Source organism: Streptomyces lateritius (assembly GCF_014649715.1).
In the GTDB taxonomy this organism is placed as follows: Bacteria; Actinomycetota; Actinomycetes; order Streptomycetales; family Streptomycetaceae; genus Streptomyces; species Streptomyces lateritius.
In genome coordinates this window covers 354,446-412,116 of record NZ_BMTO01000001.1, presented here as the reverse complement: position 1 = coordinate 412,116, position 57,671 = coordinate 354,446, and the positions used below count along the sequence as shown (strand labels likewise).

At 71.4% G+C, this 57,671-nt stretch carries 48 protein-coding genes (1 of these 48 cut by a window edge); 18 read left to right on the top strand and 30 right to left on the bottom strand.

Translation table 11 applies throughout. From position 1 onward, the window contains the following. The 3 genes in view from IE136_RS01935 to ybaK are tightly spaced (at most 13 nt apart) and all read left to right on the top strand, a layout consistent with a single transcriptional unit that may run on beyond the window. On the top strand, window positions 1-857 hold the 3' portion of the coding sequence (locus IE136_RS01935; protein WP_158986443.1) for a hypothetical protein. The gene continues 205 nt to the left of window position 1, outside the view; only the last 857 of its 1,062 coding nucleotides appear in the window; its start codon lies beyond the left edge, outside the window; its stop codon occupies window positions 855-857. A 5-nt stretch (window positions 858-862) separates the two neighbouring features. Beyond that, window positions 863-1,600 (top strand): LON peptidase substrate-binding domain-containing protein, encoded by a 738-nt coding sequence (locus IE136_RS01930; RefSeq protein WP_158986445.1) that lies wholly within the window; start codon window positions 863-865, stop codon window positions 1,598-1,600. Window positions 1,601-1,613: 13 nt separating this feature from the next. Next, a complete protein-coding gene (gene ybaK / locus IE136_RS01925) occupies window positions 1,614-2,117 on the top strand; it encodes a Cys-tRNA(Pro) deacylase (RefSeq protein WP_189599228.1) in 504 nt (167 codons plus the stop codon). Between the two features lie 197 nt (window positions 2,118-2,314). Here ybaK and IE136_RS01920 read toward each other — a convergent pair whose 3' ends face one another. The 4 genes from IE136_RS01920 to IE136_RS01905 all read right to left on the bottom strand — a co-directional run bounded on the left by IE136_RS01920 (window position 2,315) and on the right by IE136_RS01905 (window position 6,274). Then, complete coding sequence (locus tag IE136_RS01920; protein ID WP_189599227.1) at window positions 2,315-2,962, bottom strand: DUF2567 domain-containing protein; 648 nt, start codon at window positions 2,960-2,962, stop codon at window positions 2,315-2,317. Between the two features lie 34 nt (window positions 2,963-2,996). Then, window positions 2,997-3,824: an ABC transporter permease gene (locus IE136_RS01915; RefSeq protein WP_158986451.1), complete on the bottom strand. Its 828-nt coding sequence runs from the start codon at window positions 3,822-3,824 to the stop codon at window positions 2,997-2,999. A 109-nt stretch (window positions 3,825-3,933) separates the two neighbouring features. Further along, window positions 3,934-4,905, bottom strand: a complete 972-nt coding sequence (locus IE136_RS01910) for an ABC transporter ATP-binding protein (protein WP_189599341.1) — start codon at window positions 4,903-4,905, stop codon at window positions 3,934-3,936. Between the two features lie 37 nt (window positions 4,906-4,942). Next, the gene (locus IE136_RS01905; RefSeq protein ID WP_158986453.1) at window positions 4,943-6,274 is read right to left on the bottom strand and encodes an NYN domain-containing protein; all 1,332 of its coding nucleotides are present in this window, start codon (window positions 6,272-6,274) and stop codon (window positions 4,943-4,945) included. 213 nt (window positions 6,275-6,487) lie between these two features. Between IE136_RS01905 and IE136_RS01900 the strand changes: the two genes are divergently transcribed. Continuing rightward, window positions 6,488-6,661, top strand: coding sequence for a hypothetical protein (locus tag IE136_RS01900; RefSeq protein WP_189599226.1), 174 nt, complete (start codon window positions 6,488-6,490; stop codon window positions 6,659-6,661). Window positions 6,662-6,748: 87 nt separating this feature from the next. Here IE136_RS01900 and dnaE read toward each other — a convergent pair whose 3' ends face one another. Then, window positions 6,749-10,288 (bottom strand): DNA polymerase III subunit alpha, encoded by a 3,540-nt coding sequence (dnaE, locus tag IE136_RS01895; protein WP_158986455.1) that lies wholly within the window; start codon window positions 10,286-10,288, stop codon window positions 6,749-6,751. 178 nt (window positions 10,289-10,466) lie between these two features. Here dnaE and IE136_RS01890 point away from each other — a divergent pair, with 178 nt between their 5' ends. The 5 genes from IE136_RS01890 to IE136_RS01870 all read left to right on the top strand — a co-directional run bounded on the left by IE136_RS01890 (window position 10,467) and on the right by IE136_RS01870 (window position 16,630). After that, on the top strand, window positions 10,467-11,792 hold the full coding sequence (locus tag IE136_RS01890; protein ID WP_158986457.1) for a DUF2252 domain-containing protein: 1,326 nt from the start codon (window positions 10,467-10,469) through the stop codon (window positions 11,790-11,792). 88 nt (window positions 11,793-11,880) lie between these two features. Then, window positions 11,881-12,567 (top strand): hypothetical protein, encoded by a 687-nt coding sequence (locus IE136_RS01885; RefSeq protein ID WP_189599225.1) that lies wholly within the window; start codon window positions 11,881-11,883, stop codon window positions 12,565-12,567. Between the two features lie 81 nt (window positions 12,568-12,648). After that, window positions 12,649-13,464 carry a thioredoxin domain-containing protein gene (locus tag IE136_RS01880; protein WP_189599224.1) on the top strand — a complete coding sequence of 272 codons (816 nt, stop codon included), beginning with the start codon at window positions 12,649-12,651 and terminating at the stop codon, window positions 13,462-13,464. Between the two features lie 212 nt (window positions 13,465-13,676). Next, the gene (locus tag IE136_RS01875; protein WP_189599223.1) at window positions 13,677-15,326 is read left to right on the top strand and encodes an alkaline phosphatase D family protein; all 1,650 of its coding nucleotides are present in this window, start codon (window positions 13,677-13,679) and stop codon (window positions 15,324-15,326) included. Between the two features lie 326 nt (window positions 15,327-15,652). Continuing rightward, on the top strand, window positions 15,653-16,630 hold the full coding sequence (locus tag IE136_RS01870; RefSeq protein WP_229818591.1) for a zinc metalloprotease: 978 nt from the start codon (window positions 15,653-15,655) through the stop codon (window positions 16,628-16,630). 90 nt (window positions 16,631-16,720) lie between these two features. Here IE136_RS01870 and IE136_RS01865 read toward each other — a convergent pair whose 3' ends face one another. Further along, complete coding sequence (locus tag IE136_RS01865) at window positions 16,721-17,326, bottom strand: dienelactone hydrolase family protein (RefSeq protein WP_158986463.1); 606 nt, start codon at window positions 17,324-17,326, stop codon at window positions 16,721-16,723. A gap of 47 nt (window positions 17,327-17,373) precedes the next feature. Here IE136_RS01865 and IE136_RS01860 point away from each other — a divergent pair, with 47 nt between their 5' ends. Beyond that, on the top strand, window positions 17,374-18,540 hold the full coding sequence (locus tag IE136_RS01860; RefSeq protein WP_189599222.1) for a mechanosensitive ion channel family protein: 1,167 nt from the start codon (window positions 17,374-17,376) through the stop codon (window positions 18,538-18,540). A 50-nt stretch (window positions 18,541-18,590) separates the two neighbouring features. Here the strand turns inward: IE136_RS01860 and IE136_RS01855 are convergent, their stop codons facing one another. The 5 genes from IE136_RS01855 to IE136_RS01835 form a co-directional block, all read right to left on the bottom strand. Further along, the gene (locus IE136_RS01855; protein ID WP_189599221.1) at window positions 18,591-20,177 is read right to left on the bottom strand and encodes a Na+/H+ antiporter; all 1,587 of its coding nucleotides are present in this window, start codon (window positions 20,175-20,177) and stop codon (window positions 18,591-18,593) included. Between the two features lie 314 nt (window positions 20,178-20,491). Next, complete coding sequence (locus IE136_RS01850; protein ID WP_158986469.1) at window positions 20,492-20,959, bottom strand: GNAT family N-acetyltransferase; 468 nt, start codon at window positions 20,957-20,959, stop codon at window positions 20,492-20,494. After that, entirely contained in the window at window positions 20,956-21,897 is a 942-nt protein-coding gene (locus tag IE136_RS01845; protein ID WP_158986471.1) for an RluA family pseudouridine synthase, read from the bottom strand. Before IE136_RS01845 ends, IE136_RS01850 begins: the two co-directional genes overlap by 4 nt. Window positions 21,898-21,938: 41 nt before the next feature. Continuing rightward, complete coding sequence (gene lspA / locus IE136_RS01840; protein WP_158986473.1) at window positions 21,939-22,505, bottom strand: signal peptidase II; 567 nt, start codon at window positions 22,503-22,505, stop codon at window positions 21,939-21,941. 84 nt (window positions 22,506-22,589) lie between these two features. Beyond that, window positions 22,590-23,699, bottom strand: coding sequence for a TraR/DksA family transcriptional regulator (locus IE136_RS01835; RefSeq protein ID WP_189599220.1), 1,110 nt, complete (start codon window positions 23,697-23,699; stop codon window positions 22,590-22,592). Window positions 23,700-24,277: 578 nt separating this feature from the next. Here IE136_RS01835 and ileS point away from each other — a divergent pair. Then, window positions 24,278-27,421: an isoleucine--tRNA ligase gene (ileS, locus tag IE136_RS01830; RefSeq protein WP_189599219.1), complete on the top strand. Its 3,144-nt coding sequence runs from the start codon at window positions 24,278-24,280 to the stop codon at window positions 27,419-27,421. Between the two features lie 612 nt (window positions 27,422-28,033). On the opposite strand, the gene IE136_RS01825 is transcribed toward ileS, so the two are convergent. From IE136_RS01825 to rsmH, 16 genes are all read right to left on the bottom strand, one after another. Next, a complete protein-coding gene (locus IE136_RS01825; RefSeq protein WP_189599218.1) occupies window positions 28,034-29,149 on the bottom strand; it encodes a DivIVA domain-containing protein in 1,116 nt (371 codons plus the stop codon). 55 nt (window positions 29,150-29,204) lie between these two features. Next, window positions 29,205-29,495, bottom strand: coding sequence for a YggT family protein (locus IE136_RS01820; RefSeq protein WP_158986479.1), 291 nt, complete (start codon window positions 29,493-29,495; stop codon window positions 29,205-29,207). Between the two features lie 78 nt (window positions 29,496-29,573). Continuing rightward, window positions 29,574-30,206: a cell division protein SepF gene (locus IE136_RS01815; RefSeq protein ID WP_158986481.1), complete on the bottom strand. Its 633-nt coding sequence runs from the start codon at window positions 30,204-30,206 to the stop codon at window positions 29,574-29,576. A 124-nt stretch (window positions 30,207-30,330) separates the two neighbouring features. Further along, window positions 30,331-31,050, bottom strand: a complete 720-nt coding sequence (locus IE136_RS01810) for a YggS family pyridoxal phosphate-dependent enzyme (protein WP_158994172.1) — start codon at window positions 31,048-31,050, stop codon at window positions 30,331-30,333. A 14-nt stretch (window positions 31,051-31,064) separates the two neighbouring features. Beyond that, a complete protein-coding gene (gene pgeF, locus IE136_RS01805) occupies window positions 31,065-31,772 on the bottom strand; it encodes a peptidoglycan editing factor PgeF (RefSeq protein ID WP_162467826.1) in 708 nt (235 codons plus the stop codon). 17 nt (window positions 31,773-31,789) lie between these two features. Next, window positions 31,790-33,004 (bottom strand): cell division protein FtsZ, encoded by a 1,215-nt coding sequence (gene ftsZ / locus IE136_RS01800; protein WP_158986485.1) that lies wholly within the window; start codon window positions 33,002-33,004, stop codon window positions 31,790-31,792. 279 nt (window positions 33,005-33,283) lie between these two features. Next, complete coding sequence (locus tag IE136_RS01795) at window positions 33,284-34,087, bottom strand: cell division protein FtsQ/DivIB (RefSeq protein WP_189599217.1); 804 nt, start codon at window positions 34,085-34,087, stop codon at window positions 33,284-33,286. 47 nt (window positions 34,088-34,134) lie between these two features. Continuing rightward, window positions 34,135-35,229: an undecaprenyldiphospho-muramoylpentapeptide beta-N-acetylglucosaminyltransferase gene (gene murG / locus IE136_RS01790; protein ID WP_158986487.1), complete on the bottom strand. Its 1,095-nt coding sequence runs from the start codon at window positions 35,227-35,229 to the stop codon at window positions 34,135-34,137. A 6-nt stretch (window positions 35,230-35,235) separates the two neighbouring features. Continuing rightward, a complete protein-coding gene (gene ftsW, locus IE136_RS01785) occupies window positions 35,236-36,576 on the bottom strand; it encodes a putative lipid II flippase FtsW (protein WP_158986489.1) in 1,341 nt (446 codons plus the stop codon). 54 nt (window positions 36,577-36,630) lie between these two features. Further along, window positions 36,631-38,058 carry a UDP-N-acetylmuramoyl-L-alanine--D-glutamate ligase gene (gene murD / locus IE136_RS01780; RefSeq protein ID WP_189599216.1) on the bottom strand — a complete coding sequence of 476 codons (1,428 nt, stop codon included), beginning with the start codon at window positions 38,056-38,058 and terminating at the stop codon, window positions 36,631-36,633. Then, a complete protein-coding gene (gene mraY / locus IE136_RS01775) occupies window positions 38,040-39,110 on the bottom strand; it encodes a phospho-N-acetylmuramoyl-pentapeptide-transferase (RefSeq protein ID WP_158986493.1) in 1,071 nt (356 codons plus the stop codon). Before mraY ends, murD begins: the two co-directional genes overlap by 19 nt. Continuing rightward, on the bottom strand, window positions 39,107-40,531 hold the full coding sequence (locus IE136_RS01770; RefSeq protein WP_158986495.1) for a UDP-N-acetylmuramoyl-tripeptide--D-alanyl-D-alanine ligase: 1,425 nt from the start codon (window positions 40,529-40,531) through the stop codon (window positions 39,107-39,109). Before IE136_RS01770 ends, mraY begins: the two co-directional genes overlap by 4 nt. A gap of 3 nt (window positions 40,532-40,534) precedes the next feature. Continuing rightward, window positions 40,535-42,190 (bottom strand): UDP-N-acetylmuramoyl-L-alanyl-D-glutamate--2,6-diaminopimelate ligase, encoded by a 1,656-nt coding sequence (locus IE136_RS01765; protein ID WP_158986497.1) that lies wholly within the window; start codon window positions 42,188-42,190, stop codon window positions 40,535-40,537. 15 nt (window positions 42,191-42,205) lie between these two features. Next, entirely contained in the window at window positions 42,206-44,167 is a 1,962-nt protein-coding gene (locus IE136_RS01760) for a peptidoglycan D,D-transpeptidase FtsI family protein (RefSeq protein WP_308432363.1), read from the bottom strand. A gap of 5 nt (window positions 44,168-44,172) precedes the next feature. Next, on the bottom strand, window positions 44,173-44,733 hold the full coding sequence (gene ftsL / locus IE136_RS01755) for a cell division protein FtsL (protein WP_373308968.1): 561 nt from the start codon (window positions 44,731-44,733) through the stop codon (window positions 44,173-44,175). A 100-nt stretch (window positions 44,734-44,833) separates the two neighbouring features. Next, window positions 44,834-45,793, bottom strand: a complete 960-nt coding sequence (gene rsmH / locus IE136_RS01750; RefSeq protein ID WP_158986501.1) for a 16S rRNA (cytosine(1402)-N(4))-methyltransferase RsmH — start codon at window positions 45,791-45,793, stop codon at window positions 44,834-44,836. 401 nt (window positions 45,794-46,194) lie between these two features. Here rsmH and IE136_RS01745 point away from each other — a divergent pair, with 401 nt between their 5' ends. From IE136_RS01745 to IE136_RS01730, 4 genes are all read left to right on the top strand, one after another. Next, window positions 46,195-46,743 carry a beta-class carbonic anhydrase gene (locus tag IE136_RS01745; RefSeq protein ID WP_158986503.1) on the top strand — a complete coding sequence of 183 codons (549 nt, stop codon included), beginning with the start codon at window positions 46,195-46,197 and terminating at the stop codon, window positions 46,741-46,743. Window positions 46,744-46,888: 145 nt separating this feature from the next. Continuing rightward, window positions 46,889-47,908, top strand: coding sequence for an AAA family ATPase (locus IE136_RS01740; protein WP_158986505.1), 1,020 nt, complete (start codon window positions 46,889-46,891; stop codon window positions 47,906-47,908). After that, entirely contained in the window at window positions 47,908-49,284 is a 1,377-nt protein-coding gene (locus IE136_RS01735; protein WP_189599214.1) for a DUF58 domain-containing protein, read from the top strand. The genes IE136_RS01740 and IE136_RS01735 overlap by 1 nt, the downstream gene beginning before the upstream one ends. Then, the gene (locus IE136_RS01730; protein WP_189599213.1) at window positions 49,281-51,704 is read left to right on the top strand and encodes a transglutaminase TgpA family protein; all 2,424 of its coding nucleotides are present in this window, start codon (window positions 49,281-49,283) and stop codon (window positions 51,702-51,704) included. The genes IE136_RS01735 and IE136_RS01730 overlap by 4 nt, the downstream gene beginning before the upstream one ends. Before the next feature lie 172 nt (window positions 51,705-51,876). On the opposite strand, the gene IE136_RS01725 is transcribed toward IE136_RS01730, so the two are convergent. The 3 genes from IE136_RS01725 to IE136_RS01715 all read right to left on the bottom strand — a co-directional run bounded on the left by IE136_RS01725 (window position 51,877) and on the right by IE136_RS01715 (window position 53,981). Further along, window positions 51,877-52,281 (bottom strand): SCO2097 family morphological protein, encoded by a 405-nt coding sequence (locus tag IE136_RS01725; RefSeq protein ID WP_189599212.1) that lies wholly within the window; start codon window positions 52,279-52,281, stop codon window positions 51,877-51,879. A gap of 304 nt (window positions 52,282-52,585) precedes the next feature. Continuing rightward, a complete protein-coding gene (locus tag IE136_RS01720; RefSeq protein ID WP_158986514.1) occupies window positions 52,586-53,374 on the bottom strand; it encodes a methyltransferase in 789 nt (262 codons plus the stop codon). 76 nt (window positions 53,375-53,450) lie between these two features. Beyond that, window positions 53,451-53,981, bottom strand: a complete 531-nt coding sequence (locus tag IE136_RS01715; RefSeq protein ID WP_158986516.1) for an SAV_6107 family HEPN domain-containing protein — start codon at window positions 53,979-53,981, stop codon at window positions 53,451-53,453. Window positions 53,982-54,155: 174 nt separating this feature from the next. Between IE136_RS01715 and IE136_RS01710 the strand changes: the two genes are divergently transcribed. From IE136_RS01710 to IE136_RS01700, 3 genes are all read left to right on the top strand, one after another. After that, window positions 54,156-55,043 (top strand): ATP-binding cassette domain-containing protein, encoded by an 888-nt coding sequence (locus IE136_RS01710; RefSeq protein ID WP_189599211.1) that lies wholly within the window; start codon window positions 54,156-54,158, stop codon window positions 55,041-55,043. Beyond that, window positions 55,015-57,102 carry a YhgE/Pip family protein gene (locus IE136_RS01705; protein ID WP_158986520.1) on the top strand — a complete coding sequence of 696 codons (2,088 nt, stop codon included), beginning with the start codon at window positions 55,015-55,017 and terminating at the stop codon, window positions 57,100-57,102. The genes IE136_RS01710 and IE136_RS01705 overlap by 29 nt, the downstream gene beginning before the upstream one ends. A gap of 20 nt (window positions 57,103-57,122) precedes the next feature. After that, the coding region (locus IE136_RS01700; RefSeq protein ID WP_189599210.1) for a TetR/AcrR family transcriptional regulator at window positions 57,123-57,671 on the top strand (549 nt) is incomplete at its 3' end.

The window sequence follows — 57,671 nt, the reverse complement described above, 5'->3', positions numbered from 1 at the left end:
CCGAGTGGGAGAACCGGGACCGGTACGTGGCGCGCCTCGCCACGTTCGCGTACAGCCGTGAGGACTGGCTTGCCCGGTGGCTGGCCGCCGCGCCCCGCGACCCGGACGCGCTGCTCGTCAAGGCGGAGCTGGCGGTGCGCAGGGCCTGGCAGTCGCCGGCGCGCGCGGAACGGCTGCGCGAGCTCGGGCCGCTGATCGACGCCGCCGCCGAGGTGTCGCCGCGCGACCCGGTGCCCTGGCGGCTGGCGCTGGACCACGCGCGCGGCACGCACGCCGCGCACACCGCCTTCGAGTCGCTGTGGGAGCAGGCCGTGCGCCGCTCGCCGCACCACTACGGCTGCCATGTGGCCGCGCTGAAGTACCTCTCGGCCCAGTGGTACGGCTCGCACCGCGAGTGCCTGGACTTCGCCGAGCAGGCCGCCGAGGACGCGCTGCCCGGCTCGCTGATCCAGGCCCTGCCCGTACGCGCCGCCTTCGCGCAGCTCCTCACCGGCTCGGGGCCCCTGCAGGAGCAGCGGTTCGACGAGGCGGCGGACCGGGGCATCCAGCTGTCCCGGGAGTATCCGGCGGGCGATCCCTGGCCGGCGGAGGTCCGGAATCTGCTGGTGTGCGTGCTGGTCCGGCGCGGGCGCTGGCCGGACGCGCTGGAGGAGTTCCGCAGGATCGGGCCGTACGCCACGTCCTTTCCCTGGGCGTTCGTCGGGGCCGATCCGCTGGGGCGTTTCCTGGACGCGCGGGACGGTGTACGGACCGAAGTGGCCCGGACTATGCCGCTGCGCGGAGCCGTGCCCGGGGGCGGGCGGGGAGCCGCGTACGGGCGGGCCGGACGACGCGGTCCCGGCGGCCATTACGCTTGACCGCTGTGACCACCGCTCGCCTGCCCCTCTTTCCGCTCAACGCGGTGCTGTTCCCTGGCCTCGTGCTGCCCCTGAACGTCTTCGAGGAGCGTTATCGCGCCATGATGCGCGAGCTGCTCAAGACCGACGAGTCGGAGCCGCGCCGCTTCGCCGTCGTCGCGATCCGCGACGGCCGCGAGGTCGCGCCGACCGCTCCGGGCATGCCGGACCCGACGGCGCTGCCGGAGAAGGGGCCCGCCGCGGGGTTCGGCTCCGATCCCGTCCAGGCATTCCACCGGGTCGGCTGCGTCGCCGACGCGGCGTCGATCCGGGAGCGCGCGGACGGCAGCTTCGAGGTGATGGTGACCGGCACGACCCGGGTGAAGCTGCTGTCGGTGGACGCGAGCGGGCCGTTCCTGGTGGCCGAGGTGGAGGAGATCCCGGAGGAGCAGGGCGACGAGGCGGGCACGCTCGCCGAGGGCGTGCTGCGGGCCTTCCGGAACTACCAGAAGCGGCTGGCGGGCGCGCGGGAGCGGTCGCTGACGACGAGTGAGCTGCCGGACGACCCGTCGGTGGTGTCGTACCTGGTCGCGGCGGCCGCGGTGCTCGACACCCCGGCGAAGCAGCGGCTGCTGCAGGCGCCGGACACCGCGACGCGGCTGCGGGAGGAACTGACACTGCTGCGGGCGGAGACGGCGGTGCTGCGGCATCTGCCGTCGCTTCCGGCGGTGGATCTGACGCGGGCGCCGACGAGCCCGAACTGACGGAGGAGTTCTGTTGGCGAAGAAGCAGAAGAAGCAGGCGAACGGGGGCGGCACCCCGGCGACGGTGGCGCTGACGGACTCCGGGACGCCGTTCACGCTCCACGTGTACGAGCACGACCCGGCGTCGGCCTCGTACGGCGAAGAGGCGGCGGAGGCGCTCGGCGTGTCGCCCGACCGGGTCTTCAAGACCCTGGTCGCGGACGTCGACGGCGAACTGACGGTCGCGGTCGTCCCGGTCGCCGGCCAGCTCGACCTCAAGGCGCTCGCCTCGGCGGTCGGCGGCAAGCGCGCCGCGATGGCCGACCCGGCGGCGGCCGAGCGCACCACGGGCTACGTCCGCGGCGGCATCTCCCCGCTGGGCCAGCGCAAGCGCCTCCGCACGGTCCTGGACGCCTCGGCCTCCACCCACGAGACGATCTGCATCTCTGCGGGCCGCCGCGGCCTCGAGGTCGAACTGTCGCCCTCGGACCTGGCCGCCCTGACGGCGGCGGTCCTGGCCCCGATCGGCCGCGGCTAGGTCGTGGCCGGAAAGTAGCGCCGTCTGCCCGCAGGGCAGGGCCCGCGGCGTCCGGTGCGTGCGATCGCAAGGCGGAGGATGGAACCCGCGCGGAGCGTCGACGACTGACGACAACGCGGCGAGCGCGTGTGCCGGACGCCGTGATCCCGCCAAGATCCACAAGCCACCCCCCTAGGGGGGCGTCGACCCCGGCCCCGTCAGTCCTGGGGCAGGGAGCCCGTCGGGCTCATCGGCGGCGTCGGGGGCCAGTCCGGCTCCGGGTCGCGGGGGCCGAAGAGGGCCGTCAGGGCCAGATGGACGATCATGGCCGCGATCGGCCACGCCATCATCGCCCCGGCCCACATCTCCAGCTTCAGCGGCGCGTCGAACACCACGCTCGGCCCCACCGCCTTGGCGTGCGCCACCACGTCGTGCGTCGGGCCGAGGAACGTCCCCACACCCCACCCCAGCAGCGATCCCAGGACACCCCCGCCCGCGAGCGCGAGCACCAGTGCCGGGCCGCCGTGCCGGTGGAGGAGAAAGACGAGACCCGCCGCGACCGCCCCGAACCCGAGGGCCAGGAGCACGAACGTGCCGTCGGCCCCGATCGCCGACTCACCCTCGCTGTGCCGCAGGAACACCGCCTTGCCGTCCGAGATCAGCGGCACCCGCGGCGCCAGCCACAGCCACAGCAGACCCAGGCCCACACCGGCGACCGTCGAGACGGCGGCCACCACGGCCGCCTGCAGCAGCTCCGTCGCCGCGCTCGGGACGCCGTCGGACTCGGTCAGCGGAGGATAGGGCGCCGGCCACCCGTCGGAGTCGTGCGGAGGTGGCTGGTGAGGCGGTGTCAGAGGTGCGGTCACAACGCCATCGTGCCAGGTGCGCCCACCCGCCGCCTCAGCGGACCGCCGCCCGCCGGTACGCCCACGTCGCCACCGCGAGCGACACGACCCCGACCGCCCCGCACACCGCGAGGTCGAGGCCGACCGCCGCCCAGTCCGGATGCGGATCGAAGGTCCTCGCCAGGGCCTCCACGCCGTACGTCGACGGCAGCAGGTCCCTCGCCCATCCGATCGGTCCCGGCAGCCGCTCCGCCGGCAGCACGCCGAGCAGCAGCGCCGCGGACATGCCGAGCTGGCCCAGCAGCGTGGCCAGCTCCTGGCGGGGCGCCAGCAGCCCGAGCGCCGCGCCGAGTCCCGCGAGCGCGGCGCCCGAGAGCGGGACGACGGCCGCGAGGACCCACAGGTTTCCGAGCGGAAGCCCGAAGAGCACGGAGCCGATGACGGCCGTCACGACCGTCCCGGGCACCGTGAAGGAGGCGTACGCCCCGGCCGCGCCGAGCACCACGGCCGCGGGCGGCACCGGCAGAGTGGCGTAGTGGTCGAGGCCGCCGCCCGCCCGCAGCTGCCCGAAGTACTGGGCGAGCAGGTTGAGCGCGACGAAGGCGACGACGAGGACGGCCGAGCCGGCGACGACGGCCCGCGCCTCCGCCCCGCCGTCGACGACCCCGCGCATCAGGACCATGATCCCGACGGACTGGAACGTCGCCACGAACAGCAGCGGGATACGGGAGACCCGGGCGCGCGAGAGCTGCGCGCGGTACACGGCGGCGAGGGCGGGCAGCAGGCGGGCGCGGGGAGCGAGGGGCGCGGCGCCGTCCTCGTCACCGCGCGCCTGGGCCGGGAGCGCCCCCGTCGACAGAGCCTCGGCGGGCACGATGCTCACTGCGTACTGCTCCTGTCACTCGGGCTCAAGTCATTCGGGCTCGGGCCCCTCGCGCTCACGCGCTCCCTCACGCCGCCGGCCGGCCGTCCGTCGATCGGTCGGTGGTCCCTCACGCCTTCACCAGTCCCTCGGTCGCGCCGCCCAGCGCCAGATACACGTCCTCCAGGCTCGGCGTCGCCAGCGTGAAGTCGTCCAGGGCCGCGAACGCCGCCCCTCCCGTCACCGCCGCGACCGCCGCGCGGGCCTCGTCCGGGGCCAGCCGGAGGGTCCAGCGCCGGCCGGACTCCTGGGCCAGCTCCCGCAGCGCGGCGACCTCGGGGACCTCCAGCGGCGCGTGTTCGCGCCAGACCAGGTCGACGCGGACCTCGCCGGCGACGCGTTCCTTGAGCCCGGCCGGGGTGTCGCAGGCGATGACCCGGCCGCGTTCGAGGACGGCGACCCGGTCCAGTACGGTCTCGGCCTCGATCACGTTGTGGGTGACCAGCAGCACGGTGGTGCCGTGTTCGGCGCGCCGCCGGTCGACGGCGGACCAGACGGCCCGCCGGGCGAGCGGGTCCATGCCGGTGGTGGGCTCGTCGAGGACCAGGACCGGCCGTTCGCCGACGAGTGCGGCGGCGACGCAGGCCAGTCGCCGCTGGCCGCCGGAGAGCTTCTTCAGGGGGCGGCCGGCGAGGCCGGTGAGACCCAGCTCCTCCAGGACCGCGTCCCGCTCGGCCCGCGCGTCGCGGGCGGAGAGTCCGCGCAGCCGCCCGGTGGTCTCGGCGGCGAGCGAGACCGTCAGTTCGTCGAGCGCGGTGGATTCCTGGCCGAGATGGGCGAGGAGCCGCGCGGCCCGTTCCGGATGGCGTACGAGATCGTGGCCGAGCATCTCGACCGTGCCGGAGTCGGGGCGCATCAGTCCGGTCAGCTGGCGCACGAGGGTTGACTTGCCGGCGCCGTTGGGCCCGAGCAGGCCGAAGATCTCGCCGCCGCGCACCTCGAGGCTGATGCCGTCCGTGGCGCGGATCTCGGGGGTCGCGGGCACCCCGCGCCTGCCGCGCGCGGCGGGGTACGTCTTGACCAGATCCCGCACCACGCACACCGTACTCACGAGGGATGAGCCTACGGGGTCCCGCGGCCTACTCCCCCGCGGGGGCGTGTTCCGCGGCGGCCCGGACGTCGATCTCGCGCCAGAAGCCGGCCCTGATCGCGTACCGGTCGTGCTCGTCGATCTGGTCGTCCTTGTGGGCGAGCAGGCCGAACCTGGCCGCGTACCGGAGTAGTTCGCCGTCGATGCGGTGCGGGATGCGCGGGTACATCGTCGAGAGCTTCTGGACGTGGCTCTGCTCGGGCAGCCGCTCCATCCACCGGCGGGCGAACACCTGCCCGACCTCGAAGGGGTCGCCGCCGACGGTCGTGATGTCCTCCTCACGGTCGGCCCAGCGCTGCTCGGCGCTGGTGAGCTGGGCGAGGGTGGGCAGGGACGCCGTCTCGGCGGGCTCGCCTAGCGTGCCGGCGCCGGGGCGTTCGATCCAGCCCTTGTCCGAGGACCAGCGGAGGGTGGCGGCCGGCTGGGGGGCGGGGGCGGCGGGCCCGCGCAGTCCCGCGAGGTCCTTGGGCGTGGGGACGACCTTGCCGCCGGCCGGTGCGGGGACGCCGGCGCCCGATCCGTTCGCGGAGGGCTCGGTGGACTCCGGGGAGCCCGAGGACGGGGCGGATCCGGAGGAGGCGACGGACCCCGCCGTGGTGCCGCTGGGGCGCGCCGCGCTGCCGTTCCGTACGCCGGCGGTCTCCGCTGCCGCCTCGGCGGCCCGCTCGGCGGAGGCGGCGAGCGCCGACTCGGGCAGCGGGGCGGAGAGGATGGCGGCGATCTCGGGGCGCGGAACCGGAGGCGGCGCGCAGACGCCGGTGAGGTCCTTGGCGCGGACGGCGCGGGTGATCCAGGCGCGGTCGAGGACCCGGCGCTCGTCGGCCTCGGCGACCAGGTCCTCGGACTGGTTGTAGTCGCCGTCGGCGGCCTGGACGGCCCAGAGGTGGACGGCGACGCCGTGTTCCTTGGCGGACATCAGGCCGGGCAAGAGGTCGCCGTCGCCGGTCACGAGGACGACGTCGGAGCAGGCGCGGTTCCTGGCCAGTTCGGTGAGCTCGGCGTGCATGGCCGCGTCGACGCCCTTCTGGGCCCAGCGGCCGTCGCTGCGGGTCAGGGCGCCCAGCCGGACGGTGACCCGGGGCATCACGCGGAGCCTGCGGTGTTCTGGCTGGGGCACCCGGTCGGGAGCGCCGTCGAACCAGTAGATGCGCAGCAGCGGCTGCTCGGTGTCGGCCTCGGCCCGTTCGCGCAGTCCCTGGATGAGGGCGGCGTGGTCGACGGTGATCCGGGAGCGGGCCGGTTCCCCGGCGAGAAGGCTCGCGGCGGCGCCCAGCAGATAGCCGGCGTCCACCAGAACGACGCAGCGGTCCACGTGTTCCACCCTCTTTCGGGAACCTCGGGATCGGGAGTTGCTTCGAATCCTCCGAGTCTGCCCGACTGCCAGGAGGTTGACGGCCGGAACTGGATCATCGGCGTGGCGAAAGTCACCCGCCGTGACACTTACCGTCCGTATTGATCCAACATGCGGCGTTTCATACCGTATGTGAATCTGACAGCGGCCCTGGCCCCGAGTTCCCCCTGAGGAGGCATCACCATGGCCAAGAACAAGAACCAGAACCGCAGCCAGAAGCAGCAGTCGCCGGCCGAGCGCGGCACCCAGCAGGCGCAACAGTCCGCGATGGAGTCGCAGACCGAGCAGCGCGCCGCGCAGGTGACCCCGGGCGACATGGCCCGCAAGGGCCGGCAGAAGCGTTTCGGCCACAACTGACCGCCGCAGTCCGCATACGGCAAGGGGCGCGCCCGTGACGACGGGCGCGCCCCTTCCGTGTGCCGTGTCCGGCCGTACGCCGCGTGCCTATCCCGCCAGGCAGGAGGGGCCGAGGAGGACCTTCAGGTCGCCGAAGAGCGCCGGGTCGGGCTGGACCCGGTGCCGGTCGAGCCGCAGGACGGTCGTCTTGCGCGGACCCTGGAGCTTGATCCGTACCTCGGTGTTGCCCTTGTGGTGGCCCAGGATCTCGCCGAGCCGGCTGATCATCGGCGGGGTGACCTTCACCGTCGGGATGGTGAGCACGACGGGCGCGTTGGTCCCGGCGTTCGACAGGTCGGGGACCATCAGCTCCATGGCGACGAGCCGGGGCACGTCCTCGCGCTTGTCGAGCCGGCCCTTGACGAAGACGACCGTGTCCTCGACGAGCTGGGTGGAGACCAGCTGGTACGTGGCCGGGAAGAACATGCACTCGATGGAGCCGGCCAGGTCCTCGACGGTGGCGATGGCCCAGGCGTTGCCCTGCTTGGTCATCTTGCGCTGGAGGCCGGAGATGATGCCGCCGATGGTGACGACCGCGCCGTCGCTGTGCTCGCCGCCGGTGAGCTGCGAGATCGCCGCGTCCGTCTTGTCGGACAGGACGTGCTCGATGCCGAAGAGCGGGTGGTCGGAGACGTAGAGGCCGAGCATCTCGCGCTCCTGGGCGAGCAGGTAGGACTTCTCCCACTCGACATCGGAGAACTCGACGTCGAGGCCGAAGCCCGGCTCGTCGCTCGCCTCGTCGCTCATGCCGCCGAAGAGGTCGAACTGTCCCTCGGCCTCCTTGCGCTTGACCGCCACCACGTTGTCGATCATCGGCTCGTGGTGCGCGACGAGCCCCTTGCGGGTGTGGCCCATCTCGTCGAAGGCACCGGCCTTGATCAGCGACTCCACGGTCCGCTTGTTGCAGACGACCGCCTCGACCTTGTCGAGGAAGTCGGGGAAGGAGGAGTACTTCCCCTTCGCCTTGCGCGTCTTGATGATCGACTCGACGACGTTGGTGCCGACGTTCCGGACGGCGGAGAGGCCGAAGAGGATCACGTCGTCGCCCTGGGCGGCGAAGTTCGACTCGGACTCGTTCACATTGGGCGGCAGGACCTTGATGCCCATGCGGCGGCACTCGTTGAGGTAGACCGCGGACTTGTCCTTGTCGTCCTTGACCGAGGTGAGCAGCCCCGCCATGTACTCGGCGGGGTGGTTGGCCTTGAGGTAGGCGGTCCAGTAGGAGACCAGTCCGTACGCGGCGGAGTGCGCCTTGTTGAAGGCGTAGCCGGCGAAGGGGACCAGGACGTCCCAGAGCGCTTGGATCGCCTCGTCGCTGTAGCCGTTCTTCTTGGCACCGGCCTGGAAGATGGTGAAGTTCTTCGCCAGCTCCTCGGGCTTCTTCTTGCCCATCACGCGGCGCAGGATGTCGGCCTCGCCGAGGGAGTACCCGGCGATGATCTGGGCCGCCTTCTGCACCTGCTCCTGGTACACGATGAGGCCGTAGGTGACGCCGAGGACCTCCCGGAGCGGCTCCTCCAGCTCCGGGTGGATCGGGGTGATCTCCTGCTGCTTGTTCTTGCGCAGGGCGTAGTTCGTGTGCGAGTTCATGCCCATCGGGCCCGGCCGGTACAGGGCGGACACGGCGGAGATGTCTTCGAAGTTGTCGGGCTTCATCAGCCGCAGCAGCGAGCGCATGGGTCCGCCGTCGAACTGGAAGACGCCGAGGGTCTCACCGCGCTGGAGCAGTTCGAAGGTCTTGGGGTCGTCCAGCGGCAGCGCCAGCAGGTCGAGGTCGATGCCCTTGTTGGCCTTCACCATCTTGACGGCGTCGTCCATGATGGTCAGGTTCCGCAGGCCCAGGAAGTCCATCTTGAGCAGGCCGAGCGACTCGCACTGCGGGTAGTCCCACTGCGTGATGGTGACGCCGTCGGTGTGCCGCACCCAGATCGGGGCGTGGTCGACGATGGGCTCGCTGGACATGATCACGCCGGCCGCGTGCACACCCATCTGCCGGACCAGGCCCTCGACGCCCCGGGCGGTGTCGATGACCTTCTTCACGTCCGGCTCGTTCTCGTACATCGCCCGGATCTCGCCCGCCTCGCCGTAGCGCGGGTGCGAGGGGTCGGTGATGCCGTTGAGGTCGATGCCCTTGCCGAGGACGTCGGCGGGCATGGCCTTGGTCAGCCGGTCGCCCATGGCGTACGGGTAGCCGAGGACACGGGCGGAGTCCTTGATCGCGTTCTTCGCCTTGATCTTTCCGTACGTGCCGATCATGGCGACCTTGTCGGAGCCGTACTTCTCCGTCACGTACCGGATCACCTCGACGCGCCGACGCTCGTCGAAGTCGATGTCGACATCGGGCATGGAGACGCGCTCGGGGTTGAGGAAGCGCTCGAAGATCAGTCCGTGCGGGATCGGGTCGAGGTCGGTGATGCCCATGGCGTACGCGACGATCGAGCCGGCCGCGGAGCCTCGGCCTGGGCCGACGGCGATGCCCTGCTTCTTGGCCCACATGATGAAGTCGGCGACGACGAGGAAGTAGCCGGGGAAGCCCATCGAGATGATGACGTCCATCTCGTACTCGGCCTGCTTCTGGCGGTCCTCGGGGACGCCGCCCGGGAAGCGCCGCTCCATGCCGCGGCGGACCTCCTCGCGGAACCAGGTGACCTCGGTGTAGCCCTCGGGGATGTCGAACTTCGGCATGAGGTTCTTGGCCTCGAACATGCCGGTGGTGTCGATCTGCTCGGCGACCAGGAGCGTGTTGGCGCAGCCCTCCTGCCAGGCGTCGGAGGAGTCGATGGCGTACATCTCGTCCGTCGACTTCAGGTAGTAGCCGGTGCCGTCGAACTTGAAGCGGTCCGGGTCGGAGAGGTTCTTGCCGGTCTGGATGCACAGCAGCGCGTCATGGGCGCCGGCCTCGTGCGCGTACGTGTAGTGGGAGTCGTTGGTGACCAGCGGCGGGATGCCGAGCTTCCGGCCGATCTCCAGGAGCCCGTCGCGGACCCGGCGCTCGATCTCGATGCCGTGGTCCATGAGCTCCAGGAAGTACCGGTCCTTGCCGAAGATGTCCTGGTATTCGGAAGCGGACTTCAGGGCCTCGTCGAACTGGCCGAGGCGCAGCCGGGTCTGCAGCTCGCCGGAGGGGCAGCCGGTGGAGGCGATCAGGCCCTCGGACCACTGGGAGATGGTCTCCTTGTCCATCCGGGGCCACTTCTGGAGCCAGCCCTCGGCGTAGGCGTCGGAGGAGAGCCGGAAGAGGTTGTGCAGTCCGGTCGAGTTCGCCGCCCAGATCGTCTTGTGGGTGTAGCCACCGGAACCGGAGACGTCGTCCTTCTTCTGGTGCGGCTGTCCCCACTGGATCTTCCGCTTGTTGCGCCGGGACTCCGGGGCGACGTACGCCTCGATGCCGATGATCGGCGTCACACCGGCCTTCTTCGCGGAGTGGAAGAAGTCGTACGCCCCGTGGAGGTTGCCGTGGTCGGACATGGCGATGTGGGTCATGCCCATTTCGTTGCACGCCTCGAACATGTCCTTGAGCCGCGCGGCACCGTCCAGCAGCGAGTACTGGGTGTGGACGTGGAGGTGCGTGAAGGGCGGCTTGGTCACGGTGGGGAGCCTCCGAAGGCTGCGTCTTCTTCTGGGGGGACAGCGTGGAAGTCTACGACTCTCCACTGACAGTCGCGGGGCACTCGGGGGTACCGTCGCGCGTTGGGAGAGACGGAACACGCGTCCCTTTTGTCATGCACCATTTTGCGCCACAGCCCGCACCAGGAGGCACCCACCGATGTCGGTCCCGCAGCCCACCGCCGAGCAGCGCGGTGAGCACATCCTCGCCGTCTTCGACACCGCTTTCGGTGAACTCCTTGCCGCCGACCCGGCCGCCTTCCGTGTGAAGTTCCGGAAGATGGCCGGTTCCGCCTTCGCCTTCTACCGCGGCACGGCGTCCCTGTTCTACGCCGACCTGGAGCAGGAGCGGCACGGCGGTCCGTACCTGGACGAGCGGACCGGCCGGGTGTGGATCCACGGCGACCTGCACGCCGAGAACTTCGGCACGTACATGGATGCCACCGGACGGCTGATCTTCAACGTCAACGACTTCGACGAGGCCTACGTCGGCCCCTTCACATGGGACCTCAAGCGTCTCTCGGCGTCGCTTGCGCTCATCGGCTACACCAAGGCGCTCAGCGACGAGCAGATCACGGAGCTGGTGCGGATCTACGCCGCCGCCTACCGCGAGCGGATCCACGCCCTGGCGACCGGTGCCAAGAACGAAGAAGTGCCGCCCTTCACGCTCGACACCGCCGAGGGCCCGCTCCTGGACACCCTGCGCGACGCCCGCTCCCTGACCCGCTTCGGGCTGCTGGACTCGATGACCGAGATCCGTGACTTCGAGCGCCGGTTCTCCTCGGGCGGCGGCTCCATCGAGCTGGACGCGGCCAGCCGCTACAAGGTCCTGGCGGCCTTCGACGGCTATCTGGAGACGCTGCCGGAGTCCAGCCTGACCCGCCCGGACTCGTACCGGGTCAAGGACGTCGTCGGACGGCGCGGCATCGGTATCGGCTCGGCCGGCCTCCCCTCGTACAACATCCTCCTGGAGGGCAACAGCGACGCCCTGGAGAACGACGTCGTGATCTACATGAAGCAGGCGCAGACCCCGGCGGTCTCGCGTCATGTGACGGACGCGGCGGTACGGGAGTACTTCCAGCACGAGGGGCACCGCACGGTCATCTCCCAGCGGGCGCTCCAGGCGCACGCGGACCCGTGGCTGGGCTGGACGGAGCTGGACGGTTCGGGGCAGCTGGTCGCGGAGGTCTCGCCCTACGCCGTGGACCTGGACTGGTCCGACATCGACGACCCGGAGGAGATCGCGGCGACCGTGGCCGACCTCGGCCGGGCGACGGCGACGATGCACGCGGCGGCGGACGACTCCAGCGGCCACTCCCTGGTGCCGTTCTCGACCGAGCGGGCCATCGACGCGGCCATCGCCGCCGACGAGGAGGGTTTCGCGGAGCTGCTCGTGGACTTCGCCCACACGTACGGCGCACGCGCGCGTGCCGACCACCAGATCTTCGTCGACCTCTTCCGCAACGGGCGGATCCCGGGTCTGTAGTCCCGGACCTGCGGGAGGCCCGTCCAGGACGGCCGCAGGCTCCCCTTAGGGGGGTCTTACAGGAAGGCATGGCACACTCTCCAGCGCGATGGACATATCAGGGACGCGGCTCAGGGGGCTGCGGGCGGCGCTCTTCACGGCACTGGTCGTGACGCTGTCCGCCGGCTCCCATGTGCTGCTCTCCCAGGTGCCGCTGCCCCTGCTGACCGTGGGGCTGCTCTCGGCCGGCGTGTTCGCCGTGGCGTACGCGCTGGCCGGCCGCGAGCGCGGCTTCGGCCCGATCGCCGGGCTGCTCGTGCCGTTGGAGCTGGCGGCCGACACGGTCTTCACCACCGGTCAGACGGTCTGTTACGGAGCGTCCGGCGGCCCGGTCGCCGGCTCGCTGCGCTCGGTGGGCGTGGACGTGCTGTGCGGCGGTTCGGTCGGCGCCCCGCTGCCGGGGGTGGTCGTCCCCGAGAACGGGAGCGCGGCTGCTCTCCTGAACTCCCCCGACCCGGCCCTGCCGTGGCTGCTGCTCGCGGCCCATGTGTCGGTGGGGCTGTTCGCGGCGGCCTGGCTGCGCCACGGCGAGCGGGCCCTCGCCCGGCTGATCGGCGCGGTGGCCGCGCTCACCTTCCGGCCACTGCTGCTGGTGGCCGCGCTCCTCGGCGTCCCACGACCGGCGCGCGGGCGCGGTGGGTGCCCCTCGGGCCGGCCGCGCCCGGCCCTTACCCGCCTCCTCGTGCACTCCGTCGGACGGCGGGGACCGCCGCGCTCGGGCTTCGCCCTCGCCTGAGCAGCGCAGCTGCTCCCTTTCCTGCCCTTTCAGAGTCTTCCGACGCCCGACGCGTCGGTACGTCCCACGGAGATCACGACCATGAGTGCACGCAACAGCCAGGCCAACAAGGCGGCCGCCCGCGAGCGGCTGCGCATCGAGCGCGAGCGCCAGGCCAAGAAGGAGAAGACGCGCCGCCAGGTGATCGTCGGTGTCTCGGCCGTCGCCGTCCTGGCGGTCGCCGGCGGCATCGGCTACGCCGTCGTCCAGGCGAACAAGCCGTCCCACTGGGAGGCGATGGCCAAGGAGTCGAAGGTCACCGCGCCCAAGAACACCACGGGCACGAACGGCACGACGGTCGTCATCGGCAAGCCGATCGCGAAGAAGACGCTGGAGCTGTACGAGGACTCGCGCTGCCCGGTCTGCGCGACGTTCGAGCAGCAGGTCGGCGCGACGGTCGAGAAGGACGTCGAGGCCGGCAAGTACAAGGTCAAGTACGTCGGTGCGACGTTCATCGACAACGCCACGCAGGGCGAGGGGTCGAAGAACGCCCTGTCCGCCCTGGGCGCGGCGCTCGACGTGAGCCCCGAGGCGTTCATGAAGTACAAGGCGGCGCTCTACTCCCCGCAGTTCCACCCGGAGGAGAGCCAGGACAAGTTCGCCAAGGACGCCTACCTGCTGGAGGTCGCGGACTCGGTCCCGGCGCTGAAGGGCAACGCGGCGTTCAAGAAGAACGTGGAGAACGGCACCTTCGACGCCTGGGCGATGAAGATGTCGGCGGCGTTCGACGCGAGCGGGGTGAAGGGCACGCCCACGCTGAAGATGGACGGCAAGACGCTGACCGCCCAGGGCAGCGACAGCCCCCCGATGTCGGTGGAGCAGTTCAACGCCGCCATCACCCCGGCTCTCAAGGGCTAGGTGTTCTGTCTCGGGAGGTCGTGTCCGGAAAGTAGCGCCGTCTGCCCGCAGGGCAGGGCGCGGGACTTCACGGACACGACCCAGCCCGCCCCTCCCGTGAGCCCGCCGGCGCCCGACCGCGCCGGCGGGCTCACGACGGCCGGTCGACGGCTGGGCGAACTTTCCGGATTTCGCCTGCCCGTTGGGCATACTGATCAGTAATCTGACTGCCCGTGACCAGTCGACTCATACCCTCAGCACCCACTCGCCGTACGGTCGTGAAGGCAGCCGCCGCCACGGCCGTCGCCGCCCCGGTGCTGGTGGGCACCGCCTCCCCCGCCCTCGCGGACACCGAGGCCCCCTCGTTCCTCCACGGTGTCGCCTCCGGCGACCCGCTGCCCGACGGCGTCCTGCTCTGGACGCGCGTCACCCCCACTCCCGACGCCGTACCCGGCTCCCGGAGAGGCGCCGACGTCGCGGTCGCCTGGGAGATCGCCGAGGACCGCGCCTTCACCCGGACCGTCGCCCGCGGCACCACCACCGCGACGGCGGCGTCGGACCACACCGTCAAGGTGGACGTGCGGGGCCTGCGCCCCGCGACCACCCACTGGTTCCGCTTCACGGCCGGTGCCACCGCCTCACCCGTGGGCCGCACCCGCACCACCCCGGCCACCGACGCCGCCACACCCGGCGTCCGTTTCGGTGTCGTCTCCTGCGCCAACTGGGAGTCGGGCTACTTCTCCGCCTACCGTCACCTCGCCGCCCGCGCGGACCTCGACGCCGTCCTCCACCTCGGCGACTACGTCTACGAGTACGCCAGCGGCGGTTACCCGGCGGCGGAGTACACGGTCCGGCCCCACGAGCCGCGCCACGAGATCGTCTCGCTGGCCGACTACCGCCTCCGGCACGGCACGTACAAGACGGACCCCGATCTGCAGGCGCTGCACGCCGCGCACCCGGTGATCGCGATCTGGGACGACCACGAGATCGCCAACGACGCCTGGTCCGGCGGGGCGGAGAACCACACCCCGGGCGCCGAGGGCGAGTGGGCGGCCCGCGTGGCCGCCGCCAAGCAGGCGTACTTCGAGTGGATGCCCGTCCGCGCCTCGACCGAGGGCACGGTCTACCGCAGGCTCCGCTTCGGCAAGCTGGCCGATCTGCACCTGCTGGACCTGCGTTCCTTCCGCTCCCAGCAGGCGGGCATCGGCAAGGGCGCGGTCGATGACCCGGAGCGTACGCTCACCGGCCGCGCACAGCTGGACTGGCTGAAGTCGGGCCTCGCGGGCTCCGACGCGACCTGGAAGCTGGTCGGCACCTCGGTGATGATCTCGCCGGTCGCCTTCGGTGCCCTGCCGGCCCATCTGCTCGCCCCGCTGGCCGAGTTGCTCGGCCTGCCGAAGGAGGGCCTGGCGGTCAACGTCGACCAGTGGGACGGCTACACGGACGACCGCAGGGAGCTGCTCGAGCACCTGACCGCGCGGTCCGTCCGGAACACCGTCTTCCTCACCGGCGACATCCACATGGCCTGGGCCAACGACGTACCGGTGAAGGCGGCGACGTACCCGCTGTCCCGGTCGGCGGCGACCGAGTTCGTGGTGACGTCGGTGAGCTCGGACAACCTCGACGACATCCTCCGCGTGGCGCCGGGCACGGTCTCGGTGGTGGCGGCGGGGGCGGTCAAGGCCGCCAACCGCCATGTGAAGTGGGTCGACATGGACCACCACGGCTACGGCGTGCTCGACGTGACCGCCGAGCGCTCGCAGATGGACTACTACACGGTCTCCGACAAGGCGAGGGCGGACGCGACGACCGCCTGGGCACGCTCGTACCGGACGCTCGAGGGAACGCAACGTGTCGAGCGGGTGTACCAGCCGGTTCACTGACATGACCTCATGGTCGATTTTCGGCCATGATCCATCATGTTAACGGAAGATCACATCCCCACGGCGGGTGGTGAATTCGGACGACCTAATCCGGACACACCACCCGCCTTCGGCCGTTCGTTCGTTACGTCCATGTCTCAAACTCCGGAACGGGCGAAAGTTTTTCTTCCCGATGCCCTGATTTGCCGCATGAATGATTGGGCTTGTTCGATGCTCATCAACGTCTGACATGGCCCCGTAATCTCCCCGCGGTGGCGAGGAAGTGCCTCTCCACAACCCCCCGCGAGGAGTCACCTGTGCGTGCTCTTGTTCGTATATCGCCGCGTATGTCACGTCGTATGCTCGGCACCGCGGTCATGGCCGGAACCCTGGCCCTGGCTCCGCTCTCCGCCCCGTCGGCGGCCCCGGTCCCCACCGTCTCCGCCGCCGGCCTCTCCGCCGAGGAGTGCGTGGACGGCGTGGACGCCCACGCCGACGACCACTCCAGTGCGCGTAAGTCCCGTGGCGCCGACACCCACGCCGCCGAGCCCAACGAGGTCTCCGCCGCCCAGGCCAAGGCGATGGACGCCGACCTGAAGAAGAGACTGGAGTCGGCTCGCCTCAGCGGCATGAACTCCACCGCCGCCGTGGTCGACATCCCGGTCTACTTCCACGTCATCCACAGCGGCACGACGGGCAAGCTCAGCGCCACCGACATCAACAACCAGATGGCGGTCCTGAACGCGGCCTACGGCGGCCAGGGCACCGGCAATGTGAACACCAACTTCCAGTTCACCCTTGCCTCGACCGACTACACGGACAACGCGTCCTGGTACAACCTCGCCTCCGGCTCCACCGCCGAGAAGCAGATGAAGCAGACCCTCCGCAAGGGCGGCGCGGGCGCGCTGAACTTCTACACCGCAAACCTCAGCGGCGGCCTGCTCGGCTGGGCGACCTTCCCGTCGTCGTACAACTCCAACCCGACCATGGACGGTGTCGTCGTCCTCGACTCCTCGCTGCCGGGCGGCACCGCGACCAACTACGACGAGGGTGACACCGCCACCCACGAGGTCGGCCACTGGCTGGGGCTTTACCACACGTTCCAGGGCGGCTGCAACGGAAACGGTGACTACGTCAGCGACACGCCGGCCGAGAAGAGCCCGGCGTACGAGTGCCCGGTCGGGCGTGACAGCTGCGCCTCGAAGCCCGGCGTGGACCCGATCAAGAACTTCATGGACTACACCTACGACGCGTGCATGACCCAGTTCACCGTGGGCCAGGTCACGCGGATGAACGACGCCTGGACCGCGTACCGCGCCGGCTGAATCCGGACCGCCTGAACCGGTTCGTACGAATCCGTCCGAATCCGGATCATTCGAGGGAGGGCGCGGCGGGAGAGCCCCCGCCGCGCCCTCTCACGCGTCCGCGTCCCTGTCCGCGTCTTCCAGGCTTTCGAGGAACGCCAGGGCGATCGCCCACGTACGCTCCGCGGCCGCCTCGTCCCAGTCCGGCAGGTCCGGGTCGGTGAAGAGGTGGCCGGCGCCAGGGTAGCGGTAGACCTCCACGTCGGCCCCCGCCTTCCCCATCCGCAGGTACCAGGACGTCAGCCAGTCGTGCGACTCGAAGGGGTCCGGGTCGGCGATGTGCAGCTGGACGGGAAGATCGTCGACCGACGCGCTCTCGGCGATGTCCGAGGTGCCGTGGAGCAGCAGCAGCCCGCGCGCCTTCTCGTCGCCGAGGGCGAGGGTCTGCGCGACCGAGGCACCGAAAGAGAAGCCGGCGTAGACGAGGCCGCGCTCCGAGTAGGGCGCCGAGGCGAGGACCGCCCGCTTCAGCAGCTCCTCCTTGCCGATCGACTTCTGGAGCTCCATTCCCGCCTCGACCGTCTGCGCGGTTTGACCTTCGAAGAGGTCGGGCACGCGAACCTGGTGCCCGGCGGCCCGCAGCCGCAAGGCCGCGGCTTCCACCGCCGGACGCAGACCGTAGGTCGAGTGGAAAAGCATGATGTCCATGCGGTCCATCCTGCCAGCCGGGCGCACCCACCCGGAGACACGGAGGCCTGGAGTACATGGACAGCGCGCTGCGACCCCTGCTCGTGGTCGGCGGATCGGTACTGCTCACCCTCGCGGCCGGCTGGGCCGCCGACGTACTGCTGCGCCGGGCCGACGCGGCCCACCACGAGACCCCCCTGTGGGGACTGCTCCGCCGCTGCCGGGTGCCGCTCCAGGCGGTGCTGCTCGCCTCCGTCCTGCGCGGCACCTACCGCGAGACGGAGTGGCGGACCGTCGAGGACCACGCGGCGGGAATCGGCCAGTTCCTCTCGCTCGTCCTGATCGGCTCCAGCGCCTGGCTGGTGATCCGCATCGCGGCGGCCGTCACGGAGTCGACCTTCGCCCGGTACGCCTCCTCCACCCGCGATCCGGCCCGCGTCCGCCGCGTGCGCACCCAGGTCACCCTCATCATGCGGATCGTGACGGCGGTCGTCGCCGTGGTCGCGGTGGCGGCCATGCTGCTGACCTTCCCGGCGCTGCGGACCGTGGGCACCTCGATGCTGGCCTCGGCGGGCATCATCGGGATCGTGGCGGGCATCGCGGCCCAGTCCACCCTCGGCAACCTCTTCGCCGGCTTCCAGATCGCCTTCGGCGACATGGTGCGGCTCGGCGACACCGTGGTGGTCGACGGCGAGTGGGGTGTCGTGGAGGAGGTCACGCTGACCTTCCTCGCGGTACGGACCTGGGACGAGCGCCGCATCACGATGCCGGTCTCGTACTTCACCAGCAAGCCCTTCGAGAACTGGTCCCGCGGCGGCGCCCAGATGACCGGTACGGTCTTCTTCCACCTGGACCACTCGGCCCCGGTCGCCGAGATGCGCGACAGGATGAAGCAGATCCTGGCCGACTGTCCTGCCTGGGACGGCCGCGACTGGAGCCTGGCCGTCACGGACACCACGCCCAGCACCCTCCAGATACGGGCTGTCGTCACAGCCAAGGACGCGGACGACGTGTGGACCGTGCGGTGCACGGTCCGGGAGCAGCTCGTCGCCTGGCTGGCCGAGGAGCATCCGTACGCGCTCCCCAAGATCGCGGTGTCGGACGCCGTCCCCACGCCGCGCGACGGCCGGAGCCTGCTCGACGCCCCGCCGCCGCGGCCCGCCGAGGTGCACAGCAACAACGCCACCTCCGCCGAGACGTACGGTAAGGACACCGACGAGCCGCCCCGCACCGGCCGCGGCTGAGGCGGCGGCCGAGGCGGCCGGGCCCGAGCCCGCCCCGGCCTGAGAGCGCGTCACCGCATGCTGCGTACGTCCAGCTGCCGCAGCACGCGGTCGACCACCTCCGGATCGGCTCCCGGCTCGCTCCGCGCCGCCAGCACCTCGTGCCGGGCGGCGGACATCATCTCCCGCTGGATGCGCTGCACGGCCTTGACGCGCCCCGCCCGCTCTACGAAGGCCGCCCTGCGCTCCTCGTCCAGCATGTCCGGGCTGATCCGTGCCCCGATGTCGAACGCCCCGCGCAGCAGCCGCTCCTGGACCTCTTCGGGCAGCTCCTCGGCGTCCTCGATCTCCTTGAGCCGGCGCTTGGCCGCCTTCGCGGCGCGGACGGCGAGGTCGCGTTCGAAGGCGCGCTCGGCGTCCGCGTCGGCCCGTACGCCGAGCCGCTTCACCAGCCAGGGCAGGGTGAGACCCTGGAGGACCAGTGTGGCCAGGATCACACAGAAGGCGATGAAGACGATCTCGTCCCGGCCGGGGAAGGGCGAACCGTCCTCCGTGCGCAGCGGGATGGCGAGCGCGAGCGCCACGGAGGCCACCCCGCGCATCCCGGACCACCACATGACGACGGTCTCCCGCCAGCTCACGGGGATCTCCTCGGCGTAGTCGCGGCGGGTGTGCAGCCGCTTCGCCAGCCAGGTGGCGGGCAGCAGCCACAGCAGCCGGACGCCGACGACCACGCCCACCACCACCGCGCCCCAGCCCAGCATCTGCCCCATCCGGCCGTCGGCGGTGCCGAAGACGTTGTGGAGTTCGAGTCCGATGAGGCCGAAGGCGATGCCGGTGACGAGGGTGTCGACGATCTGCCAGAAGGTCTGCCCGGCGAGCCGGCCCATCACGTCGTCGGCGCCGAGGGCGTGTTCGGCGAGGTAGAGGGCGACCACGAGCACCGCGAGGACGCCGGAGCCGCGCAGTTCCTCGGCGAGCACGTAGGCGACGAAGGGCACGAGCAGGGTGAGCCCGGTCTGCAGGGTGACCTCGCCGAGAAGCCCCATGAGCTTGTTGCAGGTCCAGCCGAGGGCGAGCCCCACGGCGACGGCGACGACGGCGGAGAGCACCAGCTCGGCGCCCGCGCCTCCCCAGGAGAAGGTGCCGCCGACGGCCGCGCCGATCGCCACGTGATAGAGCACGATCGCGGTGACGTCGTTGAACAGCCCCTCGCCCTCCAGGATCGAGACGAGCCGGCGCGGCAGCCCGAGGGAGCCGGCGACGGCGGTCGCGGCGACCGGGTCGGGCGGCGCGACGAGCGCGCCGAGCGCGACGGCGGCGGCGATCGGGAGCCCTGGCACGAGCGCGTTCGCCATGGCGGCGACGGCCGCGGTCGTGACGAGGACGAGAGCGACGGCGAGCAGGAAGATGGGCCGCTTGTTGGCCGCGAACTGCCGCCAGGACGTGCGCTGCACGGAGGCGTAGAGGAGCGGCGGCAGCACGAGCGGAAGGATGTACTCGGGCGGGATCTCGACGTTGGGTACGAAGGGCAGGAAGGCCAGCACGATCCCGATGAGGGTCATGAGCACCGGGGCCGGCAGCCCGAGCCGGTCCCCGAGCGGCACGGTGAGCAGCGCGCCGAGCAGCAGCAGGAACAGCAGGGCCAGTTGATCCACGGTGAGCCCTTCCGGCCTGGCGGCGCGGTCGACGATCGGGCTTCAACCCTGCCATGAGCCGAGGCGGATCAGGCGAAACCGGCCCCGAGTTCCCGGACGCGTGGACGTCCGCTCCGAGGCCCTCGAACCGTATGCGGCCAGGTCGTGTCCGGAAGGTAGCGCCGTCCGCCCGCAGGGCAGGGCCCGCGGCGTCCGGTGCGTGCGATCGCAAGGCGGAGGGTCACCCTCGTACCGGGCGCACCTGGGTGATCCCGACAACGCGGCGAACGTGCGTACCAGGCGTCGCGGGCCAGGCGCGACTTCACGGAGACGGCCTAGAGCGGCCGGCGCATGGCGCGGTGCGGGATCCCCGCGTCCGGGAACTCGGGGCCGTACGCCTCGTAGCCCAGGCGTTCGTAGAACCCGAGCGCGTGGGTCTGGGCATGCAGGTCCACGGCCTTCAGACCTCGCCCCCGGGCCGCGTCCTCGATGGCGCGGACCAGAGCCACGCCGACCCCGAGCCCGCGCGCCGCCTTGGCGACGGCGAGCCGCCCCAGCGAGCCCACGGACGCGTCACCGCCGGTCTTGCCGACCGCGTCGGCTCCGTGCAGGAGCCGGCCGGTGCCCAGCGGCAGCCCGTCCTCACGGACGGCGAGAACGTGCACGGCGGTCTCGTCGTACCGGTCGTACTCGATCTCCTGCGGGACCCGCTGCTCGACCACGAAGACGTCCCTGCGCACCGTGAAGCACGCCTCGCGGTCCTCGGGTCCCACGGCCTCCCGTACCGAGAATCCGGTGCTCACGCGCTCTCCGCCGCGATCCTGTCCAGGGCGCTCTGGAGGTCCGCCGGGTACGTGCTCTCGAACTCGACCCACTGACCGTCCGAGGGGTGCTCGAAGCCGAGCCGGACCGCGTGCAGCCACTGCCGGGTCAGCCCCAGCCGCTTCGCCATCGTCGGGTCGGCCCCGTAGGTGAGGTCGCCGACGCAGGGGTGGCGGTGGGCCGACATGTGCACCCGGATCTGGTGCGTACGGCCGGTCTCCAGCTTGATGTCGAGCAGCGAGGCCGCGCGGTACGCCTCGATGAGGTCGTAGTGCGTCACCGAGGGCTTCCCCTCGGCCGTCACGGCCCACTTGTAGTCGTGCTGGGGGTGGCGCCCGATCGGCGCGTCGATCGTGCCGCTCATCGGGTCCGGGTGCCCCTGCACCAGCGCGTGGTAGCGCTTGTCGACGACCCGCTCCTTGAACTGCGCCTTGAGCAGGGTGTACGCCCGCTCCGACTTGGCGACCACCATCAGTCCGGAGGTGCCGACGTCGAGGCGGTGGACGATGCCCTGGCGCTCAGCCGCCCCGGAGGTGGAGATGCGGTACCCGGCGGCGGCGAGGCCGCCGATGACGGTGGTGCCGGTCCAGCCGGGGCTGGGGTGCGCGGCCACACCGATGGGCTTCATGATCACGACGATGTCGTCGTCGTCGTGGACGATCTCCATGCCCTCGACGGGCTCGGCGACGATCTGCACCGGCGCCGCGGCGCCGGGCATCTCGACCTCGAGCCACGCGCCACCGCTGACCCGCTCGGACTTGCCGACGACGGCGCCGTCGACCTGGACCTTCCCGGAGGCGGCCAGCTCGGCCGCCTTGGTACGGGAAAACCCGAACATACGGGCGATGGCGGCGTCGACGCGCTCGCCCTCCAGGCCGTCGGGAACGGGCAGCGTGCGGATCTCGGGACTCGTACTCACCCGTCGAGTATGCCTTGTGCGGCGGACACCCGGTCCCGCGCTCAGTCCTTGTGGACGGTCCCGTCCGGGTCCAGGCCGCGGAACGACAGGATCACGATCAGGAACCCGCCGCACACGATGGCCGAGTCGGCCAGGTTGAAGACGGCGAAGTGCGCGGGGGCGATGAAGTCGACCACCGCGCCTTCGAAGACACCCGGCGAGCGGAAGATCCGGTCGGTGAGGTTGCCGAGCGCGCCGCCCAGGAGCAGGCCGAGCGCGATCGCCCACGACGTGCTGTAGAGCTTGCGCGCCAGCCGCACGATCACGACGATCACGACCGCCGCGATGCAGGTGAAGATGATCGTGAAGGCCTCACCCATGCCGAAGGCGGCGCCCGGGTTCCGGATCGCGTGGAACGTCAGCAGGTCCCCGACGACCTTGATCGGCTCGTGGCCCTCCAGCTTCGCGACCACGAGCATCTTGCTGCCGAGGTCGAGCAGGTACGCGAAGAGCGCCACGAGGAGAAGCGCGAGGATCTTGCGCTTCCCCCTGGACTCAGGGGCCGGTGCCGCGGCCTCGTCGGCCCCCTCTGAATCCGGCGTACCGATGATGCGCTCCGCCTCTGTCACGTGAGTCCCTCGACGCTAGGTGCCTGCCTGTGCACGAGGGTACGGCACACCTGTACGGCACCGTGAGGGACGGGGCCCGGGCTCTCAGCCGCGACGCTCCTGCTTCTGCTTGTCCTCGACGCACAGCGTGGCCCGCGGGAACGCCTGCATGCGTGCCTTGCCGATCGGCTTCCCGCACAGCTCGCAGAGGCCGTACGTGCCCGCGTCCAGCCGCTCCAGGGCGTGTTCGGTCTGCTCCAGCATCTCGCGGGCGTTGGCCGCCAGGGCGAGCTCGTGCTCGCGCGTGATGTTCTTGGTGCCGGTGTCGGCCTGGTCGTCGCCGGCTCCGTCCCCGGAGTCGCGCATCAGCCCGGTCAGTTCCTCCTGGGAGTGGAGCAGCTCCGCCCGGAGCCGCGCCACCTCGCTCTCCAGGCCGGCGCGGGCCTCGGCGGCCTCCTCCGGTGTCCAGGGGTCCTCGCCGGGGCGCACGGCGAGGTCGCCGGCACGGGCCGGCGGAACCGCGATCTCTTCCTCGGCCGTCGTGACGCCACCCGCGGTCTTCTTCGCTGCCACCGTCATGGCTCCTGTCTGCTCACCCTGTGCCGCGGAAGCGGCCTTCTTCTTGCCTTCGGCCTTCTCGGCCGGAGCCGCCGCCACCTTCGTGGCCACGGCCTTCTTCGCCGGGGTCTTCTTGACCGCGGCTTTCTTCGCCACGGTCTTCGTCGCCGGGGCTTTCTTGACCGCGGCTTTCTTCGCCGCGGCTTTCTTCGCCGGGGCCTTCTTCACGGCGGCCTTCCCGGCGGGGGCCGCCTTCTTCGCCGGTTCTTCACCAGCCGGCGCCTTCTTGCCCGCCGCCTTCTTGGCCTCCGCTGTCTTCTTGGCGGGAGCCTTGCCGGCCGCCGCCTTCTTGGCCGCCGCCTTCTTGGCGGCGGGTGCCTTCTTCGCGGCCGGTTCCTTCTTCGCGGCCGGTTCCTTCGCCGCGCTCTTGGCCGTACTCTTCGCCGCCGTACTCTTCGCCACCGCATCCCTCGCGGAGGCGCTCTTCGCCGTCGCACTCTTCGTGGCCGTGCTCTTCACCGTGTTCTTGCGTGCCGGGGCCGTCGCCGCCTTCTTCGCGACCGTCGACTTCTTGCCGGTCGCGTCCTTGACGGCCCCGGCACCACCGGCGGAACCGGCGGCCGAGGCCGTCTTCGCGGCGGTCTTCTTCGCCACCATGTCGCGGCCCCTTCACATTTTGTGATCTTGCTCGCGAATCGTGCTGGGACGATAAATCGGCCCAGGGCCCGCGGCAACGGGGCACGCCGCCGATCGCACCCGCCACATGCCCCCGGCATGGCGAGCCTGCATCGGTTGTGCCCAGCTCCCCGCCCCGTAATCCGCCCCACGGAGCCCGTCCGAAGTCCGGCCACGCCCGTATGACCATTCGGGTCACGCCCGCCTTCCCCGGGGATGTCCCGCCCCGCCCCGAAAAGCGGTCTGCCGACCCGCTCCCCGCCCCGTACACTGGGCGGAGCGAAAGGCTTGGATGGGGACGAGTAGCGTCGTACGCAGCCATGAGCGACCCGGGGACGGTGAGAGCCCGGGGGCGAGCCCGATGTGAAGCATCACCCCGGAGCCGCCGGAAGAACACCGCGGGCAGCGCCCTCGGTCAGTAGACCCGGCATCGCGACCCCAATGAGGGGGTCACGGGCACACGCCCGGGGCCAAGGAGGGTGGTACCGCGGGAGCCGCGCAGCACGGCGCTCTCGTCCCTCCGGACGGAAACGAAGCAGTCCGCCGGAGGAAGTTCGCCGATGAAACCGCCGCAGTACCGCCAGGTGCCCGCCCAGGTCGACCTGCCCGCGCTCGAGCACGCCGTGCTCGACTTCTGGCAGGAGAGCAAGGTCTTCGCCAAGACCCTGGAGCAGTCCGAGGGTCGCCCCGAGTGGGTGTTCTACGAAGGCCCGCCCACCGCCAACGGCATGCCCGGCGCCCACCACATCGAGGCCCGCGTCTTCAAGGACGTCTTCCCCCGCTTCCGGACCATGCGCGGCTACCACGTGGCCCGCAAGGCCGGCTGGGACTGCCACGGCCTGCCGGTCGAGCTGGCCGTGGAGAAGGAGCTCGGCTTCTCCGGCAAGAAGGACATCGAGGAATACGGCATCGCCGCGTTCAACGACAAGTGCCGCGAGTCCGTGACCCGGCACACCGACGCCTTCGCCGAGCTGACGACCCGGATGGGCTACTGGGTCGACCTCGACGACGCGTACCGGACGATGGACCCCGAGTACATCGAGTCGGTCTGGTGGTCGCTCAAGCAGATCTTCGGCAAGGGCCTGCTCGTCCAGGATCACCGCGTCGCCCCCTGGTGCCCGCGCTGCGGCACCGGCCTCTCCGACCACGAGCTGGCGCAGGGGTACGAAACGGTCGTCGACCCCTCCGTCTTCGTCCGCTTCCCGCTGACCTCCGGCCCGCTCGCCGGCCAGGCCGCTCTCCTGGTCTGGACGACGACCCCCTGGACCCTGGTCTCCAACACGGCGGTCGCGGCCCACCCCGAGGTCACCTACGTCGTCGCCTCGAACGGCGAGGAGAAGCTGGTCGTCGCCCAGCCGCTCCTGGAGAAGGCGCTCGGCGAGGGCTGGGTGACCACCGGCGAGTCCTTCACGGGCGCGGAGATGGAGCGCTGGACGTACCAGCGCCCCTTCGAGCTGGTGGAGTTCCCGGCCGAGGCGCACTACGTCGTCAACGCCGAGTACGTGACGACCGAGGACGGTACGGGTCTGGTCCACCAGTCCCCCGCCTTCGGTGAGGACGACCTCAAGGTCTGCCGCGCCTACGGCCTGCCGGTCGTGAACCCGGTCCGCCCTGACGGCACGTTCGAGGAGGACGTCCCGCTGGTCGGCGGCGTCTTCTTCAAGAAGGCCGACGAGGCCCTCACGGCCGACCTGGGCGCGCGCGGCCTGCTCTTCAAGCACGTCCCGTACGAGCACAGCTATCCGCACTGCTGGCGCTGCCACACGGCGCTGCTGTACTACGCGCAGCCGTCCTGGTACATCCGTACGACCGCCGTCAAGGACCGTCTCCTCCAGGAGAACGAGAAGACGAACTGGTTCCCGGACTCGGTCAAGCACGGTCGCTTCGGCGACTGGCTGAACAACAACATCGACTGGGCGCTCTCGCGCAGCCGCTACTGGGGCACCCCGCTGCCGCTGTGGCGTTGTGAGGACGACCACCTCACGTGCGTGGGCTCGCGCGCCGAGCTGACCGAGCTGACGGGCACGGACCAGTCGGAACTGGACCCGCACCGCCCGTACATCGACGCGGTGACCTTCCCGTGCCCGGCGGACGGCTGCGCGAAGACCGCGAGCCGCGTCCCCGAGGTGATCGACGCCTGGTACGACTCGGGTTCGATGCCGTTCGCGCAGTGGGGCTACCCGTACAAGAACAAGGAACTCTTCGAGTCCCGCTACCCGGCCCAGTTCATCTCCGAGGCCATCGACCAGACGCGCGGCTGGTTCTACACGCTGATGGCGGTCGGCACGCTGGTCTTCGACAAGTCGTCGTACGAGAACGTCGTCTGCCTGGGCCACATCCTCGCCGAGGACGGCCGCAAGATGTCCAAGCACCTGGGCAACATCCTGCAGCCGATCCCGCTCATGGACCAGCACGGCGCCGACGCCGTCCGCTGGTTCATGGCGGCCGGCGGCTCCCCGTGGGCGGCCCGCCGCGTCGGCCACGGCACCATCCAGGAGGTCGTGCGCAAGACGCTTCTGACGTACTGGAACACGGTCGCCTTCCAGGCGCTGTACGCCCGTACGTCCGGCTGGGCGCCGAGCGCGGCGGACCCGGCACCGGCCGAGCGCACCGTGCTCGACCGCTGGCTGCTGAGCGAGCTGCACACGCTGGTGGACCAGGTGACGCAGGCGATGGAGTCGTACGACACCCAGCGCGCGGGCAAGCTGCTGTCGGCCTTCGTCGACGATCTGTCGAACTGGTACGTGCGTCGCTCGCGGCGCCGGTTCTGGCAGGGCGACAAGGCGGCGCTGCGCACGCTCCACGACGTCGTGGAGACCGTCACGCGCCTCATGGCGCCGCTGACCCCCTTCATCACGGAGCGGGTCTGGCAGGACCTGGTGGTGCCGGTGACGCCGGAAGCCCCCGAGTCGGTCCACCTCTCGTCGTGGCCGGAGGCGGACGCGTCCGCGATCGACCCGGAGCTGTCGCAGCAGATGCTGCTGGTCCGCCGCCTGGTCGAGCTCGGTCGCGCGACGCGCGCCGAGTCGGGCGTCAAGACCCGCCAGCCGTTGTCGCGGGCCCTGGTCGCGGCGACGGGCTTCTCCGCCCTCTCGCCGGAGCTCCAGGCACAGATCACGGAGGAGCTGAACGTCTCCTCGCTGGCCTCGCTGTCGGAGGTCGGCGGCTCGCTGGTCGACACGACGGCGAAGGCGAACTTCCGGGCGCTGGGCAAGCGCTTCGGCAAGGGCGTCCAGGACGTGGCCAAGGCGGTCGCGGCCGCCGACGCGGCCGCGCTGTCCTTGGCGCTGCGCTCCGGCGAGGCGACGGTCACGGTGAACGGCGAGGAGGTGGCCCTCTCCCCGGAGGAGGTCATCATCACGGAGACGCCGCGTGAGGGCTGGTCGGTGGCCTCGGACGCGGGTGCGACGGTCGCCCTGGACCTGGAGATCACTCCGGAGCTCCGGCGGGCGGGCCTGGCGCGCGACGCGATCCGCCTGATCCAGGAGGCCCGTAAGAACAGCGGCCTGGACGTGGCGGACCGGATCGCCCTGCGGTGGTCCTCGGAGTCCCCGGAGACGACGGAGGCCCTGACGGCCCACGCGGAACTGATCGCGGACGAGGTGCTCGCCACGGACTACGCGACGGGCCCGGCCGACGACTCCTTCGGCGCCCCCTTCACGGACGAGTCCCTCGCCCTGGCCTTCCGCCTCCGCAAGGTCTGACGCCCCGCCTCCAAGGGCCCGGCACCCCCGTTGGGGGCGCCGGGCCCTTCCACATCCCGCCCCCACCGAAGCGATCAGGATCGCCGAAGCTCCAGCCTCGCCCTGCCCGGCGCCGCGAAACCGCCGCACCCTTCGCCAGGGCGTGGGGGGCCCCCGACCCGGCCCGGCGCCGTGAAGCCGCCACCACCTCTGCCGCGGGGGGGGGGCGCGGGTCCCAGCCGGGCCCCGGCGGCCCGAACTGCCGCACCCTCCGCTGGAGCGCAAGGGTGCCCCCGACCCCGCCCCGCCGGCACGAGGCCGCCAAACCCTGCCGGAGAAGCGGGCCGCGCCCCCAGCCCCCCGGCTGGGGGCGCGGCGCCGGATCCCCAACCGCCCCGACGCCGCGAAACCGCCGCATCCGGCCCGGGGGCGAGGGGGCGGGGCCCGCATGGCGCCGCCGCCGGGGTCTGGGGCGGAGTCCAGTCCGGGAAGGGGCGGGGTGGGAAAAGGGCCCCGCCCGCAGGTGCCCCCGCTCCCCGCCCCGCCCACGGCAAAAGGCCGGGCCCCTGGTTTCCCAGGGGCCCGGCCCTCAGCCTGCCGACGGCTACGCGCTCATCGCGCGGCCCGCCGCCGTCAGTTGTCGTCCTCGTCGATCAGGAAGCCGCGCATCGGCGCCGGCGCCTGCTGCATCGGCTGCGGCGCCTGCGGCCGCACCGGTGCCATCGGCTGGGTCATCGCCGGAGACATCTGCTGCTGGCCGCCGTACGACGGGGCGCCACCCATGGACGGCGCGCCGCCCATCGTGCCGTTGCCGCCGTAGGACGGGGCGCCCGCGCCCGCCGAGGCCATCGAGGGCGACGGCGGCAGGGAGGCCGTGGCCGGCGTCCGCGGCGGAGCCAGCGAGTCGTCGGCCTGGGTCTCCAGCTGGCGCAGCTGCGACTCCAGGTAGGACTTCAGACGCGTGCGGTACTCGCGCTCGAAGCCGCGCAGGTCCTCCACCTTGCGCTCCAGCGTGGCGCGGGCGGACTCCAGCGAGCCCATCGCGACGCGGTGCTTCTCCTGCGCGTCCCGCTCCAGCGCGTCGGCCTTGGCGCGGGCGTCCCGCTCCAGACCCTCGGCGCGCGAACGTGCCTCGCCGACGATCTTGTTGGCCTCGGAACGGGCCTCCGCGATCGCCTGGTCGGCCGTCTGCTGGGCCAGCGAGAGCACACGGGCAGCGCTGTCGCCACCCGGGCCCTGGCTCTGCTGCGGCATCTGCTGCTGCATCTGCTGCTGGGGGTGGCCCATGGGGCCGCCCATCGGCTGCCCCATGGGGCCGCCCTGCATCTGGCCCTGCATCTGGCCCTGCATCTGACCCGGGCCCATCGGGCCGCCCTGCATCGGGCCGGGGCCGTGGCCACCCGGGCCGGCGGGGAGCTGGGGCGCACCGGAGGGAAGCTGCGGCGGGCCCATCTGCGGGGGCTGCTGCTGGACCGGCGGTCCGGATATGGCCGCGGGCACGGGGGCGCCGGGACCGACGGGACGATCCTGCTGCTCCGGCGGCTTGCGCATGCCCTGCTGCTGGTTCTGCGCGGCAGCGCGCGTCGCAGCGGCCAGCTTGGCGCGCAGGTCCTCGTTCTCGCGGAGCAGGCGGGTCAGTTCGGCTTCGACCTCGTCGAGGAAGGCATCGACCTCGTCCTCGTCATAGCCTTCTCGAAGGCGGACGGTCGTGAACTGCTTGTTCCGCACGTCCTCGGGAGTCAGCGGCATCTCTTCTTCACCTCTACGTAGTCGTCGGCAGTCGGCAAGACCGTATCGTCCACATTCACCTCGCGAAGCTGCTCACGATGGAGATCAGGATGTAGACGATGATCATCAGAACGAAGAAGGACAGGTCGAGTGCCACGCCCCCGAGACGCAACGGCGGGATAACCCGCCGCAGAAGCTTGAGCGGTGGATCGGTGACAGTGTAGGTGGCCTCCAGAACGACCACCATCGCCTTACCGGGTTGCCATGAACGGGCGAACTGGAAGACGTAATCCATGACCAATCGGAAGATCAGCACGATGAGGAAGCACATCAGAGCGATGTAGACCACTTGTAGTGCGACGCCCATCCCGCGCTTCCCTCTCCCCTGGCTCTCGTGCTCTCGCTCGACCGGCCTCTCAGCCGGTCCGTTCCGGTGTCGTGTTTCTCAGCTCTGGTTGAAGAATCCGCCCTCTGCGATCCGGGCCTTGTCCTCCGCCGTGACATCGACGTTAGCAGGCGACAACAGGAAGACCTTCTGCGTCACGCGCTCAATGCTGCCATGGAGCCCGAAGACGAGTCCGGCGGCAAAGTCGACAAGTCGCTTCGCGTCGGTGTCGTCCATCTCCGTGAGATTCATGATCACCGGGGTGCCCTCGCGGAAGTGTTCCCCGATGGTACGGGCTTCGTTGTAGGTCCGCGGGTGCAGTGTGGTGATGCGGTACGGCTCCCGCTCGGACACGACCTTGGGCATGATCACGGGTGCGTTCTTCTCCAGGCTCGGACGTTCGGGTGTGATGGATGCCACGGGGGCAATGCGCGCCGGACGTCCATTTTCGGCGGATAGCGGGACGGAATGCGCGACCGGCTCACGCTCGCGCTCTCGCTGGGCGGGCGGCACCGCCACGCGCACCGGCTCCTCCCGCTCCACCTGCCGCGGAGGCTGGTGGCGCCGCTCACGCTCGGGCTCCGGTTCCAGCTCGGGTTCGAAGTCGTCGTCGGGGTCGAATCCCCGGCCGTCGTACCCATCGTCCTCCACGAGGCCGAGGTAGACCGCCATCTTGCGCATCGCGCCGGCCATTCTCTGAGTCCTCCGCTCTGTGGTGGATCGGCATCGTCACCAAGTGCCCGCGATCCACGAGGTCTGCCCGCCTATTGGCGGAAATGACCATATTTTCTGCTGTGGTCCGACTTGCTTCGCGACGTTACCCGAGCCTGGGGCGGACACCCAGTACCGCCGTACCGATGCGCACATGTGTCGCTCCGGCCGCCACGGCGTCCTCCAGGTCCGCACTCATGCCTGCTGACACCATGTTCGCAGCCGGACGGGTCGCGCGCAGGACAGTCGACAAATCCATCAACCGGTCGAACGCGGCCCGTTGCCGTCCCGCGTACGGACCGGCGAGCGGCGCGACGGTCATCAGTCCGTCGAGCCGCAGCCGGGGTGCGGCGTCCACGGCCGCCGCCAACTCCTCGATGCCGTCCGGGGCCACACCGCCCCGCTCACCCCGCTCGCCCGACCCGGCGTCGAGCGCGACCTGGATGAGACAGCCGAGCTCGCGCCCGGCCCTCTCCGCCCCCACCGAGAGAGCGGTGACGAGCTTCGGACGGTCGACCGACTGCACGACATCCGCATAACTCGTCACAGAACGGACCTTGTTGGTCTGCAACTGACCGACGAAGTGCCAGCGGAGGTCCAGATCCGCACAGGCAGCGGCCTTGGGAGCGGCGTCCTGGTCCCGGTTCTCCGCGACGTCGCGGACACCGAGTTCGTGAAGGAGCCTCACATCGCTCGCCGGGTAGGTCTTCGTGACCACGATGAGGGTCACGTCCTCCCGCTTCCGACCGGCTGCCGCGCAGGCGGCGGCGATACGTTCCTCCACTCGCGCCAGGTTCTCGGCGAGTTCGGCCTTGCGGCCCGTCATGCCCGTCATCTCTCTCAGTCCAACCAGACATATCCCGCGAGTCGCCCCGTGGTGCGATCGCGGCGGTACGAGTAGTGGTCGCCCGACTCGCGGGTGCAGACCGCGTCGGCCCGACGGTCCCCGATCCCGAGCCGCTCCAGCTGGGCGTGGACTCCGGCCGTGACGTCGACGGCCGGGGTCCCCCAGCTGGTCTCGGCCCACGCGGCCGGCTCGACCGCCGCGACCTCGTCCCGCATCCGGGCCGGCACCTCGTAGCAGCGTCCGCAGACGGCGGGGCCGGTCCGGGCGCTGATCCGCGAGGGGTCGGCACCGAGTTCGATCATGGCCTTCACCACTGCCGGGACGACCCCGGCCACCATCCCGGGCCGGCCGGCGTGGGCCGCGGCCGCGACCCCGGCGGCCGGGTCGGCGAGGAGGACAGGAGTGCAGTCGGCGGTGAGGACCGCGAGCGCGAGTCCGCGCCGGGTGGTGACGACCGCGTCGACGGACGGGATGCCGACGGTGTCCCACGGGCCGTCCACCACGGCCACGTCCGCGCCGTGGACCTGGTTCATCCAGACCACCAGCGCCGGGTCGAGCCCGAGCCGCTCCGCGACGCGCGCCCGGTTGGTCCGGACGGCCTCGGGGTCGTCCCCCACCGCCCCGCCGAGGTTGAGCTCCTCGTACGGAACGGCGCTCACCCCGCCCCACCTGTCGGTGAAAGCGAAGTGCGCGCCGTTCACGGGCTCGAGCCGGTCTATCACTTCAGGAAGTCCGGGACATCCAGCTCTTCGGCCGCGGTGTCCGGGTAGGGACGGGCCGTCGGGACCACCGGCGGGGCGACCGGCGGCAGCGCGGTCTCGTTGGCCGCCGGAACCGGCTCGGCCGGGGCGGCCGGCTCGTCCCGCGGGGCGACGGTGCCGAGACCGCCGAGGGGACGCGGGTTCTCGTTGGCGCGCGGCGCCGGGGCCGGCTCCTCGCGCTTGGCGGAGGCCGAGCTGAGGATGTTGTCCCGGCGGGCCGGCGGCTGGCCGCCGTCGAAGCCGGCCGCGATGACCGTGACCCGTACCTCGTCGCCCAGGGCGTCGTCGATGACGGCGCCGAAGATGATGTTGGCCTCGGGGTGGGCGGCCTCGCTCACCAGCTGCGCGGCCTCGTTGATCTCGAAGAGACCGAGGTCCGAGCCACCGGAGATGGAGAGCAGCACGCCACGGGCGCCGTCGATGGACGCCTCCAGGAGCGGCGAGGAGATCGCCATCTCGGCGGCGGCGACCGCGCGGTCGTCGCCGCGGGCGGAACCGATGCCCATGAGGGCCGACCCGGCCTCGGACATGACCGACTTGACGTCGGCGAAGTCGAGGTTGATCAGGCCGGGGGTGGTGATGAGGTCGGTGATGCCCTGCACACCGCTCAGCAGCACCTGGTCGGCCGACTTGAAGGCGTCGAGCACGGAGACCTGGCGGTCCGAGATCGAGAGCAGACGGTCGTTCGGGATGACGATGAGGGTGTCGACCTCTTCGCGGAGCTCGGCGATGCCGTCCTCCGCCTGGTTGGCCCGACGGCGTCCCTCGAAGGTGAACGGCCGGGTGACCACACCGATCGTCAGGGCGCCGAGCGAGCGCGCGATGTTGGCGACGACGGGTGCGCCGCCGGTGCCGGTGCCGCCGCCTTCGCCTGCGGTGACGAAGACCATGTCGGCCCCCTTGAGGACCTCCTCGATCTCCTCACGGTGGTCCTCTGCCGCCTTGCGACCGACTGCCGGGTTCGCCCCGGCCCCGAGGCCGCGGGTGAGTTCACGACCGACGTCGAGCTTGACGTCGGCGTCGCTCATCAACAGCGCTTGCGCGTCGGTGTTGATCGCGATGAACTCGACGCCCTTGAGACCGACCTCGATCATTCGGTTGATGGCATTGACACCACCGCCGCCGACACCGATGACCTTGATGACTGCGAGGTAGTTCTGCGGTGCTGCCACGTCGAAGGCCTCTCGCCTCGAGTTACGTGTCGCCGCTTCGCGGTGGTAGTCGCGCTGCGACGACGGATGCCGATGGGACGGTCCGAAACGCCGACCCAAACCCTAACGTTGAAGTTTAGGGTTACCAGTGTCTCTGTTCGCTGGACTCTTCCGAACAGGACACTAAGTCGACAAGTGGCGCACGTTCAACGAACACGCCGAACCTCCCGTTTTTCTTTTCACCCTATGTGATCACCCGTAGCGCTGGCCAACCAGGGTGCTGGCCAGCGGCGATGGGCGTCAACTCCCGGACGCCGCCGGGGCGGTGGGGGCGCTTACATCGAAGTGCCCCGCTTTGGGTGTCGCCTTCATCAGCGCCGTGAGGACGCGTGCCTTGACGGCTCCGTCCTCGGCGCTGCCCCAGAAGACCGTGCGGCCGCCGCCGAGCTCCAGGGTGAGGGAGTCGTACGAGCTGACGCGGACGACACGCGTGTCCCGGGCGACTTTCTCGGGGAGTTCGCCCGTCGCGCGTACCGCTTCACGCAGCAGCCGGTCGGCGTCGAAGCGCCGCAGACTCGGTGAGGAGGCTGCGTCCAGAACGAGTTTCGGTACGCCTCGGGGGGCTTTGTCCACCGTGGCGTAACGCGTTCCGGTGGAGTCCACTTCCGTGAACTTTCCGCCCTTTTCCACCACCAGAACCGGCTGCCGTTCCGTCACTTCAAGACCGATTCCATGTGGCCAGGACCGCTCGACCGTCACCGTGTCGATGCGGGGCAATTTCTGCCGCAGCCGCGCTTCGATCGCTTCCGTTTCGACCGAGATGAGCGGCGACCCGATCGGGACGGCGGCCACCGCCTCCACCTCACGGACCGTCAGAACACGCGTGCCGGAAGTCTTCACATGTTCCACACGCAGCCAGGAGGAACCGTAGAGCGCCCAGAGTCCGCCGGCCACCGTCGCGAGCACGGCCAGAGCGATCCACAGGACCCGCGGCCCGGGCACCCGGAAGCGACCGCTCCGGGTACCCGTACGGGACGGCCGTCCCGACGACCCCTTCGGCCTGCTCGCGCCGTTCTTCTCGGCGGTCGTCGGTCCAGCTGCCACCTCGCGTCCCCTGCCTTCCGTCGTGAGGGCTCGGCTCGCCAGGTTCTTTACGCCTGGCGGCGGGCGTTGATCGCCTCGTACACCATCCCGACGAGGAGGTCGTCGGCGTCCCGGCGGCCGAACTCGGCGGCGGCGCGGGACATCTCGTACAGCCGGTGCGGATCGGCGAGCACGGGCAGGACGTTGCCCTGGACCCACTGCGGCGTCAGCTCCGCGTCGTCGACCAGCAGACCGCCGCCGGCCTTGACGACGGGCTGGGCGTTGAGCCGCTGTTCGCCGTTGCCGATGGGCAGCGGGACATAGGCGGCCGGCAGCCCGACGGCGGAGAGTTCGGCGACGGTCATCGCGCCCGCGCGGCAGAGCATCATGTCGGCGGCGGCGTACGCGAGGTCCATCCGGTCCAGGTACGGCACCGGCACGTACGGCGGCATCCCGGGCATGTTGTCGACGCGCGGCACCTCGTTCTTCGGGCCGACCGCGTGCAGGATCTGGACGCCCGAGCGCTGGAGCACCGGGGCGATCTGCTGGATGACCTCGTTGAGCCGGCGCGCGCCCTGCGAGCCGCCGGAGACCAGCAGGGTCGGCAGGTTCGGGTCGAGGCCGAAGGCGGCGCGCGCCTCGGGACGCACCCGGGCCCGGTCGAGGGTGGCGATGGAGTGCCGCAGCGGGATGCCGATGTAACGGGCATTGCGGAGCTTGGAGTCCGGCGTGGCGACGCCGACCCCGGCCGCGTACCGCGAGCCGATCTTGTTGGCCAGGCCCGGCCGGGCGTTGGCCTCGTGGACGACGATCGGCACCCCCAGCCGCTTGGCGGCGAGGTAGCCGGGCAGCGCCACGTAGCCGCCGAAGCCGACCACGCAGTCCGCCTTGGTGCGCTCCAGGATCTGCTCGGCGGCCTTGATGGTGCCACGCAGCCGCCCGGGGACGGTGATCAGCTCCGGGGTGGGCTTGCGTGGCAGCGGCACGGCGGGGATGAGGGCCAATTCGTAGCCCCGCTCGGGCACGAGCCGGGTCTCCAGACCCTTCTCCGTGCCGAGCGCCGTGATTCCCACGCTCGGGTCCTGCCTCCGCAGGGCGTCCGCGAGGGCGAGCGCGGGCTCGATGTGGCCGGCGGTCCCCCCGCCGGCGAGTACGACATGCACCGAAATTCACCGCTCTCCGGACGGACGCTTCTTGACGCGCCGTCGCATCGACTTCCATCTCACTCCGGCCCGCTTGCCCCAGCCGGGGCGCCGCATGGCCAGGGCCGCTTTCGCGGCGGGTTCCTGTCGCGCGAAGGCGATGAGGAGCCCGACCGCGAACATGGTCGGCAGCAGGGCCGACCCCCCGTAGGAGAACAGCGGGAGCGGGACTCCGGCGATCGGCAGCAGGCCGAGCACCGCACCGATGTTGATCACGGCCTGGGCCGTGATCCAGGTGGTCACGCCTCCCGCGGCGTACCTCACGAAGGGCTCCTCCGTGCGTCCGGCCACGCGGATACCCGCATAGCCTAGAGCCGCGAACAGGGCGAGTACCGACAGCGTCCCCGCGAGACCCAGTTCCTCCCCGGTGACAGCGAAGATGAAGTCGGTGTGCGCCTCGGGTAGTTGGCCCCATTTTTCCACACTGGCACCCAGTCCGGAACCGAACCATCCGCCTGAGGCCAGAGCATAGATCCCGTGCGCCGCCTGGAGGCAGGGGGCGCCCTCTCCGCCGGGGTCGGTGGCGCCGATGCAGGCGAATCGCTTCATCCGGTTCTCGCTGGTCCTGATCAGCAGGAAGCCGATCGTCCCGGCGAAGGTGAGCACCCCGACGAAGAGCCGGGTGGGCGCTCCGGCCGTCCACAGCAGGCCGAAGAGGATCGCGGTGAGGACGATCGTCGTCCCCATGTCCCCGCCCAGCATGATCAGCCCGAGCAGCAGGAAGGCCCCCGGGACCAGCGGAACCAGCATGTGCTTCCACTGGGTGAGAAGTTTCATGTCCTGCTTGCGGGCGAGCAGGTCGGCCCCCCACAGGATCAGCGCCAGCTTGCCGAACTCGCTGGGCTGCAGCATGAACGGTCCGCCCAGGGAGATCCAGTTCTGGTTGCCGCCGACGGCACGCCCTATCCCCGGGATCTGGACCAGCACCATCAGGAAGACCGCGCCGACCAGGATCGGGTACGCGAGCGCCCGGTGGAGCTTGACAGGCATCCGGGAGGCCACCAGGAGCAGCGCGGTGCCGAGGACCGCGGCGAAGAACTGCTTGCGGAAGAAGTACGACGGCACGAGGTCGTACCGCAGCGCCGTGATCATGGACGCCGAGTAGACCATCACGAGGCCGAGCGTCGTGATGAGCAGCCCCGCGCCGAGGATCACGTAGTACGCCGTCAGAGGCCGGTCCCAGGCCCGTCGCGCCCGCTCGTACGTTCGTCGTACCGTCTCGCCGCGCAGGCGCCGCGGAGGCGCGGGAACGCGGCCTCCGCCGCGTACGGCGGAGGGCCGACGAGTCCCGGCGGTTCTGCTCGGCATGGTCGCTGTCCCCTCCAGTCGTGCCCGGCTCGGCCGGACCTGTTGCTGGTCAGGTCAGGCGCGCCCGGTGGCGGCGAGGGCGCGGACCGCATCCGCGAACGCCTCGCCCCGCTTGTTGTAATTGGCGAACATGTCCATCGAGGCGCAGGCCGGGGCCAGCAGAACCGTGTCTCCCGGCCGGGCGAGCCCAGCCGCCTCCTGGACCGCCGCAGACATCGCCCCAGTGTCGGTCCGGTCGAGGTCCACCACCGGGACCTCGGGGGCGTGTCGCGCCAGGGCTTCGCGGACGAGCGCGCGGTCGGCGCCGATCAGCACGACCCCGCGCAGCCGCTTCGCCGACTTCTGGACCAGCTCGTCGAAGGTGGCGCCCTTGGCGAGGCCGCCGGCGATCCAGACGATGGGGTCGTAGGCCGCCAACGAGGCTTCGGCCGCGTGGGTGTTGGTGGCCTTGGAGTCGTCGACGTACGTGACGCCCTCGACCTCCTCGACGAGTTCGATGCGGTGCGGGTCGGGCCGGAAGGCGCGCAGCCCGTCCCGTACGGCCTTCGGTTCGACGCCGAAGGCGCGGGCCAGGGCCGCCGCGGCGAGCGCGTTGGCGATGTTGTGCGGGGCCGGCGGGTTCACGTCCGCGACCTCGGCCAGCTCCTGCGCCTGCTTCTGCCGGTTCTCCACGAAGGCCCGGTCGACGAGGATGCCCTCGACCACGCCGAGCTGGGAGGGTCCCGGCGTCCCCAGAGTGAAGCCGACGGCCCGGCAGCCCTCTTCGACGTCGGCCTCGCGGACCAGGTCCTCGGTCGCCTTGTCGGCGACGTTGTAGACGCAGGCGACGGTGTTGCCCTCGTAGATGCGGCCCTTGTCGGCGGCGTACGCCTCCATGGAGCCGTGCCAGTCGAGGTGGTCGGGCGCAAGGTTGAGCACGACGGCCGAGTGGGCGCGCAGGGACGGCGCCCAGTGGAGCTGGTAGCTGGAGAGTTCGACCGCGAGGACGTCGTACGTCTCGTCGCCGAGGACGGCGTCGAGCAGGGAGACGCCGATGTTGCCGACGGCCGCGGTCCGCAGCCCGGCCGCCTCCAGGATGGAGGCGAGCATCCGTACGGTCGTGGTCTTGCCGTTGGTGCCGGTGACGGCGAGCCAGGGGGCCGCATCGGGGCCGCGGAGCCGCCAGGCGAGCTCCACGTCGCCCCAGACCGGCACGCCCGCCTCGGCGGCGGCGGTGAACAGCGGCTTGTCGGGCCGCCAGCCGGGCGTGGTGACGATCAGCTCGGTGCCCTCGGGCAGGGTCGCCCCGTCGCCGAGGCGGACGGTGATCCCCTCCGTTTCGAGTGCGGCCGCCTGCGCCCGGGAGCGCTCGTCGTCACCGTCGTTCACGACGGTCACGACCGCGCCGAGGCCGTGCAGGACCCGGGCGGCGGGAATGCCGCTGACGCCCAGACCCGCGACGGTGACCCTCTTGCCGTTCCAGCTCACTTTTCGGATGCCCATCCCGCGTAGAAGAGTCCGAGGCCGACGATCACACACATGCCCTGGATGATCCAGAACCGGACCACCACGAGGACTTCGGACCACCCCTTGAGTTCGAAGTGGTGCTGGAGCGGCGCCATCCGGAAGACCCGCTTGCCGGTCATCTTGAACGAACCGACCTGGATGACCACGGACATGGTGATCAGGACGAACAGGCCGCCGAGCAGGGCGAGGAGCAGCTCCGTGCGGGAGCAGATGGCGAGACCGGCGAGCGCGCCGCCGAGGGCCAGCGAGCCGGTGTCGCCCATGAAGATCTTGGCGGGCGAGGTGTTCCACCACAGGAAGCCGAAGCAGGCGCCCATCAGGGCGGAGGCGACGACCGCGAGGTCGAGCGGATCGCGCACCTCGAAGCAGGCGTTGGGGTTGGTCAGGTCCATCGCGTTGGCGCAGGACTCCTGGAACTGCCAGAGCCCGATGAAGGTGTACGCGCCGAAGACCATCACCGACGCGCCGGTGGCCAGACCGTCCAGACCGTCCGTCAGGTTCACGCCGTTGGACATGGCCAGGATCATGAAGAGGGCCCAGACCACGAACAGCACCGGTCCGATGGACCAGCCGAAGTCGGCGATGAAGGAGAGCTTCGTGGAGGCCGGGGTCAGTCCGCGCAGGTCGGCGAACTGCAGCGCGAGCACCGCGAAGGCGATGCCGACGATGAGCTGGCCGGCCATCTTCGCCTTGGCCCGCAGACCCAGCGACCGCTGCTTGACGATCTTGATGTAGTCGTCGAGGAAGCCGACCAGGCCCATGCCGGCCATCAGGAAGAGGACCAGCACACCGGAGTACGTGGGGTCCTCACCGGTGATGACCTTGGCGAGCGCGTACGCGATGAGCGTGGCCAGGATGAAGGAGATGCCGCCCATGGTGGGCGTGCCCTTCTTCCCGGCGTGGCCGCGCGGGCCGTCGTCCCGGATGAACTGCCCGTACCCCTTGCGGGCGAGGAGCTTGATGAGCAGCGGAGTCCCGATCAGGGTCAGGAAGAGCCCGATGGCCCCCGCGAAGAGGATCTGCCTCATCGGCCCGAGACCTCGCTCTCGGAGTCGAGGAGGGCCAGGGCGACCCGCTCGAGCCCGACCGACCTGGAAGCCTTCACCAGCACGACGTCTCCCGGACGCAGCTCTCTGCGCAACAGGTCGACCGCCGCCCGCGCGTCGGACACGTGCACCGACTCCTCACCCCACGAACCCTCGTTATATGCGCCCAGTTGCAGCCAGGACGCTTCCCTGTCCCCGACCGCGACGAGCTTGCTGACGTTGAGCCGGACGGCCAGCCGTCCGACCGCGTCGTGCTCGGCGAGCGATGCGTCACCGAGCTCGGCCATCTTGCCGAGCACCGCCCACGTGCGGCCCCCCTGGGCCTGTGCGGCCCGGCCCATGGCCGCGAGCGCGCGCAGGGCGGCTCGCATGGACTCGGGGTTCGCGTTGTAGGCGTCGTTGACGATCGTCACGCCGTCCGGACGCTCGGTGACCTCCATGCGCCAGCGCGACAGGGAGCCCGCCTCGGAGAGCGCGGTGGCGATCTCCTGGACGGGCATGCCCAGCTCATGGGCGACGGCGGCCGCGGCGAGCGCGTTCGACACGTGGTGCTCACCGTACAGGCGCAAGGTCACGTCACTGCACCCGGTGGGTGTGTGAAGCCTGAAAGAGGGCTGTCCGTTCTCCGTGAGCCGGACATTCTCGGCACGTACGTCGGCGTCGTCGCCCTCTCCGAACAGGGTCACGCGCGCGTGGGTCCGCGTGGCCATGGCCCGGACGAGCGGGTCGTCGGCGTTGAGGACCGCCACTCCGCCCTTCTCGGCCGGCGGGAGGGACTCGACGAGTTCGCCCTTGGCCTGGGCGATCTGCTCACGGCCGCCGAACTCGCCGATGTGGGCGGTGCCCACGTTCAGGACGAGTCCGATGCGCGGCGGGGTCAGTCCGGTGAGGTAGCGGATGTGACCGATGCCGCGGGCGCCCATCTCGAGGACCAGGTGCTGCGTCTCGTCGCTCGCGCGCAGCGCCGTCAGCGGGAGCCCGATCTCGTTGTTGAGCGAGCCGGGCGTCCACACGGTCGGCGCGTGCCGCTGCAGGACCTGGGCGATGAGGTCCTTGGTGGAGGTCTTGCCCGCCGAGCCGGTGAGGGCGACGACATCGGTGCCGAGGCGTTCGACGACGGTGCGGGCGAGGGCGCCGAGGGCCGTCTGGACGTCGTCCACGACGATGGCGGGTACGCCGACGGGGCGGACGGCCAGGACGGCTGCCGCACCCGCCTCGACGGCGCGTACCGCGTAGTCGTGGCCGTCGACCTGTTCACCGGCGAAGGCGGCGAACAGGCTGCCGGGCGTCACCTCACGGGAGTCGATGACGACGGGGCCGGTGATCCGGACGGCCGGATCCGGTATGTCGTACGACTGCCCGCCGACGATTTCGGCGATCTCGGCGAGGGAGAGGGCGATCACAACTTATCCCTGACTGTTCTTGAGGCTGCGTTCAATCGCTTCGCGCAGGACCTGGCGGTCGTCGAAGGGGCGGACCACCCCGGCGATGTCCTGGCCCTGCTCATGGCCCTTGCCGGCGACGAGCACGGTGTCGCCGGGCCGGGCGCGGGCCACGGCCGCGGCGACGGCCGCGGCCCGGTCGGCGTCGACCAGGACGTCGCCGCGCTCGTGGGCGGGCACCTCGGCGGCGCCCGCGAGCATCGCGGCGAGGATCGCGAGGGGGTCCTCGGAGCGGGGGTTGTCCGAGGTCAGTACGGCGGTGTCGGCGAGGCGCGCCGCGGCGGCGCCCATCGGACCGCGCTTGGTGGTGTCCCGGTCGCCGCCGCAGCCGAGCACGATGTGGATCTTGCCTTCGGTGACCTTGCGCAGGGAGCGCAGGACCGATTCGACGGCGTCCGTCTTGTGCGCGTAGTCGACGACGGCGAGGTAGGGCTGGCCGGCGTCGACGCGCTCCAGGCGGCCCGGCACGCCGGGGACGGCGGCGACGCCCTCGGCGGCGGTCCGGGGATCGAGACCGGCGACGGCGAGGGTGACGATCGCGGCGAGGGTGTTGGCGACGTTGAACGGACCGGGCAGCGGGGCGGTGGCGGGGAACCGCTCGCCCTGCGGGCCGACGACGGTGAGGGTGGAGCCGAAGGCGCCCAGTTCGACGTCCTCGGCGCGCCAGTCGGCGTCCGGGTGCCCCTCGGCGGAGAAGGTGACGACCGGGACGGAGGCCTCCTTCGCGAGCCTGCGGCCGTAGGCGTCGTCGAGGTTCACCACACCCTGTTTGCTGCGCTTCGGGGTGAACAGCTGCGCCTTGGCGGCGAAGTAGTCCTCCATGTCGGTGTGGAACTCCATGTGCTCCGGGCTCAGGTTGTTGAAGACGGCGACGTCGAAGACGCAGCCGTCGACCCGCCCGAGCACGAGGGCGTGGCTGGAGACCTCCATGGCGACCGAGTCGACCCCGCGCTCGCGCATGACGGCGAAGAGGGCCTGGAGGTCGGTGGCTTCGGGAGTCGTACGTTCCGACTTGATGCGCTCGTCGCCGATCCGCATCTCGACGGTGCCGATGAGCCCGGACCGGTGACCGGCCGCCTTGAGGCCGCCCTCGACGAGGTAGGCCGTGGTGGTCTTGCCGGAGGTGCCGGTGATGCCGATCTGGAGCAGGTCCGTGCCGGGCCGGCCGTAGATCTCGGCGGCGAGCTCACCCATACGGCCGCGCGGGTCCTCGACGACCAGGACCGGCAGGCCGGTCGCGGCGGCGCGCTCGGCGCCGGCCGGGTCGGTCAGGACGGCGGCGGCGCCGAGGCCGGCGGCTTGGTCGGCGAAGTCGGCGCCGTGCAGCCGGGCGCCGGGCAGGGCCGCGTACACGTCCCCGGGGCGAACCGCCCGCGAGTCGTGCGTGATGCCCGAGACGTCGACAAGGCCGCCACCGGGCGACTCGATCCCGAGCCGGGCGGCCAGATCGCCCAGGGGTGTGGGGCGGGCCTGCTCCGGGCGGGGCGGGGAGGTTCGGTACTGATCAGCGTGTGGCACGGCGGTGAGCGTACCGGGCCCACCCGCCGCGGGGCCAAAAGAGGCCCGGGCGTCGCCGGAGTTCGATTTCCGGTTCCCGGAATCGGGGGTGATCGTTGTCACTGGTGCTCCCGAGTGTCACTCGCTGGCCTTGAAGGTCACCGGCATCCGGGCGGGCTCGCTGCCCGTCGGGGCGACGTGGAGCGTCTTGAGCGCGAACTCCATGACCTTCTTGTAGATGGGACCGCAGATCTGGCCGCCGAAGTAGTCCCCCTTGGTGGGGTTCTGGATGGCGCAGTAGACGGTGATCCGCGGGTTGTCGGCGGGCGCGAAGCCCGCGAAGGAGGCGGTGTACCCCTTGTAGGTGCCGAGTTCGGGGTCGACGCGGTTGGCGGTTCCGGTCTTGCCCGCGACCCGGTAGCCGGGGATGCGGGCCTTGGTACCGGTCCCCTCCTCGTCGCCGACCACGGACTCCAGCATCTGCGCGAGGGTCTTGGCGGTCTTCTCGCTCACCACCCGGGTCTGCTGCGGCGCGGGAGCCGCGGTGAACCGTCCGTCGGGCCCCTTGGTGCCGCGGACCAGCGTGGGTTCGATCCGTACGCCGCCGTTGGCGATGGTCGAGTAGACCGAGGCGGCCTGCATGGCGTTGACGGACAGACCCTGGCCGAAGGGGATCGTGTACTGCTGCGAGGTCGACCAGTCCCGGGGCTTGGCCAGGATGCCGGGGGTCTCGCCCGGGTATCCGAGCCCGGTGGGGCTGCCGATGCCGAACTTGCGCAGGTACGTGTGGAGGACCTGGTTCGCCTCGGCCTGAGTGCCGCCGAGCTGACCGGTGGCCAGGATCGTGCCGATGTTGCTGGACTTGGCGAGGACACCGTTGAGGGTGAGGTACCAGGTGGGGTGGTCGACGTCGTCCTTGAAGAGCCGGTCGCCGCGGTGCAGCCGGTTGGGGACGGTGACGTGGGTGTCAGGGGTCGCCACACCCTCCTCCAGGACGGCGGCCATGGACATGACCTTGCTGGTGGAGCCGGGTTCGTAGGCGTCCTGGAGGGCCGCGTTGCCCATCGCGGCGGCGTTGGCCGCGGAGAGGTCGTTGGGGTCGAAGCCGGGGGCGTTGGCCATGGCCAGGACCTCGCCGGTCTTCGTGTCCTGCACGATGACGTAGCCGCGGTCGGCCTTGGACTTCGTCACCTGCTCGGTGATGGCCTTCTGGGCGGCCCACTGGATGTCCCGGTCGATGGTCAGCTCGATGTCGGAGCCGGGCACCGCCGGAGTGCCCTCGGAGCCCGCGGTGGGGACCCGCCGACCGCCGGACTGGGCGAACCTGATCTTGCCGTCCTTGCCCGCCAGCTCCTTGTCGAGCATGGACTCCAGGCCGCCGGCGCCGCGGCCCTCGGCGTTGACGTAGCCCAGTATCCCGGCGGCGAGTTCGCCGTTGGGGTAGACCCGCTTGGTGGAGGGCTCGCTGAGGATGCCGCCGAGCAGATTGATCCCGTTGCCGCCCTCGGCGGGCTTGGCCTTGCGCTCGTAGACCTTCTTGAGGTCCTTGATCTGGTTCCAGACCTGCGGGGTCTGCTTGCGGGCGAGCAGGGTGTAGCGGGACTTGGGCGTGCGGAGTTTCCTGGCCAGCTCGGCGGGCTCCTTGCCGAGAAGCGGTGCGAGGAGGGCGGCGGCCTGCTCGGGGGCGTCCCGGATCTTGCTCTCCTCAGGGGTGAAGAGCTTGGGGTCGGCCGTGATGTCGTACGCGTCGACGCTGGCGGCCAGGGCGATCCCGGCGCGGTCGGTGATCTCGCCCCGGTCCGCCGAGAGGGTGTACTCCTGGTAGCGGTGGGCCTCCGCCTTCGCGGCGAGCGCGCTGGCGTCGACGGCCTGGACCTGGAGCAGGCGGACGACGAACGCCACCATGACGAGGGTCAGTCCGAGGGAGACGAGACGGAGCCGGGGCTTGGGGCTGCCGAGCCGGATCGTGCGCACGGGCGGCCGGGCGGTGCGGCGCGGGGCCGGACGTGCGGGCTGCCCGGGGCGGCCCGCGGAGGGCCGGGGGCGGGCGGGCCGGGCGGGGCCCGGCACCCGGCGGCGCGGGGGCTCCTTGGGGGGCACTTCGGTCACCTGCCGGAGGTCGTCGGGTCGGGCGCGGTCGTCGCGGTCGTCGTCGGCGTGTCGGGGGTGCTCGCGTCGGGGGTGGTGTTCCGGGGCGCGCTCCCGGCCGGCGGCGCGGAGGCGGGCGGTGCCACGGGAGGGGCCACGGGAGGCGCGGGGGGCGGGGCGTCCGCCAGAGGCGGGGCCGGGTCGGGCTCGGGCGCGGACGCCTTGGAGGGTTCGCCGCGGACCGTGCCGTCCGGGTCGAGGAAGGCGGGGCTGCCGCCCGGGACCATGCCGAGCTCGCGGGCCCGCCGCTCCAGCGCGTCCGGCGCGGAGTGGTCGTCCACGTCCCGCTGGAGCGCCTGCTCCTGGTCGGTGAGCTCGGTGGTCCGGTTCTTGAGGTCGCGCAGCTTGAACGAGCCCTGGTTGAGGGCGGAGTTCAGCAGCAGGAGGGTGATGAGACCACCACCGAGCAGGAGCACGACGAGCAGGACGAAGGGAGTGCGCGCGGCGGTGCTGGGCCCCGACGGCATGAGCCGCCCGAGCCGCGCGGCCCTGCCCTTGAGCGGCCCCTTCGTCGTCACCGTTCGCCCCCGATCCCTGCTCCGCCCGCGCGGCGCTCAGGCGCGGGCACCGTCGTCGTCCGCGGTCCGGCCGGCCGGCCGGCGGCCCCGCGTCCCTCGCTCACGAGGGCTCGTCCTCCCGGATGCGCTCCGCTCCGCGTAGACGCGCGGGCGCGGCGCGCCGGTTCTCGGCGATCTCCTGCTCCGTGGGGAGTTCGGCGCCGCGGGTGAGCAGCTTCAGGCGGGGCTGGTAGCGCTCGGGGACCACCGGCAGGCCGGGCGGGGCGGTGGTCGCCGCGCCGGCCGCGAAGACCTGCTTGACCAGCCGGTCCTCCAGCGAGTGGTACGACAGGACGGCGATCCGGCCGCCCACCGCGAGCGCCTTCACGGCCGCCGGGACCGCTCGCTCCAGGACCGTCAGTTCGCCGTTGACCTCGATGCGCAGCGCCTGGAAGGTGCGCTTGGCGGGGTTGCCGCCGGTGCGCTTGGCGGCCTGCGGGAGGGCATCCCGGATCAGCTCGACCAGGCGGGCACTGTTGGTGAACGGCTCCTTGTCGCGCTCGCGCACGATCGCGGAGACGATCCGCTTGGCCTGCTTCTCCTCGCCGTACGCGCGCAGGATGCGGACCAGTTCGCCGGGCGGGTAGGTGTTGAGGACCTCCGCCGCGCTGACCCCGGTCGTCTGGTCCATGCGCATGTCGAGCGGGGCGTCCTGCGCGTAGGCGAAGCCGCGGCCGGCCTCGTCGAGCTGCATGGAGGAGACGCCCAGGTCGAAGAGGATGCCGTGCGCCTTCGGGATGCCGAGCCGGTCGAGGACCTCGGGCAGCTCGTCGTAGACGGCGTGGACGAGGGTGGCGCGCTCCCCGTAGCGGGCGAGCCGCTCGCCGGAGAGCCGCAGGGCCTCCTTGTCGCGGTCGAGGGCGACGAGCCGCGCCTCGGGGAACCGCTCCAGAAGGGCCTCACTGTGGCCGCCGAGGCCCAGGGTGCAGTCGACGACCACCGCTCCGGGGCGCTCCAGGGCCGGGGCCAACATGTCCAGGCACCGCTGGAGCATCACCGGGACGTGTCGGTCGTTGCTCAATGCGCCCTCTCAGATTCGGCGCGGCCGGTACGCACCACCGGGTCCCCGCCCGCTCGCTGAAGGGGAAGCGACCGGCCGGCGCCGCCAAGGGGGCGCATCGGCCGGCCGGCGAGCGGGAGGAGGCCGAGCCGTACGTACCGCCGCACACGCGGGGGAGAAACTGCGGATATCGCTCAATGTCTCCGTGAACTTCGCGTCACTTTAGTCCACCGGCCCTCGCGGTCAATCAACCGGCTGGCGCGTCGCGCGGGCCACCCGGGAGAGCGGGGTGATGCGGGCACCTCACCCGTACGGGCCCGGCTTTCCCATCCCTGTGGGTTAGCTCACAACAAGGCTCATTGACGTTCTTTGTCCGCTCTCACAGCGGGCCCGGCGGCCGCGTGCCCGTTACCTTCATAGACATGTCGACCTCTGCGCACTTCTCCGCCGCCCCCGCCGACGCGATACCGACGAGCGGGACGGTCACCGACCGGCTCGTCGAGGCCAACGAGCGTTACGCGGCCCGCTTCACCGACCCGGGCATGGACGCGAAGCCCGTTCTGAACGTCGCCGTGGTGGCCTGTATGGACGCCCGCCTCGATCTGCACGCCGCTCTCGGTCTGGAGCTGGGCGACTGTCACACCATTCGCAACGCGGGCGGTGTGGTCACCGACGACGTGATCCGCTCCCTCACCATCAGCCAGCGGGCCCTCGGGACGCGCAGCGTGGTGCTGATCCACCACACCGGGTGTGGCCTGGAATCGCTCACCGAGGAATTCCGGCACGAGCTGGAGATGGAGGTCGGTCAGCGTCCCGCGTGGGCCGTCGAGGCCTTCCGCGACGTCGACCAGGACGTCCGGCAGTCGATGCAGCGCGTGCGGACCTCGCCTTTCCTGCTGCACACGGATGACATCCGGGGCTTCGTCTTCGACGTGACCACGGGTCTTCTCCGCGAGATCGACCCCGCCTGACCCGGCGAAACCCGGCATAACACCCGCACTTGTCCACAGGCAAGTGACACGACCCGGCCACGGCAACAACAATGCTCGGGTGACACCCCCCGGAGCGTGCGCGGGGGCAGGTGTCGGTGTTTACGGAAGGGCCGAGGAGGGCCGGGTGACGACCTATGACGATCGAGCGAGCCTCACAGATCTGACCACCACAGCGGAGCGTGTCCGCAGGTCGGTGGAGGGTGTGATCGAGGGCAAGCCTGAGGTCGTACGGCTTTCGCTGACCGTGCTGCTCGCCGAGGGACATCTTCTGATCGAGGATGTCCCCGGCGTCGGCAAGACGATGCTGGCCAAGACGCTGGCGCGGTCCATCGACTGTTCGGTGCGCCGGATCCAGTTCACCCCCGACCTGCTGCCGTCGGACATCACGGGTGTGTCGATCTTCGACCAGCAGCGGCGGGACTTCGAGTTCAAGCCGGGCGCGATCTTCGCCCAGATCGTGATCGGCGACGAGATCAACCGGGCCTCGCCGAAGACGCAGTCGGCGCTCCTGGAGTCCATGGAGGAGCGGCAGGTCACCGTCGACGGGCAGACCTACGAGCTGCCGAGCCCGTTCATGGTGGTGGCCACGCAGAACCCGGTGGAGATGGAGGGCACGTACCCGCTCCCCGAGGCCCAGCGTGACCGGTTCATGGCCCGCGTCTCGATCGGCTACCCCAGCCCCGAGGCCGAGCTGCAGATGCTCGACGTGCACGGCGCGGTCAACCCGCTCGACGACCTGCAGCCGGTCGCGCACGCCCATGACATCGTCAAACTGATCGACGCGGTGCGCGCCGTGCACGTCGCCGACGCCGTACGCCGGTACGCCGTGGACATCGTCGCCGCGACCCGCACCCACGCGGATCTGAGACTCGGCGCCTCCCCGCGCGCCACGCTCCACCTGCTGCGCGCCGCGAAGGCCTCCGCCGCGCTCAGCGGCCGCGAGTACGTCCTGCCCGACGACCTCCAGGCCCTGGCCGTGCCGGTCCTCGCGCACCGGCTGCTGCCCACCGCGCAGGCCCAGTTGAACCGGCGTACCGCCGAGCAGGTCGTCCTGGACATCCTGCAGCGCACGCCCGTCCCCGCCGCGGCGCCGCCCGCCGGCCCGCTCTACGGCCAGCAGCAGCCCGGCATCCGGCAGCTGTGATGACGACCGCCGCCGCACCGCCGGGGCAGCGGGGCGACGACGACGTGGACGCCCGGCCGGGGGACGACCGGGGCGGCCTGCGAGCCGCACTGGGCGGGCTCACCACCCGGGGCCGGTCCTTCCTCGCCGCAGGTGTCGCCGCCGCGGTCTGCGCCTACGTCCTCGGCCAGGGCGATCTGCTGCGCGTCGGGCTGCTGCTCGCCGTGCTGCCGCTGATCTGTGTCGGGGTGCTGTACCGCACCCGCTACCGGGTCGCCGGAAGCCGCCGGCTCTCCCCGCACCGGGTGCCGGTCGGCTCGGAGGCCCGGGTCCATCTGCGGATGGACAACGTCTCCCGCCTGCCCACCGGGCTGCTGATGCTCCAGGACCACGTCCCGTACATGCTGGGGCCGAGGCCCCGGTTCGTCCTGGACCGGGTGGAGGCGGGCGGGCGGCGCGAGGTGTCCTACCGGGTCCGCTCCGACCTGCGCGGACGCTTCCCGCTGGGCCCGCTGCAGCTGCGGCTGAACGACCCGTTCGGCATGTGCGAGCTGACCCGCTCCTTCAGCGCGTACGACATGCTCACCGTCGTCCCGCGGACCGAGCCGCTGCCGCCGGTGAAGCTGATCGGCGAGGCGGCGGGGTACGGCGACGGGCGGCAGCGCTCGCTCGCGCTGGCCGGGGACGACGACGTCATCCCGCGCACCTACCGTCACGGTGACGACCTGCGCCGGGTCCACTGGCGCTCCACCGCCCGCTACGGCGAGCTGATGGTCCGCCGCGAGGAGCAGCCCCAGCGGGCCCGGTGCACGGTGCTGCTCGACACCCGCCGGATCGCCTTCCAGGGCGCGGGCCCCGACTCCGCCTTCGAGTGGGCGGTCTCCGGCGCGGCCTCGGCCCTGGTGCACATGCTGGAGCGGGGCTTCTCGGTCCGGCTGCTCACCGACACCGGAAGCGCGGTGCCCGGCGAGGGCGCCGAGGGCTTCGCCGGTGCGACGCAGGACTCGGCCGAGGCGGCCGGGCTGATGATGGACACCCTCGCCGTCGTGGACCACTCCGACGGGGCCGGTCTCTCGCGCGCCTACGACGTGCTGCGCGGCGGCAACGAAGGCCTGCTGATCGCCTTCGTCGGCGACATCGACGACGAGCAGGCGGCGGTGGCCGCGCGGATGCGGCAGCGCAGCGGTGCGGCCGTGGCCTTCGTCCTGGACAGCGGCACCTGGCTGACCGGCGGCGCGGTCGCCGGTGCGGTCGAGGAGCGGCTGCGGCAGTTGCGGGAGGCCGGCTGGACGGCGCTGGCGGTGCCGCCGGGGGCGCGGCTCGCGGAGCTGTGGCAGCAGGCCGGCGGGATGCGCGCGGAGACCGCCGCGAGCGAGACGTACGGAGGTTGGTCATGAGCGGCCGCGCGCGGCTGACGCTGGGCTCCTTCGCCGCCACGCTGACGGCGGCGGGCGCGCTCCTTCCGCTGGTGCGGCCGGCGACGTGGATCTTCACCGCCGCGTTCCTGCTGGCGGTGCAGAGCGGGGTCGGCGTGCTGACCCGGCGGGTGCCGCTGGCCCGGTCGCTGACGATCGCTGCGCAGGCCGTCGCGACCCTGCTCGCGCTGACCTTCGTCTTCGCCCGGGAGCAGGCGCTGCTGTGGTTCCTGCCGGGGCCGCAGGCCTTCGGGCGGTTCGCCGCGCTCTTCGAGGCGGGCGCCGACGACATCGGGAAGTACGCGATCCCGGCGCCGGACACCGAGGGCATCCGCCTGATGGTGGTCGGCGGCGTGCTGGTGATCGGTCTCCTGGTGGACTCGCTGGCGGTGACCTTCCGCAGCGCGGCCCCGGCCGGACTGCCGCTGCTCGCGCTCTACTCGGTGGCCGCGGGCCTCTCGGAGGGCGGCGCGAGCTGGCTCTGGTTCCTGCTCGCCGCCACGGGCTACCTCCTGCTTCTGCTGGCGGAGAGCCGGGACCGGCTCTCGCAGTGGGGGCGGGTCTTCGGCGGCGCGCCGCGCGCCGGGGGCAGGGCGCCGGGCGCGGCCGGAGGCGGGCAGGCGCTCGCCCCGGTGCGGACCGGCCGGCGGATCGGCGTGATCGCCATGGGCGTCGCACTGGTGGTCCCCGCGGTGCTGCCCGGACTGAGCGGCGGTCTCTTCGGCGGCCCGGGCGAAGGCCCGGGTGAGAGCGGCAAAGGCGGCACGATCTCAGCCGTGAACCCGCTCGTCTCGCTCCAGGAGAACCTCCGCCAGCCCGAGGACCGCGAAGTGCTCCGCTACCGGACCAACGCGACCGACACCAGCGGCATGTATGTGCGTCTCGTGGCACTCGACCAGTTCGACGGGACCTCCTGGAAGTCGTCGGTCCGTCCGATCCAGGACGTCCCTAAGCGGTTGCCGACGCCGGACGGCCTCGGCCGGCAGGTCCGTACGACGGAGGTGACCAGCAATTTCGTCGCCTCCACGACGTACGAGCAGAAGTGGCTGCCGATGCCCTACCCGGCCGTCAAGGTCGAGATCGACGGCCGCTGGCGCTACGAGCCGGCCGGGCGGATGCTCGTCGGCGACGACAAGCAGAACACCCGTGGCGCCCGGTACACGGTGACCAGCCTGGACGTGCGGCCGACGGGCGAGCAGCTGGCGGGGGCGCCGTCGGCGTCGGCCAAGCTCCTCTCGGAGTACACCAAGGTCCCCGACTCGCTGCCCGCCGACGTGAAATCGACGGCGCTGGAGGTCACCCGGGGCGCGCGCAACGACTACGAACGGGCCGTGAAGCTCCAGGACTGGTTCGCCACCGACGGCGGGTTCCGCTACGACGTGGAGGTCGAGTCCGGTACGGGAGTCCAGGCGATCTCCCGCTTCCTTCAGCAGCGGGAGGGCTTCTGCGTCCACTTCTCGTTCTCGATGGCGGCGATGGCACGGTCGCTGGGCATTCCGGCCCGGGTGGCGGTCGGCTTCATGCCCGGCACCCCGCAGTCCGACGGCACGATGTCGGTCGGCATCCGGGACGCGCACGCCTGGCCGGAGCTGTACTTCGAGGGCGCGGGCTGGATGCGGTTCGAGCCGACGCCGACGCGGGGCTCCACGCCGGACTACACCCGGCCGCAGACCCCGAGCGGTTCGGCGTCCGGTTCCGCGCAGCCGGAGACCAGCGCCTCCGCTCAGCCGTCGGCGGTGCCGAGCACGTCGGACAGCTGCCCTCCGCAGGCGCGCCGCCTGGGCGAGTGCGGTCCCGACGAGGCGGCGGCCGGTGCCTCGTCCGGCGGTGACGGGCCGAATCCGCTGATGGTGGTCCTGATCTGCCTGGGTGTGGCGGTGCTGTTGCTGCTGCCGCTGCTCCCCCTGCTCTGGCGTACGCGGGTACGGGCACGGCGGCTCGGCTCCCCGGGCCGCACCGCCGTGGACGCGGCGGCCAGAACTCTGGCGGCCTGGCAGGAGATCATCGACACCGCCTGGGACCACGGGGTCCGGCCGGACGAATCGCGGACGCCCCGGAAGACGGCGGCGCGGATCGTCCGCCTGGGCGCCCTGGACGGCGAGGCCGCCAACGCGGTGCACCGGGTGGCCCGCTCGGTCGAGCAGGTGCTCTACGCCCCGCATCCACGGCCGGGCACCGGTCTGGTGGAGGAGGTCGCCCTCGTCAGGGCGGGCTTCCAGCAGGTCTCGGGCCGCCGGGTCCGACTGCGCGCACTGCTGGTGCCGCGCTCGTCCGTCCGGGTGGTGTGGGCGGCGTCGGCCCGCTGGGCACGTCTGACGGCCGCCTGGTCGTCCCGCCGCGACGAGGCGTCGGCTCGCCTGGCGGATGCTCTCCGCCGCACCTCCCGCAAGCGGGCGGCCTGAGCTAGAGGAGGGAGGGGGCCGGGGCGGCGAACGTCCCGGCCCCCTCCCCTTGCGTGCGGCCCGTTCTCATCCACCACACACGACGAGCCCCGCAGGCGCACGCACCTCGAAGGTGCCGGCCATGCGGGGCTCGGGGTCGTGGAGGGGCCTGGGGCCCTGTCTCAGGGGGCCGTCAGTGACTGCCGCCCTGCTGCTCGTCCCGGCGGCGCTGCCACCGTTCCTCTATGCGGTTCATCATGGAGCGACGCTGACGGGCCTGACGGCCGCCGGCCGCCGCTCCGCCACTCGTCTGCTGCTCGCCCGGCTTGGGCGCCTTGCGCCATCCGGTGACCGCCAGAACCGCGCAGCCCAGCATGACGAGGAACCCCACCACGCTGATCCAGATCTGCTGAGCGACCATTCCAGCCATGAGGAGCGCGATACCCACCAGGAAGCCGGCGACTGCCTGGTAGACCCGTCGCCGGGTGTACGTACGCAGTCCGCTTCCCTCGAGCGCTGTCGCGAACTTGGGATCTTCGGCGTACAGCGCTCGCTCCATCTGCTCGAGCATTCGCTGCTCGTGCTCCGAGAGCGGCACGGAGTCCTCCTAGTCGTCGGTCGCGGGGGCGACCGGGATGCGGCCCTTTCAGGATAGGCAGGGAATCGCCCCCGTGAAACCCGCCCTCAACGCCTAATCGCCAATCCGGGCCGCCATGCGGTTCGGTTGCTGAGGCGTTGATTCCCCAGCGGCCTGCCTGTCATGCCGGACGGTGTCCCCCGATCATACGGGGCGAAGCCCTCGATCGGGGGGCCTGTGGCGTACTCCATCTGCGGCTGCGCCGCTGATCAGCCCGGTGCCGGGCCCGCGGGGCCTCGCACGCCCCGTGCGGCCGGGCGGGTTGTCAGGCCCGCTTCTCTCCCAGGACGTGCAACTGGGTGGCGATCGCCTGGAAGGAGGGCAGCTCCGCGGCGGCCGCCTCCAGCTTGAGCAGGGCCTCGGCGGCCCCGGGCTCGGTGTCGACCAGGACGCCGGGCACGAGGTCGGCGAAGACGCGGACGCCGTGCACGGCGCCGACCTCCAGACCGGCCTCTCCGGCCAGCTCCGTGAGCTGCTCCGCGGTGAAGCGCCGGGGCACCGGGTCGCCGTCGCCCCAGCGGCCCGCCGGGTCGTCGAGGGCGGTCCTGGCCTCGGTGAAGTGCCCGGCCAGCGCGCGGGCGAGAACAGCGCCGCCGACGCCCGCGGCGAGCAGGCTCAGCGCGCCTCCGGCTCGCAGCGCGGCGACCGCGTTCCGTACCCCCTCGGCCGGGTCGTCCACGTACTCCAGGACGCCGTGGCAGAGCACCGCGTCGTACGCCTCGCGCTCGACGACCTCGAACAGGCCGCGGACGTCCCCCTGCACCCCGCTGACGCGGTCGGCGACGCCGGCCTCGGCGGCCCGGCGCTCCAGCGCGAAGAGGGCGTTCGGGCTGGGGTCGACGACCGTGACCCGGTGCCCGAGGCGCGCCACGGGGACCGCGAAGTTTCCGGAGCCGCCGCCCGTGTCGAGGACGTCGAGGGTGTCTTTCCCGGTGGCCTTGACCCGGCGGTCGAGGGCGTCCTTGAGGACGTCCCAGACGACGGCGGTACGAAGGGAGGCGCGCGACGGGCGCGACGACGTCTCCCGACCGAAGACAGGGGAAGGGTCCGACACGGCTGTTGACTCCTCGGTGACGGTGTACGAACCCTCCCACCCTATGGCCTCGGGTGACCTGCCCCGGTCATGCCGCTCAGCCGGTGGCCTCGCCGGTGCCGCTCTGGCGGGGCAGCACGGGCTGGAGGACGAGGAGTCGCTCGACCAGGCGCAGGAACAGCGCGGCGTCCCGGACGAGGTCGTCGGCGTCCCGGTGGGTCGCCGCGCCGGGTATCCCCGCCTCCGCCCGGGCCCGGCGTGCGGCTCCGGAGGCGAACAGGGCGCTCCACTCGGTCAGCTCGGGCGCTATCTCGGGCAGCACCTCCCAGGCGCTCCTGATCCGTGCCCGTTTGCGCGGGTTGTTCTCGGGCCTGCCACGGGCCGCGAGCACGGCCGCGGCGGTGCGCAGCGCGGCGAGGTGGGCGGTGGCGTACCGCTCGTTGGCCACGTCGAGCGTGGCGGCCTCGTCGAGGCCGGTGCGGGCCTGGGCGAGCAGGTCGAGGGCGGCGGGCGGCGCGGAGGAGCGGCGCAGGACGGGATGGACGTCGGACGCGGGTCCGGGCAGTGCGGGAGCAGGGCGGCCGGCGGTGCGGCGCCGGGCCGCGGCTGCTGCGGAGGAGCTGGTCATGACGAGCCTCCTGTCGTCGTATGACGGCGCTGTGTCCGTATGTGTCCATCGTGAAGGCCACCACTGACAATCCGGCTGACCTGGCCTTTTGCCCTGATCAGGGAAGCGGGGGTAAGTTTTTGCACTGACCGGTCAGTGCAAAAGCTGGAAGCCGAGGAAAGTGGGGGTGGGTCCGTGGAAGCGCACCCGGAGGAGCCGCACGGCGCCGCCGTCGTCGCGGACGGATTCGGGCTGAAGGGGCCGCGCGGCTGGGTCTTCCGCGAGGTCGGCCTCCGGGCGGAGCCGGGCTCGCTCGTCGCGATCGAGGGTCCGTCCGGCTCGGGCCGTACGTGTCTGCTGCTGGCGCTCACCGGGCGCATGAAGCCCCACGAGGGGTATGCGGAGGTCGCCGGGCTGCGTCTGCCCCGCAAGATGGCGGCGGTACGGCGGCTCAGCGCCCTCGGCCCCGTGCCAGGGGTCAGCGACCTGGACCCGGCCTTCACCGTCGCCGAGCACCTGCGCGAGCGAGCGTTGCTCCAGCGGCGTTACGACGGTTCCGTCCGGGCCCTGATGCGCCGCCCGGCCGAGCGGACCGCGACGACGCGGGCCCGGATCGAGGAGGCCCTGCAGAGGGCCGGGCTCGACCTGGACACCCTGCCCAAGGCCGAGCGGACCTCGGTGCGGGACCTGGAACGGCTGGAGGCCCTGCGCCTGTCCGTCGCCCTCGCCCTGATCGGCCGGCCCCGGCTGCTCGCCCTGGACGACACCGACCTCAAGCTCTCCGACGACGACCGGACCGAGGCCTGGACGCTGCTGCGGTCGATCGCCGACGCCGGCACGACCGTGCTCGCCGTGTGCAGCGAGGCCCCGGAGCACGCCCTGCGCGTCACCACCGGCCCGGCACCGGAAGGCACCGCCCCGGACGGCCCGGCTCCCGAGCAGAGCGGCGAGGACGCCACCGAGAACCACACCGAGGACGACACCGCTCCGGAGGACGCGGCCCCGGAAGAGACCACCGCGACCGAGGAAGACACCACCGAGGAGGGGGATGCCGATGCGCTCGCCGAAACTGGCCGCGCTTGAGCTGAAGCGGTTCGGCAGGGGGAAGCTGCCGCGCGCCGCGCTCGTCGCGATCCTGCTGCTGCCGCTGCTGTACGGCGCGCTGTACCTCTGGTCCTTCTGGGACCCGTACAGTCGGCTGGACCGGATACCCGTCGCACTCGTCAACGACGACCGAGGCGCCACCGCCGACGGCAAGAGGATCAACGCCGGCGACGACATCTCCCGTGGCCTTCTGGACAGCAAGGTCTTCGAGTGGCACGAGGTGAGCGACGCCGAGGCGCGTGCGGGCGTGGAGGACGGGACGTACTACCTCTCCCTGACCATGCCCGGCGACTTCAGCACCCGCATCGCCTCCAGCTCCGGCGACGCCCCGGAGACGGGCGCCCTACAGGTCCGCACGAACGACGCGAACAACTACATCGTCGGACAGATCTCCCGTACGGTCTTCTCCGAAGTGCGCACCGCCGCCTCCACCAAGTCCTCCCGCTCGTTCCTCGACAAGATCTTCATCTCGTTCTCCGACATCCACGACGCCACCGCCGAGGCGGCCAAGGGCGCCGGTGAGATCAAAGAAGGCGTGGACAAGGCCAAGAAGGGCTCCGAGAGCCTGGCCGGCGGCCTGAAGGACGCCAAGAAGGGCAGCGGCGACCTGGCCACCGGCCTGAAGAAGCTCGACAAGGGCGCGGGGCAGCTGGAGACCGGCTCACGGCAGGTCGCGAACGGCACCCAGGAGCTCGCCGACAAGGTCAACGGCAAGGCCGCGAAGATCCGTCCGTACCTGAAGAACAACGGCAAGACCATCGGCGACACCGCCAAGCTGGTCGCCGACTCCGCAGCGGCCGTCCGCCACAACCTGGACGACCTGGTCAAGCGCGCGCCGGTCGCCCGCAGCGCGGCCCACGTGGCCGCCGACGAGCTGGAGAAGATCCACCGCGAGGAGTGCGTGGACAACCCGCTGCCGGACCCGAAGACCTGCCCGGCCCTCAAGGAGGCCAAGGTCACGGCCGACGACGTGGCGAAGATCGCCGACGATCTGCACGAGCTGACCAAGGACAGCGACGGCGATCTGAAGAAGCTCGACGGGCAGCTCGCCACGCTGCAGAAGCAGGCCGAGGACCTGCACAAGGCCGCGCCCAACCTGGAGGAGGACCTCGAGGGTGCCGTCAAGAAGATCAACAAGCTCAACGCGGGCGCCCAGAAGGTGGCCAGGGGCGCCGACGAGCTCCACACCGGCCTCGGCAGTGCCAGGACCGGTTCCGTGAGCCTCGACACCGGCGTCGGCAAGCTCAAGAAGGGCGCGGGAGACCTCGACGGCGGCCTGTTCAAGCTGGCCGACGGATCGGGCGAGCTGGCCACCGGACTCCACGACGGTGTCGCCAAGATCCCCGACTACGACAAGGAGGACCGCGACCGCCGTACGGAGGTCATGGCCGACCCGGTCGAGCTGGCCTCCCAGTCGCTCCACAAGGCGCCCAACTACGGCACCGGCTTCGCGCCGTACTTCATCCCGCTCTCCCTCTGGGTCGGCGCCATGGTGGCGTACATGCTCATCCAGCCGCTCAACCGGCGCGCCCTCGCCGCCGGCGCCTCCGCCTGGCGGATCGCGCTGGCCGGCTGGCTCCCGGTCGCGGCGATCGGACTCCTCCAGGTCGCGGCGCTGATGTCCGTCCTGCACTGGGGACTCGGCCTGCAGATGGCCAGGGCCGCCGGAACGGTCGGCTTCCTGGCCCTGGTGACCTGCTGCTTCGCCGCGATCATCCAGTGGCTCAACGCCCGCTTCGGCGCGGCGGGGCGGATCCTGGTCCTCGCCGTGCTGATGCTCCAGCTGACCTCGGCGGGCGGCACGTACCCCGTTCAGACCAGCCCGGGCTTCTTCAACGCGATCCACCCCTTCCTGCCGATGAGTTACGTCGTCGAGTCACTGCGCCGGCTGATCACCGGCGGCGGGATCGGCCCGGTCTGGCAGGCGGTCGCCGTCCTGACCGCGTTCACGGTGGGCGCGCTGGCGCTGACGGCGGTCTCCGCCCGGCGCAAGCAGGTGTGGACCCTGGACCGGCTCCACCCGGAACTGAGTCTCTGAGACCTGTGAGAATCGAGCCCATGGACAGCAGCAGCACCAGACGCCGAGCGACGCGCGCGAAGCTCTACGAATCCGCCGTCACCCTCATCGCCGAGCAGGGCTTCTCGGCGACGACGGTGGACGAGATCGCGGAGCGCGCGGGCGTCGCGAAGGGCACGGTCTACTACAACTTCAAGAGCAAGACCGAGCTCTTCGAGGAGCTGCTGCGGCACGGCGTCGGACTGCTCACCGCCTCCCTCCGGGAGGCGGCCGAGGAGACCGCCGAGCGGGGCGGGAGCCGGGTCGACGCGCTGGACGCGATGATCCGGGCCGGCCTGGTCTTCATCGACCGCTACCCCGCCTTCACCCAGCTGTACGTTGCCGAGCTCTGGCGCACGAACAGGGCCTGGAACGAAACCCTCCTGGTCGTCCGTCAGCAGGCGGTCGCGGTGGTGGAGGGCGTGCTGCGCGAGGGCGTCGAGGCCGGCGAGCTGAGCGAGGAGATCGACATCCCCCTCACGGCGGCGGCGCTGGTCGGGATGGTCCTGGTGGCCGCCCTGGACTGGCAGGCCTTCCAGCGCGAGCGCTCC

Coding starts and splice junctions, on each gene's coding strand:
- IE136_RS01900 (WP_189599226.1), top strand. CDS start 6,488: ATGGCCAAGAACAAGAACCAGAACCGCAGCCAGAAGCAGCAGTCGCCG.
- IE136_RS01890 (WP_158986457.1), top strand. CDS start 10,467: ATGTCGGTCCCGCAGCCCACCGCCGAGCAGCGCGGTGAGCACATCCTC.
- IE136_RS01885 (WP_189599225.1), top strand. CDS start 11,881: ATGGACATATCAGGGACGCGGCTCAGGGGGCTGCGGGCGGCGCTCTTC.
- IE136_RS01880 (WP_189599224.1), top strand. CDS start 12,649: ATGAGTGCACGCAACAGCCAGGCCAACAAGGCGGCCGCCCGCGAGCGG.
- IE136_RS01870 (WP_229818591.1), top strand. CDS start 15,653: ATGTCACGTCGTATGCTCGGCACCGCGGTCATGGCCGGAACCCTGGCC.
- IE136_RS01865 (WP_158986463.1), bottom strand. CDS start 17,326: ATGGACCGCATGGACATCATGCTTTTCCACTCGACCTACGGTCTGCGT.
- IE136_RS01860 (WP_189599222.1), top strand. CDS start 17,374: ATGGACAGCGCGCTGCGACCCCTGCTCGTGGTCGGCGGATCGGTACTG.
- IE136_RS01835 (WP_189599220.1), bottom strand. CDS start 23,699: ATGGTGGCGAAGAAGACCGCCGCGAAGACGGCCTCGGCCGCCGGTTCC.
- ileS (WP_189599219.1), top strand. CDS start 24,278: ATGAAACCGCCGCAGTACCGCCAGGTGCCCGCCCAGGTCGACCTGCCC.
- IE136_RS01825 (WP_189599218.1), bottom strand. CDS start 29,149: ATGCCGCTGACTCCCGAGGACGTGCGGAACAAGCAGTTCACGACCGTC.
- IE136_RS01820 (WP_158986479.1), bottom strand. CDS start 29,495: ATGGGCGTCGCACTACAAGTGGTCTACATCGCTCTGATGTGCTTCCTC.
- IE136_RS01815 (WP_158986481.1), bottom strand. CDS start 30,206: ATGGCCGGCGCGATGCGCAAGATGGCGGTCTACCTCGGCCTCGTGGAG.
- IE136_RS01810 (WP_158994172.1), bottom strand. CDS start 31,050: ATGACGGGCCGCAAGGCCGAACTCGCCGAGAACCTGGCGCGAGTGGAG.
- ftsW (WP_158986489.1), bottom strand. CDS start 36,576: ATGCCGAGCAGAACCGCCGGGACTCGTCGGCCCTCCGCCGTACGCGGC.
- murD (WP_189599216.1), bottom strand. CDS start 38,058: ATGGGCATCCGAAAAGTGAGCTGGAACGGCAAGAGGGTCACCGTCGCG.
- mraY (WP_158986493.1), bottom strand. CDS start 39,110: ATGAGGCAGATCCTCTTCGCGGGGGCCATCGGGCTCTTCCTGACCCTG.
- IE136_RS01745 (WP_158986503.1), top strand. CDS start 46,195: ATGTCGACCTCTGCGCACTTCTCCGCCGCCCCCGCCGACGCGATACCG.
- IE136_RS01735 (WP_189599214.1), top strand. CDS start 47,908: ATGACGACCGCCGCCGCACCGCCGGGGCAGCGGGGCGACGACGACGTG.
- IE136_RS01730 (WP_189599213.1), top strand. CDS start 49,281: ATGAGCGGCCGCGCGCGGCTGACGCTGGGCTCCTTCGCCGCCACGCTG.
- IE136_RS01715 (WP_158986516.1), bottom strand. CDS start 53,981: ATGACCAGCTCCTCCGCAGCAGCCGCGGCCCGGCGCCGCACCGCCGGC.
- IE136_RS01705 (WP_158986520.1), top strand. CDS start 55,015: ATGCGCTCGCCGAAACTGGCCGCGCTTGAGCTGAAGCGGTTCGGCAGG.